Source organism: Mycolicibacter engbaekii (genome assembly GCF_002101585.1).
GTDB lineage: Bacteria > Actinomycetota > Actinomycetes > Mycobacteriales > Mycobacteriaceae > Mycobacterium > Mycobacterium engbaekii.
Map to the genome: position 1 here is coordinate 1 of NZ_LQOT01000016.1, position 56,063 is coordinate 56,063.

At 69.3% G+C, this 56,063-nt stretch carries 57 protein-coding genes and 4 tRNA genes (1 of these 61 running past the window's edge); 21 read left to right on the forward strand and 40 right to left on the reverse strand.

The window, feature by feature from the left end:
- Positions 1-9: 9 nt before the first annotated feature.
- The 3 genes from AWC02_RS03275 to AWC02_RS03285 form a co-directional block, all read right to left on the reverse strand.
- Positions 10-309, reverse strand: coding sequence for a WXG100 family type VII secretion target (locus AWC02_RS03275; protein WP_085127202.1), 300 nt, complete (start codon positions 307-309; stop codon positions 10-12).
- Between the two features lie 84 nt (positions 310-393).
- Entirely contained in the window at positions 394-1,587 is a 1,194-nt protein-coding gene (locus tag AWC02_RS03280) for a PPE family protein (RefSeq protein ID WP_085127204.1), read from the reverse strand.
- A gap of 14 nt (positions 1,588-1,601) precedes the next feature.
- Positions 1,602-1,901, reverse strand: a complete 300-nt coding sequence (locus AWC02_RS03285; RefSeq protein ID WP_085127206.1) for a PE family protein — start codon at positions 1,899-1,901, stop codon at positions 1,602-1,604.
- Positions 1,902-2,393: 492 nt separating this feature from the next.
- On the opposite strand from AWC02_RS03285, the gene ypfJ reads away from it, so the two are divergent.
- Positions 2,394-3,266, forward strand: coding sequence for a KPN_02809 family neutral zinc metallopeptidase (gene ypfJ, locus AWC02_RS03290; RefSeq protein ID WP_085127208.1), 873 nt, complete (start codon positions 2,394-2,396; stop codon positions 3,264-3,266).
- Positions 3,267-3,328: 62 nt separating this feature from the next.
- Complete coding sequence (locus AWC02_RS03295; RefSeq protein WP_085127210.1) at positions 3,329-3,682, forward strand: gamma-glutamylcyclotransferase family protein; 354 nt, start codon at positions 3,329-3,331, stop codon at positions 3,680-3,682.
- Between the two features lie 12 nt (positions 3,683-3,694).
- Here AWC02_RS03295 and AWC02_RS22955 read toward each other — a convergent pair whose 3' ends face one another.
- The 3 genes from AWC02_RS22955 to AWC02_RS03310 form a co-directional block, all read right to left on the reverse strand.
- Complete coding sequence (locus AWC02_RS22955; protein WP_085127423.1) at positions 3,695-4,024, reverse strand: hypothetical protein; 330 nt, start codon at positions 4,022-4,024, stop codon at positions 3,695-3,697.
- Positions 4,025-4,360: 336 nt separating this feature from the next.
- Positions 4,361-5,626 (reverse strand): histidine--tRNA ligase, encoded by a 1,266-nt coding sequence (gene hisS, locus AWC02_RS03305; RefSeq protein WP_085127212.1) that lies wholly within the window; start codon positions 5,624-5,626, stop codon positions 4,361-4,363.
- Complete coding sequence (locus AWC02_RS03310; protein WP_085127425.1) at positions 5,623-6,300, reverse strand: MBL fold metallo-hydrolase; 678 nt, start codon at positions 6,298-6,300, stop codon at positions 5,623-5,625. Before AWC02_RS03310 ends, hisS begins: the two co-directional genes overlap by 4 nt.
- Positions 6,301-6,409: 109 nt before the next feature.
- Between AWC02_RS03310 and AWC02_RS03315 the strand changes: the two genes are divergently transcribed.
- The gene (locus AWC02_RS03315) at positions 6,410-7,285 is read left to right on the forward strand and encodes a peptidylprolyl isomerase (protein WP_085127214.1); all 876 of its coding nucleotides are present in this window, start codon (positions 6,410-6,412) and stop codon (positions 7,283-7,285) included.
- Positions 7,286-7,371: 86 nt separating this feature from the next.
- Here the strand turns inward: AWC02_RS03315 and AWC02_RS03320 are convergent, their stop codons facing one another.
- From AWC02_RS03320 to yajC, 6 genes are all read right to left on the reverse strand, one after another.
- Positions 7,372-9,747, reverse strand: coding sequence for a RelA/SpoT family protein (locus tag AWC02_RS03320; RefSeq protein ID WP_109560850.1), 2,376 nt, complete (start codon positions 9,745-9,747; stop codon positions 7,372-7,374).
- Between the two features lie 60 nt (positions 9,748-9,807).
- Positions 9,808-10,350: an adenine phosphoribosyltransferase gene (locus AWC02_RS03325; protein ID WP_085127216.1), complete on the reverse strand. Its 543-nt coding sequence runs from the start codon at positions 10,348-10,350 to the stop codon at positions 9,808-9,810.
- Positions 10,347-12,005, reverse strand: a complete 1,659-nt coding sequence (locus AWC02_RS03330) for an ABC transporter substrate-binding protein (protein ID WP_085127218.1) — start codon at positions 12,003-12,005, stop codon at positions 10,347-10,349. The genes AWC02_RS03325 and AWC02_RS03330 overlap by 4 nt, the downstream gene beginning before the upstream one ends.
- 6 nt (positions 12,006-12,011) lie before the next feature.
- Positions 12,012-13,304 carry a protein translocase subunit SecF gene (gene secF / locus AWC02_RS03335; protein ID WP_085127220.1) on the reverse strand — a complete coding sequence of 431 codons (1,293 nt, stop codon included), beginning with the start codon at positions 13,302-13,304 and terminating at the stop codon, positions 12,012-12,014.
- Positions 13,305-13,308: 4 nt separating this feature from the next.
- The gene (secD, locus tag AWC02_RS03340) at positions 13,309-15,426 is read right to left on the reverse strand and encodes a protein translocase subunit SecD (protein ID WP_085127222.1); all 2,118 of its coding nucleotides are present in this window, start codon (positions 15,424-15,426) and stop codon (positions 13,309-13,311) included.
- A gap of 232 nt (positions 15,427-15,658) precedes the next feature.
- Complete coding sequence (yajC, locus tag AWC02_RS03345; RefSeq protein ID WP_085127428.1) at positions 15,659-15,967, reverse strand: preprotein translocase subunit YajC; 309 nt, start codon at positions 15,965-15,967, stop codon at positions 15,659-15,661.
- A gap of 174 nt (positions 15,968-16,141) precedes the next feature.
- Here yajC and AWC02_RS03350 point away from each other — a divergent pair, with 174 nt between their 5' ends.
- Complete coding sequence (locus AWC02_RS03350) at positions 16,142-16,462, forward strand: hypothetical protein (RefSeq protein WP_082109803.1); 321 nt, start codon at positions 16,142-16,144, stop codon at positions 16,460-16,462.
- 34 nt (positions 16,463-16,496) lie between these two features.
- Positions 16,497-17,840, forward strand: coding sequence for a 4-aminobutyrate--2-oxoglutarate transaminase (gene gabT, locus AWC02_RS03355; protein ID WP_085127223.1), 1,344 nt, complete (start codon positions 16,497-16,499; stop codon positions 17,838-17,840).
- 9 nt (positions 17,841-17,849) lie between these two features.
- Here the strand turns inward: gabT and ruvB are convergent, their stop codons facing one another.
- From ruvB to AWC02_RS03435, 16 genes are all read right to left on the reverse strand, one after another.
- Positions 17,850-18,899, reverse strand: coding sequence for a Holliday junction branch migration DNA helicase RuvB (gene ruvB / locus AWC02_RS03360; RefSeq protein WP_085127225.1), 1,050 nt, complete (start codon positions 18,897-18,899; stop codon positions 17,850-17,852).
- Positions 18,896-19,486, reverse strand: a complete 591-nt coding sequence (gene ruvA / locus AWC02_RS03365) for a Holliday junction branch migration protein RuvA (RefSeq protein ID WP_085127227.1) — start codon at positions 19,484-19,486, stop codon at positions 18,896-18,898. Before ruvA ends, ruvB begins: the two co-directional genes overlap by 4 nt.
- Complete coding sequence (gene ruvC, locus AWC02_RS03370; RefSeq protein ID WP_085127228.1) at positions 19,483-20,040, reverse strand: crossover junction endodeoxyribonuclease RuvC; 558 nt, start codon at positions 20,038-20,040, stop codon at positions 19,483-19,485. The genes ruvA and ruvC overlap by 4 nt, the downstream gene beginning before the upstream one ends.
- A 132-nt stretch (positions 20,041-20,172) precedes the next feature.
- Positions 20,173-20,928 carry a YebC/PmpR family DNA-binding transcriptional regulator gene (locus tag AWC02_RS03375; protein WP_085127230.1) on the reverse strand — a complete coding sequence of 252 codons (756 nt, stop codon included), beginning with the start codon at positions 20,926-20,928 and terminating at the stop codon, positions 20,173-20,175.
- A gap of 51 nt (positions 20,929-20,979) precedes the next feature.
- Positions 20,980-22,341, reverse strand: a complete 1,362-nt coding sequence (locus tag AWC02_RS03380) for an ABC1 kinase family protein (protein WP_085127232.1) — start codon at positions 22,339-22,341, stop codon at positions 20,980-20,982.
- Between the two features lie 78 nt (positions 22,342-22,419).
- Positions 22,420-23,016: a pyridoxal 5'-phosphate synthase glutaminase subunit PdxT gene (gene pdxT / locus AWC02_RS03385; RefSeq protein ID WP_085127234.1), complete on the reverse strand. Its 597-nt coding sequence runs from the start codon at positions 23,014-23,016 to the stop codon at positions 22,420-22,422.
- The gene (gene tesB / locus AWC02_RS03390; RefSeq protein WP_085127235.1) at positions 23,013-23,858 is read right to left on the reverse strand and encodes an acyl-CoA thioesterase II; all 846 of its coding nucleotides are present in this window, start codon (positions 23,856-23,858) and stop codon (positions 23,013-23,015) included. Before tesB ends, pdxT begins: the two co-directional genes overlap by 4 nt.
- Positions 23,859-23,865: 7 nt before the next feature.
- Positions 23,866-24,783, reverse strand: coding sequence for a pyridoxal 5'-phosphate synthase lyase subunit PdxS (gene pdxS, locus AWC02_RS03395; protein ID WP_085127430.1), 918 nt, complete (start codon positions 24,781-24,783; stop codon positions 23,866-23,868).
- A 105-nt stretch (positions 24,784-24,888) separates the two neighbouring features.
- Complete coding sequence (locus tag AWC02_RS03400; RefSeq protein ID WP_085127237.1) at positions 24,889-25,902, reverse strand: alcohol dehydrogenase catalytic domain-containing protein; 1,014 nt, start codon at positions 25,900-25,902, stop codon at positions 24,889-24,891.
- A 62-nt stretch (positions 25,903-25,964) separates the two neighbouring features.
- Positions 25,965-27,014 (reverse strand): NUDIX hydrolase, encoded by a 1,050-nt coding sequence (locus AWC02_RS03405; protein WP_085127239.1) that lies wholly within the window; start codon positions 27,012-27,014, stop codon positions 25,965-25,967.
- On the reverse strand, positions 27,014-28,138 hold the full coding sequence (locus AWC02_RS03410; RefSeq protein WP_085127241.1) for a glycosyltransferase family 4 protein: 1,125 nt from the start codon (positions 28,136-28,138) through the stop codon (positions 27,014-27,016). Before AWC02_RS03410 ends, AWC02_RS03405 begins: the two co-directional genes overlap by 1 nt.
- Complete coding sequence (locus AWC02_RS03415; protein WP_419179198.1) at positions 28,138-29,061, reverse strand: phosphatidylinositol mannoside acyltransferase; 924 nt, start codon at positions 29,059-29,061, stop codon at positions 28,138-28,140. The genes AWC02_RS03410 and AWC02_RS03415 overlap by 1 nt, the downstream gene beginning before the upstream one ends.
- A gap of 17 nt (positions 29,062-29,078) precedes the next feature.
- Complete coding sequence (gene pgsA, locus AWC02_RS03420; protein ID WP_085127245.1) at positions 29,079-29,744, reverse strand: phosphatidylinositol phosphate synthase; 666 nt, start codon at positions 29,742-29,744, stop codon at positions 29,079-29,081.
- Positions 29,741-30,322: an ATP adenylyltransferase gene (locus tag AWC02_RS03425; RefSeq protein WP_085127246.1), complete on the reverse strand. Its 582-nt coding sequence runs from the start codon at positions 30,320-30,322 to the stop codon at positions 29,741-29,743. Before AWC02_RS03425 ends, pgsA begins: the two co-directional genes overlap by 4 nt.
- Positions 30,319-32,385 carry a threonine--tRNA ligase gene (gene thrS, locus AWC02_RS03430; protein ID WP_085127248.1) on the reverse strand — a complete coding sequence of 689 codons (2,067 nt, stop codon included), beginning with the start codon at positions 32,383-32,385 and terminating at the stop codon, positions 30,319-30,321. The genes AWC02_RS03425 and thrS overlap by 4 nt, the downstream gene beginning before the upstream one ends.
- Positions 32,386-32,478: 93 nt before the next feature.
- Positions 32,479-33,093, reverse strand: coding sequence for a PaaI family thioesterase (locus tag AWC02_RS03435; protein WP_085127249.1), 615 nt, complete (start codon positions 33,091-33,093; stop codon positions 32,479-32,481).
- 64 nt (positions 33,094-33,157) lie between these two features.
- Between AWC02_RS03435 and AWC02_RS03440 the strand changes: the two genes are divergently transcribed.
- The gene (locus tag AWC02_RS03440; protein ID WP_085127251.1) at positions 33,158-33,661 is read left to right on the forward strand and encodes a DUF1990 family protein; all 504 of its coding nucleotides are present in this window, start codon (positions 33,158-33,160) and stop codon (positions 33,659-33,661) included.
- Between the two features lie 4 nt (positions 33,662-33,665).
- Here AWC02_RS03440 and AWC02_RS03445 read toward each other — a convergent pair whose 3' ends face one another.
- From AWC02_RS03445 to fdxA, 5 genes are read right to left on the reverse strand one after another with little or no spacing between them, the layout of a single operon-like run.
- Positions 33,666-34,619 (reverse strand): NAD(P)H-dependent flavin oxidoreductase, encoded by a 954-nt coding sequence (locus AWC02_RS03445; protein WP_085127253.1) that lies wholly within the window; start codon positions 34,617-34,619, stop codon positions 33,666-33,668.
- 2 nt (positions 34,620-34,621) lie between these two features.
- Entirely contained in the window at positions 34,622-34,960 is a 339-nt protein-coding gene (locus tag AWC02_RS03450; RefSeq protein ID WP_085127255.1) for a cupin domain-containing protein, read from the reverse strand.
- A 38-nt stretch (positions 34,961-34,998) separates the two neighbouring features.
- A complete protein-coding gene (locus tag AWC02_RS03455) occupies positions 34,999-35,424 on the reverse strand; it encodes a hypothetical protein (protein ID WP_085127257.1) in 426 nt (141 codons plus the stop codon).
- Positions 35,421-36,155, reverse strand: coding sequence for a helix-turn-helix transcriptional regulator (locus AWC02_RS03460; RefSeq protein ID WP_085127259.1), 735 nt, complete (start codon positions 36,153-36,155; stop codon positions 35,421-35,423). Before AWC02_RS03460 ends, AWC02_RS03455 begins: the two co-directional genes overlap by 4 nt.
- Positions 36,152-36,496: a ferredoxin gene (gene fdxA / locus AWC02_RS03465; RefSeq protein ID WP_085127261.1), complete on the reverse strand. Its 345-nt coding sequence runs from the start codon at positions 36,494-36,496 to the stop codon at positions 36,152-36,154. The genes AWC02_RS03460 and fdxA overlap by 4 nt, the downstream gene beginning before the upstream one ends.
- A gap of 232 nt (positions 36,497-36,728) precedes the next feature.
- Here fdxA and AWC02_RS03470 point away from each other — a divergent pair, with 232 nt between their 5' ends.
- Entirely contained in the window at positions 36,729-37,535 is an 807-nt protein-coding gene (locus tag AWC02_RS03470; RefSeq protein ID WP_085127432.1) for an enoyl-CoA hydratase/isomerase family protein, read from the forward strand.
- A gap of 1 nt (position 37,536) precedes the next feature.
- Here AWC02_RS03470 and AWC02_RS03475 read toward each other — a convergent pair whose 3' ends face one another.
- Complete coding sequence (locus tag AWC02_RS03475) at positions 37,537-39,222, reverse strand: acyl-CoA synthetase (protein WP_085127263.1); 1,686 nt, start codon at positions 39,220-39,222, stop codon at positions 37,537-37,539.
- 123 nt (positions 39,223-39,345) lie between these two features.
- Between AWC02_RS03475 and AWC02_RS03480 the strand changes: the two genes are divergently transcribed.
- Entirely contained in the window at positions 39,346-40,002 is a 657-nt protein-coding gene (locus tag AWC02_RS03480; protein ID WP_085127434.1) for a DedA family protein, read from the forward strand.
- A gap of 107 nt (positions 40,003-40,109) precedes the next feature.
- Complete coding sequence (locus AWC02_RS03485) at positions 40,110-40,730, forward strand: hypothetical protein (protein WP_085127265.1); 621 nt, start codon at positions 40,110-40,112, stop codon at positions 40,728-40,730.
- Positions 40,731-40,744: 14 nt separating this feature from the next.
- Here the strand turns inward: AWC02_RS03485 and AWC02_RS03490 are convergent, their stop codons facing one another.
- Positions 40,745-42,247, reverse strand: coding sequence for a carotenoid oxygenase family protein (locus AWC02_RS03490; RefSeq protein ID WP_237160305.1), 1,503 nt, complete (start codon positions 42,245-42,247; stop codon positions 40,745-40,747).
- Between the two features lie 473 nt (positions 42,248-42,720).
- Positions 42,721-42,792: transfer RNA gene (locus tag AWC02_RS03495), tRNA-Val, on the reverse strand.
- A 159-nt stretch (positions 42,793-42,951) separates the two neighbouring features.
- Here AWC02_RS03495 and AWC02_RS03500 point away from each other — a divergent pair.
- The 5 genes from AWC02_RS03500 (at position 42,952) to AWC02_RS03520 (ending at position 44,900) form a co-directional block, all read left to right on the forward strand.
- Positions 42,952-43,024: transfer RNA gene (locus tag AWC02_RS03500), tRNA-Gly, on the forward strand.
- A gap of 30 nt (positions 43,025-43,054) precedes the next feature.
- Positions 43,055-43,125: transfer RNA gene (locus AWC02_RS03505), tRNA-Cys, on the forward strand.
- A gap of 17 nt (positions 43,126-43,142) precedes the next feature.
- Positions 43,143-43,217: transfer RNA gene (locus AWC02_RS03510), tRNA-Val, on the forward strand.
- Positions 43,218-43,515: 298 nt separating this feature from the next.
- A complete protein-coding gene (locus AWC02_RS03515; protein ID WP_085127267.1) occupies positions 43,516-44,265 on the forward strand; it encodes a Clp protease N-terminal domain-containing protein in 750 nt (249 codons plus the stop codon).
- A 98-nt stretch (positions 44,266-44,363) separates the two neighbouring features.
- The gene (locus AWC02_RS03520; protein ID WP_085127438.1) at positions 44,364-44,900 is read left to right on the forward strand and encodes a hypothetical protein; all 537 of its coding nucleotides are present in this window, start codon (positions 44,364-44,366) and stop codon (positions 44,898-44,900) included.
- A gap of 115 nt (positions 44,901-45,015) precedes the next feature.
- Here AWC02_RS03520 and zapE read toward each other — a convergent pair whose 3' ends face one another.
- The gene (zapE, locus tag AWC02_RS03525) at positions 45,016-46,107 is read right to left on the reverse strand and encodes a cell division protein ZapE (RefSeq protein ID WP_085127268.1); all 1,092 of its coding nucleotides are present in this window, start codon (positions 46,105-46,107) and stop codon (positions 45,016-45,018) included.
- Here zapE and AWC02_RS03530 point away from each other — a divergent pair.
- The 4 genes from AWC02_RS03530 to msrB all read left to right on the forward strand — a co-directional run bounded on the left by AWC02_RS03530 (position 46,106) and on the right by msrB (position 50,272).
- Complete coding sequence (locus AWC02_RS03530; RefSeq protein WP_085127270.1) at positions 46,106-46,888, forward strand: pyrimidine reductase family protein; 783 nt, start codon at positions 46,106-46,108, stop codon at positions 46,886-46,888. The genes zapE and AWC02_RS03530 overlap by 2 nt on opposite strands.
- A 10-nt stretch (positions 46,889-46,898) precedes the next feature.
- The gene (locus AWC02_RS03535) at positions 46,899-48,482 is read left to right on the forward strand and encodes an alpha/beta fold hydrolase (protein ID WP_085127272.1); all 1,584 of its coding nucleotides are present in this window, start codon (positions 46,899-46,901) and stop codon (positions 48,480-48,482) included.
- A gap of 65 nt (positions 48,483-48,547) precedes the next feature.
- A complete protein-coding gene (gene aftC, locus AWC02_RS03540; protein ID WP_085127440.1) occupies positions 48,548-49,822 on the forward strand; it encodes an arabinofuranan 3-O-arabinosyltransferase in 1,275 nt (424 codons plus the stop codon).
- 42 nt (positions 49,823-49,864) lie between these two features.
- Positions 49,865-50,272 (forward strand): peptide-methionine (R)-S-oxide reductase MsrB, encoded by a 408-nt coding sequence (gene msrB, locus AWC02_RS03545; RefSeq protein WP_085127274.1) that lies wholly within the window; start codon positions 49,865-49,867, stop codon positions 50,270-50,272.
- 7 nt (positions 50,273-50,279) lie between these two features.
- On the opposite strand, the gene hemQ is transcribed toward msrB, so the two are convergent.
- From hemQ to hemE, 3 genes are read right to left on the reverse strand one after another with little or no spacing between them, the layout of a single operon-like run.
- Positions 50,280-50,981 (reverse strand): hydrogen peroxide-dependent heme synthase, encoded by a 702-nt coding sequence (gene hemQ / locus AWC02_RS03550; protein WP_085127275.1) that lies wholly within the window; start codon positions 50,979-50,981, stop codon positions 50,280-50,282.
- 35 nt (positions 50,982-51,016) lie between these two features.
- Positions 51,017-52,381, reverse strand: a complete 1,365-nt coding sequence (locus AWC02_RS03555) for a protoporphyrinogen oxidase (protein WP_085127442.1) — start codon at positions 52,379-52,381, stop codon at positions 51,017-51,019.
- A complete protein-coding gene (gene hemE / locus AWC02_RS03560; protein WP_085127277.1) occupies positions 52,375-53,436 on the reverse strand; it encodes a uroporphyrinogen decarboxylase in 1,062 nt (353 codons plus the stop codon). Before hemE ends, AWC02_RS03555 begins: the two co-directional genes overlap by 7 nt.
- A 278-nt stretch (positions 53,437-53,714) precedes the next feature.
- Between hemE and AWC02_RS03565 the strand changes: the two genes are divergently transcribed.
- The 3 genes from AWC02_RS03565 to AWC02_RS03575 all read left to right on the forward strand — a co-directional run.
- Positions 53,715-54,251 (forward strand): DUF3000 domain-containing protein, encoded by a 537-nt coding sequence (locus tag AWC02_RS03565; RefSeq protein WP_237160310.1) that lies wholly within the window; start codon positions 53,715-53,717, stop codon positions 54,249-54,251.
- A 1-nt stretch (position 54,252) separates the two neighbouring features.
- Positions 54,253-55,524 (forward strand): ribonuclease D, encoded by a 1,272-nt coding sequence (locus AWC02_RS03570; RefSeq protein ID WP_085127281.1) that lies wholly within the window; start codon positions 54,253-54,255, stop codon positions 55,522-55,524.
- Between the two features lie 157 nt (positions 55,525-55,681).
- On the forward strand, positions 55,682-56,063 hold the 5' portion of the coding sequence (locus tag AWC02_RS03575; protein ID WP_085127444.1) for a PACE efflux transporter. The gene runs 26 nt beyond the window's last position; 382 of the gene's 408 nt are visible here — the first part of the coding sequence; it begins with the start codon at positions 55,682-55,684; the stop codon falls past the right edge of the window.

A 56,063-nucleotide genomic window follows, 5' to 3' on the forward strand; every position in this document is an offset into this window, starting at 1 on the left:
TGAGTTGCTCTAGCTGCCCGACAGGATCTGCTGCGACGCAGCTTCCTGCTGCTCGTAGTGGTTGGCGTCGCGGATCAAGCCGTCGCGCACGCTGTGCAACATGGTCACGATGTTGCGGAACGCGGTCTGCATCTGACCCATGGTGTCCATCGACGTCCGCTCCGCCAGACCACCCCAGCCGGCACCGGAGATGTTGGTCGAAGACGCCCACATCCGGCGCGCCTCGTCCTCAACGGTCTGCGCGTGCACATCGAAGCGGCCGGCCATCGCACGCATCGCGTCCGGGTCGGTCATAAAACGTGTTGCCATGATTCCTTCTCCCTACTTGCTCGAAATTCGTTGTGGTAGCCGGGCGCCGACCCGGCGGACACGTGTGTGTTCTGGCCCCTTCCGCTACCCGCCAGCCGGCGAACGGGGCATAACCTTGGGGGCCTTGGCGGCTACAGCGCCCAGTCCGCGTCCGGCCATCGCGCCCATCAGCGCGTTGCCGAACGGACCGCCGGGCAACCCGGAACCCGCCGACATGGTCTGGATGGGTGCGCTGACCGTGGTGGCCGGCAGCACCGGGGCGGCACGGACCATGCCGTCGGCCGCCATCGACCAGGCTTGCGGCACCTTGAGCGCGCCCATCGAGGCGGCCTGTCCGAGCTTGGCCGAGATGGCGCTGGTGGCCGAGCTGAAGTGGCCGGCCAGCACGCCGACCGCGCCTTGCAGCTTGTCGTTGACGAAGTCGCCGATCTGGGTCATCAGGGTGCCGGCGCCCCCGGCACCGGTCTGTCCGGCCAGCGTGCCCGCGGTCCCGGCCGCACCGCCCATCCTGGCGAACTGCATCAGCATCGGCAGGAATCGCACCAGCATCATCGCGGGGGCGGACATCGTGTTGATCGGCGACATCATCGAGGCGATGGTGGTGGCCGCGACCTTGTCGCCGAACATCGCCGAGGGCAGGCCGACGGCGTCGATCAACCCACCGACAGTGGCAAAGTCATAGCCCGAGGGCGGGGTGACCGGGACGCCGGTCCCCGGAAGCGGACCACCCTCAGCCGATCCCGGCGTGGTTGCCAATGCGGACTGCGGCGGCGGCGAGACCTGCTGCAGGGCATTGTTGTTGGCCTCGGCCGCGGCACTGTAGGTGTCCATCGCCGCGCCGTCGGTCGCCCACATGGCCTCGTACTGAGCCTCGGTGGCCGCGATCGCCGGGGTGTTCTGGCCGAAGAAGTTGGTCGAGATCAGCGCCAGCAGCATCGCCCGGTTCGCCACGATCGCCGGGGGCGGCACCGACGCGGCACGGGCCGCCTCGAACAGCCCGGCGGCCTGAGTGGCCAGGCCGGCGTTGGCGGCGGCGGTGGCCGCGGCCTGCTCCAACCAGGCCACATAGGGAGCGGTCGCGGCGGTCGCCGAAGCAGAGCCGATACCGGTCCATGTCGAGTCCAGGTTGGCGATCACCGAGTGGGTCGCCGTGGCCGTCGTGACCAACTCGGCAGCCAGTTGGCTCCATGCCTCTGCGGCTTGCAGCAACGGAGCCGAACCCGGGCCGGTATAGATCAGCCCGGAGTTGATCTCCGGAGGAAAGATACTGAAACTCATCGATGCGCCCCGCTTCAGCCGGCGGACGCTGCGTTGACGGCCTCGGTGAGGGCGTAGGCGTTGGCGTTGCTGCTCAAGGTGGCCACGATCTGCTGGTGCACTGCGGTCGCCTGCGCGCTGACCTGCTGGAACAGCGCGCCGTGCGCCGCGAACTGGGCAGCGGTGATGGCCGACACCACGTCGGCGGCCGGCGCGACCACCCCGGTGGTGGGCGCGGCAGCGGCTGTGACCCCTGCGGCCATGGAGTCGCCGATTCCGGAAAGGCTTCCGGCGGCCGCCGTCAGAAACTCTGGCTGAGCGGTAACGAACGACATTGTTCCTCCTGGGGGTCGTGCAAGGCGTCTCTGGGGGGATGTTTGATATTCGAAGTTAGCGTCAATACTTGACGTACGTCACTCTAGCGGACAGTTGTAATAACGGTCTGATAAAGCTGGGGCTGCAGTGACGAACGGCAACTCGGCGCCGGGGCAAAGCACGGGCCCTAGGAGACGGGTTGAGACGTTCACCGCGCAGACGACCTCTCTAAAGAGCTGGGCAGATAGCTGGCCGGCCGTCGCGGGAGGGGCTCCACTGCGGCCGGATGCAGACCGTAACACCGGCGCGAACACGGGGTACAGCGCCGCGACAAACATTCAGTAAAGCTTTGGGATCTGGTCAGACAACGCTGGTTTCACTTAGCCGCAGCGTGGGATTGGCCGTATTCAACCCGCCGAAGCAGCCCTGGGGGCGGCCGACGGTGTGCAAAGCTAAGGTGCCCCATCGGTCGGCCGCCACCCGGCCCCACGGACAACCCCACGGAGCGTGCGATGACCTTCAACGAGGGTATGCGGATCGATACGAGCACCACCTCCTCGGGCGGCGGCCGCGGCATCGCCGTCGGCGGCGGCGTCGCCGGACTGGTGATCCTGGTGGTGGCGCTGTTGCTGGGAGCCGATCCCGGCGAAGTCCTGAGCCAGCAGCCGGTGGATTCCGCGCAATACAGCGCGCCGGGATTCGATCTCAACAAGTGCCGCACCGGACAGGACGCGAATAAATATGTGCAATGCCGGGTCGTCGCGACCGCCAATTCGGTGGACGCGGTCTGGTCGGACCTGATGCGGGGCTACACCCGGCCACGGGTGCAGCTGTTCAGTGGACAGACGTCCACCGGCTGCGGGGCTGCCACCAGCGCGGTAGGGCCGTTCTACTGCCCGGTGGACCAGACCGCCTACTTCGACACCGACTTCTTCACCGTGCTCGTGGACCGATTCGGTTCCAGCAGTGGACCGCTCGCGCAGGAGTACGTCGTCGCCCACGAATTCGGACACCACGTGCAGAACCTGCTCGGTGTGCTCGGCCGGGCCCAGCACGGCGCGCAGGGCCCCACCGGTGCCGGTGTCCGCACGGAACTGCAGGCCGACTGCTACGCCGGCGTGTGGGCCCACTATGCGTCGGTGACCAAGCAGGAAGGCACCGGCGTGCCGTTTTTGGAGCCGCTGACCGATGCCGACATCCGCGACGCCTTGTCGGCGGCGTCGTCGGTGGGCGACGACCGCATCCAGCAGGCCGCGACCGGCCGGGTCAACCCGGAGTCCTGGACGCATGGCGCATCGGCGCAGCGTCAGCACTGGTTCACCGTCGGCTACCAGACCGGCGACCCCGACAAGTGCGACACCTTCGCCGCACGTGACCTGGGTTAGCCCCGAGGCACGGGAAGCGTTCCCGCCGTGCCCCGGTGGCACCGCGCCGGCCCGGCGGCGGCATGACTGACCGGTCTGCGGTGAACACCGAACTGCTGTTCTCCTACGGCACGCTGCAGCTTGCGCAGGTGCAGCGCAGCACGTTCGGGCGCGAGCTCGACGGCCGGCCGGACGCGATCGCCGACTACGAGCTCGACTACGTCACGATCACCGATCCCCACGTGGTGGCGGTCAGCGGCAGCGACCGCCACCCGATACTGCGCCCCGCGCCAGGCGCATACGTGGCGGGCACCGTGTTCGCGATCAGCGCCGCGGAGCTGGCCGCCGCCGACGACTACGAAGTCGACGCCTACCGGCGAATCGCGGTGCCGCTGCGCTCCGGCGAGCGGGCCTGGGTTTATGTGTTCGCCGACTGAACCGGCGCTAGCTCACCACGGCCGGGTGGCGCAGGAGACGCCGCTGCCCCCCTGCTGCGACACCACCACCTCGCCGTCGACGGCGATCTCGCAGTGAAACTCCGGGTTGATCCGCAGACCCCCACTGGCGGTGACCAGCGCCCACTGGGCGGGATCGGCCAGCGTGGTGGTGTAGACCACCGGCTGGCCGCCGGCGATCGGCACGCGCACGGTCTCGAGGTACTCCGAGGAGTTGGCGTTGTAGACCGCCATGCTCGGGGGGTCGGTCTTGATGTAGGAGATGTTGCCGGTCAGGTCACTGGTGGCGGTGATGGTGTAGGTGACCTCGTGCCCGCCGGCCACGCCGGGCTTCGGGGCTTCGGCTGAGGGCTCGGACGCATTCTCGGCCGGCGTGGCGGCCTCGCTGGGGGTCGGCGTGGCGGCCTCGCTGGGGGTCGGCGTGGCGGCCTCGCTGGGGGCCGGGCTGGGAGTCGGGCTGGGTGCCGCCGAGGATTCTGTCGAGGGCTCCGGCTCCGCCAATGCCGTCGGCTGGCCGCAGAGCAGTCCGCCCGCCGTCACCAAAAGCACTGCGCCAAGCCCGGATGTCGCCTTTTGCATCATCGTCATACCCGGAAACGGTACCGGAGTGCCGACTGCGGCGAGGGTCGGCAAACCCAAGTCACCGATGGTGCGGCCGCGTCACTCGCCGCTCACGCGGGCCCGGACCTGGGTCACCACGTCATCGAGCGCGACGTCGACCTGCTCCCCGGTGGCCAGGAGTTTGACGCCGACGGTGCCGGCCTGCAGATCACGGTCGCCGGCGACGAGAGCCACCACGGCCCCGGAACGGTCGGCCGCCCGCATCGCGCCTTTGAGACCGCGGTCCCCGTAAGCCAGATCCACCCGCAGCCCGGCCTCCCGCAGGCGGGCGGCGATCACCGCCAACTGCAGCTTGGCGGACTCGGAAAGCCCCACGCCGAACACGTCGCAGCGCGTCGAGCGCCCCACGGTTTTACCCTCGGCGGCCAGCGCGAGCAGGGTGCGGTCCACCCCCAGGCCGAAGCCGATACCGGACAGGTCCTGTCCGCCCAGCTGCCGCATCAGGCCGTCGTAGCGGCCGCCACCGCCGATCCCCGACTGCGCGCCCAATCCGTCGTGCACGAACTCAAAGGTGGTCTTGGTGTAGTAATCCAGACCGCGCACCATCCGCGGATTGATGACGTAGGGCACCCGCAGCGCGTCCAGATGCGCCAGCACGGTGTCGAAGTGCGTCCGGGCGGCCTCCGACAGGTGCTCGAGCATCAGCGGGGCGTCGGCGGTCATCTCCCGCACGTGCGGGCGCTTGTCGTCGAGCACCCGCAGCGGATTGATCTCGGCGCGGCGGCGCGTCTCCTCGTCCAGGTCCAGGCCGAACAGGAACTGCTGCAGCAGTTCCCGGTAGGCGGGCCGGCAGGTGTCGTCACCGAGCGAGGTGATCTCCAGCCGGAAGCCCTCCAGGCCCAGGGAACGGAACCCCTCGTCGGCGACGGCGATCACCTCGGCGTCCAGCGCGGGATCGTCCACGCCGATGGCTTCGACCCCGACCTGTTGCAGCTGCCGGTAACGGCCGGCCTGGGGGCGTTCGTACCGGAAGAACGGCCCGGAATAGCAGAGTTTGACCGGCAACTGACCCCGGTCCAGTCCGTGCTCGATCACCGCGCGCATCACGCCCGCGGTGCCCTCGGGCCGCAGGGTCACCGAACGGTCGCCCCGGTCGGCAAAGGTGTACATCTCTTTGGAGACCACGTCGGTGGACTCCCCCACCCCGCGCGCGAACAGGGCGGTGTCCTCGAAGATCGGTAGCTCGATATCGCCGTAGCCGGCGCGGCGAGCGACCGCCAACAGGCCGTCGCGAACCGCGACGAAACCGGCGGAGGCCGGCGGAACATAATCGGGCACCCCTTTGGGTGCGGCAAACGTGCTCACGCACTCAGCCCTTCCAGGAACGGGTTGTTACGGCGCTCGGCGCCGATGGTGGTCTGGGGTCCGTGACCGGGTAACACCACGGTCGCGTCGTCGAGACACAGCAACTTCTCGACGATCGAGGTCAGCAGATCGCGCCCGCTGCCACCGGGCAGATCAGTGCGTCCCACCGAATTCTGAAACAGCGTGTCACCGCTGAACACCACCTCGGCGGCGTCGCCTTCGACCCGGAAGGTCACCGAACCGCGGGTGTGGCCGGGCGTATGGTCCACGGTCACGGCGGTGTCGCCCAGGCCCAGCACCGCGCCGTCGCGATCCAGTTCGATCAGCTGCCGGGGCTCGGTGAACATCACCTTGCTCAACACACCGAACAACGCCTGCCCGGGCACCGTCCCGAACGAGCGCACAGGGTCGGTGAGCATGTAGCGGTCCTCGGGGTGGATGTAGGTGGGGCAACCATAGGTGTCGGAGACCTTCTGCGCCGACCAGATGTGGTCGATGTGACCGTGGGTGAGCAATACCGCCGCCGGCGTCAGCCGATTCTCGTCGAGAACGCGCCGCAGCCTGGCCATCGCGCGTTGTCCGGGGTCGACGACGACGGCGTCCGCGCCCTGCCGCGGCGCCACCACGTAGCAGTTGCACGCCAGCATCCCCGCGGGGAATCCGGTCACCAACACGCCGACCAGTTTCCCATTGCGCGCCGGTCCGGCGGTGACGCGGGCAGCCCAGACGCGCTCTGGCACACTTGAGGGCCGACTCAACCAGCGAGCCAGGAGGTTACTGCCGGTGCCCACGAACTCAGAACGACGTGCCGCCGCCAAGCGCAATCTGGACCGACAACTTGAGCAGCGCGCCGAGGCAGCCCGCAAGCAGCGTCGGCTGCTGATAATCCTCGGCGCCGTGGCGGCCGTACTGCTGATCGCCGCGGTGGTGTTCGTCGTGCTGCGCGACGACGACCCGGGCAACGTCAACGCCGGCGGCTCGTCGGGATCGGAGACGTCGCAGGCCGACTCCCCGGCCGCCGCCGCCGGGAAGCTGCCGAAATTCACCGCGTCGCCCCAGCTGGGCGCCGACTGCCAGTACCCGAAGGGCCGGCCGGCCACCAAACCCGTCGATCCGCCCCGGTCCGGCAAGGTGCCGACCGACCCGGCCGAGGTGAGCGTGTCGATGATGACCGACCAGGGGCCCATCGGCCTGATGCTCAACAACGCCCAGTCCCCGTGCACGGTCAACAGCTTCATCAGCCTTGCCGCCAAGGACTTCTTCAAAGACACCCAGTGCCACCGGCTCACCACGTCGCCGACGCTGAGCGTGCTGCAGTGCGGGGATCCCGCCGGCGACGGCACCGGCGGCCCGGGGTATGAGTTCGACAACGAATACCCCACCGACCAGTACGCCCCCGGCGATCCCGCGGCCCAGCGCGCGGTCACCTACCCCCGCGGCACCGTGGCGATGGCCAATGCCGGCCCCGGCACCAACGGCAGCCAGTTCTTCCTGGTGTACAAGGATTCGATGCTGCCGCCGCAGTACACGGTGTTCGGCCGGATCCAGGACGACGGGCTGGCCACCCTGGACAAGATCGCCGCGGCCGGGGTGCAGGGCGGCGGCGAGGACGGTCCGCCCGCAACCAAGGTGACCGTCAAGTCGGTGCAGGCCGACTGACGGCGACCGCCGCTCGCGACCAGGGCCGCACATTCGGGGAATCTGCGGCCCTGGTTGCCCACGGGGGCGGTTGTCCGGGCCTCGGGCTATGCCGCTGAGGTCACCCGGTAGACGTCGTACACACCCTCGACGTTGCGGACCACGTTGAGCAGGTGGCCGAGGTGTTTGGGGTCGCCCATCTCGAAGGTGAACCGGCTGATCGCCACCCGGTCGCGGGAGGTGGTGACCGAGGCGGACAAGATGTTGACCTTCTCGTCGGCGAGCACCTTGGTGATGTCCGAGAGCAGCCGATGCCGGTCGAGAGCCTCGACCTGGATAGCGACCAGGAACACCGAGGAAGGCGACGGCGCCCACTTGACCTCGATGATCCGCTCGTCCTGCTGACGCAGCGCGCTGGCGTTGGTGCAGTCGGTGCGGTGTACCGACACCCCGCCGCCGCGGGTGACGAAACCCATGATCTCGTCACCGGGCACCGGGGTGCAGCACTTGGCCAGCTTGGTCAGGACGCCGGTTGCACCGGGAACCGCCACGCCGACGTCATCGGAGTGCCGCTCGCGGCGCGGGAGGGTCAGCGGGGTGGAACGCTCGGCCAGATCCTCTTCGGCCTGGTCCACCCCGCCCAGTTGGGCCACCAGCCGCTGCACCACGTGTTGCGCCGAGATGTGGTTCTCGCCCACTGCGGTGTACAGCGCCGACACGTCGCTGTAGTGCAGTTCGCGGGCCACCGCCGCCATCGACTCGCCGTTGACCAGGCGCTGCAGCGGCAAGCCCGCCCGGCGCACCTCGCGCGCCATCGCGTCCTTGCCGGACTCCAGCGCCTCCTCGCGGCGCTCCTTGGCGAACCACTGGCGGATCTTGGCCTTGGCACGCGGGGACACCACGAACTGCTGCCAGTCCCGCGACGGCCCGGCGTTCTGTGCCTTCGAGGTGAAGACCTCGACCACTTCCCCGTTCTCCAGCTTGCGTTCCAAGGCCACCAATCGGCCGTTGACCCGAGCACCGATACAGCGGTGACCGACCTCGGTGTGCACGGCGTAGGCGAAGTCCACGGGCGTGGAGCCGGTGGGCAGGGTGATCACGTCGCCCTTGGGGGTGAACACGAATATCTCTTTGACCGCAAGGTCGTAACGCAGCGACTCGAGGAACTCACCCGGGTCGGCCGCCTCCCGCTGCCAGTCGAGCAGCTGACGCATCCAGGCCATGTCGTCGATCTCGGCAGCAGTGTTGAGGTGCGGAACACCGTTGCGGCCCTTGGCTTCTTTGTAGCGCCAGTGCGCCGCGATGCCGTACTCGGCGGTGCGGTGCATCTCCCGGGTGCGGATCTGGATCTCCAGCGGCTTGCCCTCCGGGCCGATGACGGTGGTGTGCAGCGACTGGTAGACGCCGTAGCGCGGTTGGGCGATGTAGTCCTTGAACCGGCCGGCCATCGGCTGCCACAGCGAGTGCACGACACCGACCGCGGCGTAGCAGTCCCGGATCTCGTCGCACAGAATCCGCAGTCCGACAAGGTCGTAGATGTCATCGAAGTCGCGGCCCCGCACGATCATCTTCTGATAGATCGACCAGTAGTGCTTGGGCCGGCCCTCGACGGTGGCAGTGATCTTCGACTTCGCCAGAGTGTTGACGATCTCAGCGCGGACCTTGGCCAGGTAGGTGTCCCGCGACGGCGCCCGATCGGCGACCAGGCGCACGATCTCCTCGTAACGCTTCGGGTGCAGGATCGCGAAGGACAGGTCTTCAAGCTCCCACTTGACGGTGGCCATACCCAGCCGATGCGCCAGCGGCGCAATGACTTCCAGTGTCTCGCGCGCCTTGCGGGCCTGCTTCTCGGGCGCCAGGAACCGGATGGTGCGCATGTTGTGCAACCGGTCGGCGACCTTGATCACCAGCACGCGGGGATCCCGCGCCATCGCGATCACCATCTTGCGGATGGTCTCGGCCTCCGCGGCAGTGCCCAGCACCACCTTGTCCAGCTTGGTCACCCCGTCGACCAGGTGGGCGACCTCGTCACCGAACTCGCCCCCCAGCGCCGCCAGGGTGTAACCGGTGTCCTCGACGGTGTCATGCAGCAATGCGGCCACCAGGGTGATGGTGTCCATGCCCAGCTCGGCCAGAATGGTCGCCACAGCCACCGGGTGGGTGATGTAGGGATCCCCCGAATGCCGTAGCTGGGTGGCGTGGCGTTGCTCGGCGACCTCATAGGCACGCTGGAGCAGCGCCAGATTGGCTTTCGGGTAGTACTGCCGGTGCACCGCCACCAGCGGCTCCAGCACCGGGCTCAGCGCCCCCCGCTGCGCCGTGATGCGCCGGGCGATCCGGGCCCGCACCCGCCGGGAGGCGCTGGTGGGGACCTTGAGCAGGTCGGTGCGCTCGGTGGGCGAATCCTGGGCAACCGCCTCCGAGACCGCAATCGGCGGGCTTGTGTCAGCGCTGGACCGGTCGCGGTCGGAGCCCTGATCCAAGCCGTGCTCTAAGCCTTGTTCAGGGCCCACTGTGCTCACCTCCGACCACGAGAATATCGGCTAAATCAGGTGCAGTCGTTCGAGCCGCAGCGGGGCCACGGCGGCCCGCCCGCCCAGCCCGGCCAGCTCCAGCACCACCGCCGCCGCGACCACCTCGGCTCCTGCCCGGGTCAGCAACCGCCGCGTTGCGGCCAGGGTACCGCCGGTGGCCAGAACGTCGTCGAGGATCACCACACGCCGGCCGGCCAGGTCGACTCCGTCGGCCGGGATCTCCAACACCGCGGTGCCGTACTCGAGCTGGTAACGCTCCGAGAGCACCGGCGGCGGCAACTTGCCGCCCTTGCGCACGGCCAGGGCACCCACCCCGAGCCGGTCGGCGACCGCCCCGGCCAGCAGGAAACCGCGTGCGTCGATCCCGGCCACCAGGTCTGCTCCGGCGGCGGCTCGAGCCAGGGCATCGGTGACCACCGCCAGGCCCGCCGCGTCGGCGAACACCGGGGTGAGGTCTTTGAAGGCGACTCCCGGCGTGGGGAAATCGGGCACCTCGCGGATCAGCGCCGCGATGATCTCGCCGGCGCCCGCCGCGGACTCCGCGTGGCTCACTGTTTGAGTTCCCAACGGTCCATGTTCCAGCCCGCGCCCCACCGGGTCGGGTTGGCCGCCACACCGTAGGTCTTCTTCGACGACAACAGGGTGCGCTGCTGGCGGTAGAGGGGCAGCGTGGGCATATCCGCCCACAGCACCGGAGCGCTCTCGCCGAGGAGCCGGACCATCTCGGTGGGGTCGGCTGTGACGGCCAGGGCCGAGATGATGCCGTCGATCTGATCGTTGTGGTAGCCGGACAGGTTGTTGCCGTTGCCGCTGAACAGCTCGTAGGCGTCCACGGCCGAGGATCCGCTGGAGCCGCTGCCGGTGGAGCCCCCGGTGCTGGCGAGCAACACGTCGATGCGCCCCTCGCGCAGCGCCTGCGGGCCGATGCTGTCGGCGGCCACTTCGGTGACGCTGACGCCGGCCGGCGCGCATGAGGCGGTGATCGCTCCGACCACCGCGGCCAGACGGGTGTTGGGACCGCGGTAGCCGATGCGCACCGCCAGCGGCCTGCCGTCCAGCGCATCACGCGCCGCGTCGGGGTCCGCGCGGGCGAACTGCTGGGCCTCGGGCACGTTCTCGGCCTGATCGAAGGCGTCGTCGATGGCGGTGTTGAGCCGGGAGTTCACCACCGGAAGACCCGCGTCGCCGGCGATGACGTCGCGCGGGGTGCACAAGGCCACCGCCCGGCGTGCCGGTGTCTCCGAGAGCGGGCCCGTGGGCGCGAAGATGAGCTGCTGGATGCCGCCGGACGGGCTGTCGGTGCTGTCGTAGTCGTCCGGGGGGATCAACGACCCGGCGGAGCCGGTCGCCACATCGACGACCTCGATGACGCGCTTGTTGACCCGCTCGGCGATATCGGCGGTCTGCGGCCAGACCGTGACCCGCTTGGTGACCGGCTTGGCGCCCCACCACAGGTCATTGGCCACCAGCACCACCGCGCCGCCGTCCAGCACCGAGTCGATTTTGTAGGGCCCCGACGACGGAAAATTCCGCAGGTCGGCGTTGTGGTCGAGCTGCCAGGTGGTGTTCCAGGCCTCGGCGATCCGGGCGATCACGTCCTCGGCGGGGCCGAGCCTGCCCAGCACGGCATCGGTGGTGTTCACCCCGAGCTTGGCGCTGATGATGTGCGACGGCATCATCGAGGTCGCGGTGAACAGTTCCTCGTAGTCGACGATGTTGCGATCCGGGAAGAACGACACCCGTGCCTTCTTGGTGCCCGGCTGGCATTCGATGTTCTCGATGTCGAGGTAACCGGCGCGGCTGGCGGCGTCGAATCCGGCGAACCGGCCGGACTGGGCCGCCCACGCGAGCACCAGGTCGTCGCAGGTGATGGGCTCGCCATCGGAGTACACCGCCGCGTCGGAGATCTGGTAGTCCAGCACCAGCGGGGCGCGACCCACCACCGAGATGCTGCCGAAGTCATGGTCGGTGACGATCTGACCGTCCGGGCCGTGATAGCCGAAGCCGATCAACGTGCGGGAGAAGGCCTGCGGTCCCGCCGACGCGGCGCCGGCCACGGTGGTGCTGTTGTAGGTGCTCAGTCCGCCGTCGACGGCGTAGTCGATCTGGTCGACGGTGGCACTGGTGCACGCCGGCACCGACGCGACGCCGAGGCCGGTGGCGATCGCCACCACCCACGCCGCAGCGCGCCGACAGCGGACCGCCATCGCCGGTTACCGGCCGGCGCCCGGCTTGCCGGTCGGACGCTGGCCGCGCCGGCTGGTAGGCCGGGCGGGCTTTGCCCCGGGAGTCGGGGCACCCGGAGCCGCGGACACCGCGACCTGCTCACCATCGTCGCCGGCGGGCTCGGCGCCGTTGTCGGTGTCGGAATCCTCGGCACCGTCGGCAGCCGCGGGCGCCGCTTTGGACCCGGCCGCGGCGTTGCGCCGCCGCATCACCCGGCGGTTGTGGTTCTGCACCAGCTCGGTGCGCTCCCGCAGGGTCACCAGCAGCGGCGTGGCCAAATAGATCGACGAATAGGTGCCCACGACCACACCGACGAGCTGCACCAGGGCGAGGTCTTGCAGGGTTCCCACGCCCAGCAGCCATACCGCGACCACCATCAGCGACATGATCGGCAGTGCCGAGATCAGGCTGGTGTTGATCGACCGCATGAAGGTCTGGTTGACGGCCAGGTTGGCTTCCTCGGCGTAGGTGCGCCGGGTTTTGTGCTCGAACCCGCTGGTGTTCTCCTCGACTTTGTCGAACACGATGACGGTGTCGTAGATGGAGAACCCGAGGATGGTCAACAAGCCGATGACGGTGGCCGGCGTGACCTCGAACCCGACCAGGGAGTACACGCCGGCGGTCACCAGGATGTCGAAGACCATCGACACCATCGCCGACAGCGTCATGAACCACTCGTAGCGCACGGTGATGTACAGCGACGCCAGCAGCAGGAACACCACCAGCGCGATCACCGCCTTCTGGGTGATCTGCCCGCCCCAGGTCTCCGAGACCGCCGAGTCACTGATGGCCTGCTTGCTGGGCTGCCCGTCGGGGCCGTTCGGCTGGAAGGCCTCGAACAGGTCGTCGCGCAGCTTCTCGGTCTGCGCGTTGGTGAGCGTCTCAGCGCGGATCTGCACCGTCGCGGAGTTGCCGTTGCCCACCACGACCACCGATTCGGGGCTGGTGCCGACGCTCTTGCGGAACACCTCTTCGACCTGCGTGACCGAGGTGTCGCCGCGGGGGAACGAGACCTTCGTGCCGCCGGCGAAGTCGATACCGAAGGTGAAGCCGCGGACCAGGATGCTGACGATGGCGATGGCCACCATGGCACCGCTGATCGCGTACCACATCCGCCGCTTTCCGATGACCTCGAACGCGCCGGTACCGGTGTAGAGCCGGGACAGGAAGCTGTGCTTGGGCGCCTTGGGCGCTACCGCGGTGCGCTTCTTGGCGGGTTGGGCCGCGGCCGCGTCCTTCTTTGCGGGCTTCGCGGCGCTCTTGGTGCTCGGTTTGGCCATCTGGCTATCCCTGTCCCGTCGACTGGGCGGTTACCCGCGTGCGCGCTTTGGCTCCGGACTTGCCGCTCGTTCCGCCTCCCGATTTCGCCACTGCCCGCCGCTCACGTGCCACCTGCTGGACCGCGCCGAGGCCGTTGTAGGACGGCTTGGCCAGCGTCGGCGACTTGGACGCCAGGTAGACCAGTGGCCAGGTCACCAGGAACACCACCACCAGGTCGAGGATCGTGGTCAGCCCCAGCGTGAAGGCGAAGCCCTTCACCTGGCCGACCGCCAGGAAATAGAGCACCGCCGCAGCCAGGAAGGTGACCGCGTTGCCGGACACGATGGTCTTGCGGGCTCGCGTCCACCCGCGTGGTACGGCCGACCGGAACGAGCGACCCTCACGGATCTCGTCCTTGATGCGTTCGAAGAACACCACGAACGAGTCCGCGGTAGTACCGATACCGATGATCAGACCGGCGATACCGGCCAGGTCGAGCGTGTAGTTGATATAGCGGCCTAGTAGCACCAGGATCGCGTACACCATGGCTCCGGCCACGACCAGCGACAGCGCGGTCAGCACGCCGAGCACTCGGTAGTAGAGCAATGAGTAGACCAGCACGAGTACCAGGCCGATCGCGCCGGCGATCAGACCCGCCCGCAGCGAGGTCATGCCCAGTGTGGCCGAGACGGTTTCGGCTTCCGAGGACTCGAACGACAGCGGCAGCGATCCGTACTTCAACACGTTGGCCAGCTGACGCGCGCCGTCCGGTGTGAAGCCCGGCGAGCCGCCGGTGATCTGGGTCCGGCCGCCGGGGATGGCTTCCTGGATCTGCGGTGCGCTGACCACCTGGGAGTCCAGCGTGAACGCGGTCTGCGTGCCGATGTGGGTGGCGGTGTAGTCGGCCCACACGTCGGCAGCGCCGCTCTTGAACTGCAGCTGCACGATGTTGGAACCGCTGCGCTGGTCCATACCCGAACTGGCGTCGGCGATCTGGTCGCCGCTGATGATCGACGGCGCGAGCAGGTAGGCGGTCTGGTGGTCCTGCGAGCAGGTGACCAGCGGCAGGGTCGGGTCGTCGTTGCCCGCGAGGATGTCCTCTTTGTCGCAGCGTCCCGCCTGGATCTGCAGGGCCAGCGCCTGCACTACCTTGTTGTCGCTTTGCCGCAGCCGCTTCTCGGCGGCGATCCGAGCCGCCAGACCCTGCGCCTCGTCGCCCTGACCGGGCAGTCCGGGCAGCCCCGGCAGGCCGGGAAGACCCGGGAAGGCAGGACTGGGTGCGCCGGGGGCCGGAGCGTTGGGCAGCGATCCCGGTGCGCCCGGCTCCGGGGCGGTCACCGAGGTGCCGGGAGTGGGTTCGTCGGAGTCGGTACCACCGGGGGTGGGCGTCGGCTCCTGCGGGAAGGGTCGCGGCTGGGCGGCCGGGGCGGAAGGCTGCTGCGGAACGCTACCGCCGCCGCCACCGAAGAGGCCCTGTCCGCCGGCACCGCCGAACAGGCCCTGTCCGCCGGCACCGCCGAAGAGGCCTTGCCCGCCCGCGCCAGGGCCGCCGGGCAGGGTCTGGCCACCCGTGGCCGGCGAGCCGGGCTGGCCGGAAGGCAGCCCGGGCAGGCCGGGAAGCTGCCCGGCGCCGCCGCCGGCACCGGGAGGCAGGCCGGGAATTCCGGGGACACCGCCACCGGCACCGGGAGGCAGGCCGGGAATTCCGGGCACGCCGCCGCCGAGACCGGGCATCCGGCCTGCGGCCTGGGCCGCCTCCTGTACCGAAACTCCGTTGATCACCGGACGGATATAGAGCCGGGCCGTCTGACCCAGGGTGCGGGCCTCATTGCCGTCGCTGCCCGGCACCGTGATGACCAGGTTGTTGCCGTCGATGATGACCTCGGAACCCGAGACCCCCAGCCCGTTGACCCGGGCACTGATGATCTGTTGCGCCTGGTTGAGCGCTTCCCGGGTCGGCGCGGAGCCGTCCGGGGTACGTGCGGTCAGCGTCACCCGGGTGCCGCCCTGCAGGTCGATACCCAGCTTGGGCTCGGCGAGCTTGTTTCCGGTCAGGAAAACCAGCAGGTAGACGCCGATGAGCATTGCCAGGAACACCGCCAGGTTGCGGGCAGGGTGCACCGGAGCCGAAGGCGATGCCACGTTGTTTCAGTCTCCTTCGCTCTTTGCGCACTGCGCGCTGGTGATCCTCGGGGCCGGCCCATGCCCGGGCGGCCCGCAGCGATCAGTACCACTGCACCCGCAAAAGGGTACGTGCCCGGCTGGCCGACGCAATCGTTGGGCGGGCGTTCCGCGCGTCGGGTGCGTGTCCGGCAGTCCGGACGGGGCCGACCCGCTGGGAAGGCCTGGGCCCCGGTCGGCGGCCGGTGCCGCGTCAGGCGCCTTCGACGGCCTGCTCGACCGGCGCGTCTGCCGGGAGCTCCTCCGGCTCGATCTTGTCCCGCACGGCCAGCTTCATCCAGGTGGTCACCACACCCGGCGCGATCTCCAGGTCGACATAGTCCTCGGTGATGCCGGTGATGGTGGCCTGCAGACCGGAGGTGGTGTGCACCCGGTCGCCGACCCGCAGCGACTCGTGCAGGTCGATGGTGGCCTGCATAGCGCGCTTCTGCCGCCGCGAGGCAAAGAACATGAACGCGCCCATGACAAGGAGCAGCGGCAGGAAGGCAACCATGTTTTCCATGACGACAACCGATCTTTCGACTTGTTCGAATGAGTCTTCGGCGCCGGCCACCCGAGGTGTGGCGGGCCCTTGCGATGCCACCAGTGTGCCACTGTGTCCGGCGACCGCGCGTCGGCACCGTCGCCCACCGCTTAGGCTGTCGGTGAACGGGGGCAGTCGAGGGAAGGTTGGCCGATGAGGAACTTCGCGTGTGGCCTGGCGACCGCCGTCGCCCTGGCAGCGGCTCCCCTGGCGCTGGGCGCGCTTGCCATGCCCGCCGTGGGCTCTGCGGAGCCGCTGAACTGCCCGGCCGGCCAGTACTGGGAGCCGAGCACCAACACCTGCATGCCCCTGGGCCAGGGGCCGACACCGCTGGGCTGCCCGGGCGGCCAGTACTGGGAGCCGAGCACCAACACCTGCATGCCGGTGGGGCAGGGGCCGACACCGCTGGACTGCCCGCCCGGCCAATGGTGGAACCCCTTCGGCAACGCCTGCCGGCCACTCGGCCAGCTCTGAGTCGCGGTCAGGATCGCCGAGCGGGCCCTCCACCATGACCGTGCTGCCGCTGCAGAGCCGCCACCTGGCCACCGAGATCCCCGGTCCCGGCTCGGTGCAGCTGGCGCGTCGCCGCGCGGCGGCCGTGGCCCGCGGGGTGAGCAGCACCCTGCCGGTCTACGTGGCCCGGGCCGGTGGCGGGGTCGTGGAGGATGTCGACGGCAACCGCCTGATCGATCTGGGCTCGGGTATCGCGGTGACCACAGTGGGCAACGCCGCCCCCCGCGTGGTGGACGCGGTGCGGCATCAGGTCGCCGAGTTCACCCACACCTGCTTCATGGTGGCGCCCTATGAGGGCTATGTGGCCGTCGCCGAGGCCCTGAACCGGTTGACCCCCGGTCAGTTCGAGAAGCGGTCGGTGCTGCTCAACTCCGGTGCCGAAGCTGTGGAGAACGCGGTCAAGATCGCCCGGTCCTACACCCGCCGACCGGCGGTGGCGGCGTTCGAGCACGGTTATCACGGCCGCACCAACCTGACGATGGCGCTCACCGCCAAGGCGATGCCGTACAAGAGCGGGTTCGGCCCGTTCGCGCCCGACGTCTATCGCGCACCGGGGTCCTATCCCTACCGGGACAGCCTGATCGACACAGAGCTGGGCAGCAACGGCCGACGGGCCGCCGAACGCACCATCGGCGTCTTGGAGAACCAGATCGGCGCCGACAATCTGGCCGCGGTCGTGATCGAACCCATCCAGGGCGAGGGCGGGTTCATCGTCCCCGCACCCGGTTTTCTGCCCGCGCTGCTGGCGTGGTGCCGCGACAACGGTGTGGTGTTCATCGCCGACGAGGTGCAGACCGGCTTCGCCCGCACCGGGGCGATGTTCGCCTGTGAGCACGCGGGGATGGCACCCGATCTGATCTGCACCGCCAAGGGCATCGGCGGGGGGATGCCGTTGGGCGCGGTCACCGGGCGAGCCGACATCATGGATGCTCCGCACGTCAGCGGGCTGGGCGGCACATTCGGCGGCAATCCGGTGGCCTGCGCGGCAGCGCTGGGGGCGCTGGCCGCCGTCGAGGACGACGACCTGGTCGGACGCGCCGGGCAGCTGGAACGGCTGATGGTGCAGCGGCTGAAGCGCTTGCAGGCCGACGACGATCGGATCGGCGACGTCCGTGGGCGCGGCGCCATGATCGCGATCGAGCTGGTGCGGCCCGACACGAGCGAACCGGATGCCGAGCTGACCAAGGCACTGGCCGCGGCGTGCCATCGGGCCGGGGTGATCGTGCTGACGTGCGGCACGTTCGGCAACGTGGTGCGGCTGCTGCCGCCGCTGACCATCAGCGACGAACTGCTCTCCGAGGGCCTGGAGGTCCTGGCCGGCGAGCTCGGCCGGCTCTGACCGGCCGCCCTACTCGAACAACCCCTGCTGCCCCAGCCCGCCGGCACCGGCCGGCGGCACCATGCCCAGATGTGTCCAGGCCGCCGGGGTCGCGATGCGGCCCCGGGGGGTGCGCGCCACCATCCCGGCGCGTACCAGGAAGGGCTCACAGACCTCTTCGACGGTGGTGGCTTCCTCCCCCACCGCAACGGCCAGTGTGGAGACCCCGACGGGGCCACCGCCGAAGCTTTTGGTCAGCGCCGACAGCACGGCGCGGTCCAGCCGGTCCAGGCCCAGCTCGTCGACGTCGTAGACCGCCAGGGCAGCTTTGGCCACGTCGCGGGTGATCACGCCGTCGGCCCGCACCTCGGCATAGTCGCGCACCCGTCGCAGTAATCGGTTGGCGATGCGCGGCGTCCCCCGCGACCGGCGCGCCACCTCCGCGGCCGCCTCAGGGCCCAGCTCGATCCCGAGGATCTTCGCCGAGCGCGCCAGCACCCGCTGCAGCTCGGCCGGTTCGTAGAAATCCATGTGCGCGGTGAAGCCGAACCGGTCGCGCAACGGGCCGGTCAGCGCACCGGAGCGGGTGGTGGCACCGACCAGGGTGAACGGCGCCACTTCCAGGGGAATCGAGGTGGCGCCAGGGCCTTTGCCGACCACGACGTCGACGCGGAAATCCTCCATCGCCAGGTAGAGCATCTCCTCGGCGGGCCGCGCGATGCGGTGGATCTCATCAATGAACAGCACGTCGTGCTCGACCAGGTTCGACAGCATCGCGGCCAGGTCTCCCGCACGTTCCAGGGCCGGCCCGGAGGTCAGCCGCAACGAACTTCCCAGCTCGCTGGCGATGATCATGGCCAGCGACGTCTTGCCCAGGCCGGGCGGTCCGGACAGCAGGATGTGGTCCGGGGTGCCGCCACGGTTTTTGGCGCCCTCGATCACCAGCTGCAACTGCTCGCGGACGCGGGGCTGGCCGATGAACTCGGCCAGGCTGCGTGGGCGCAGACCGGCGTCGATGTCGCCCTCGCCGACGGTCAGCGCCGGGGACACCTCGCGTTCTTCATCGCCGGACTGGCTCATTTGGTCTTCCCCAGCCGGCTCAGCGCGGTCCGCAACACCTCAGAGGTGCTCGCGTCGGGATTGTCGGCCAGGACCTTGTCGGTGGTCTCCTCGGCCTGCTTTGCGGCAAAGCCGAGGCCGATGAGGGCTTCGATCACCGGTGCGCGCACCGCGTGACCGCTGACGACGGCGCTGCCGGATGCGGCCACCGGACCGATCTTGTCGCGCAGTTCCAGCACCAGGCGCTCCGCTCCGCGCTTACCGATGCCGGGCACCCGGGTCAGCGCCGCGACATCCCCGTCCGCGAGCGCCCGGCGCAGGGCGGCCGCGTCGTAGACCGCCAGGGTCGCCAAGGCGATCTTGGGCCCGATCCCGGAGACCCCGATCAGCGTGAGAAACAGATCGCGTGCCTCGGCGTCGGGGAAACCGTAGAGCGTCATGGAATCTTCCCGAACGATCATCGCGGTGATCAGCCGCGATTCACCGCCGCGGCGCAGCGTCGACAAGGTCGCCGGGGTTGCCATCAGCTTGTAACCCACCCCGGCGGCCTCGACCACCGCATGATCGAGCGCGATGTCGATGACCTCGCCGCGCACCGACGCGATCATGCGCGGGCCGCCTTGAGCTTGGCGGTGTACTTACGCCGCTGTTCGGCGGCCAGTGCCTCGGCCGCGGCCATCCGGGCGATCATCGGGGCCCGCCAGCAGTGGCAGATCGCCAGCGCCAGCGCGTCGGCGGCATCGGCGGGGGTCGGTTTCTGCTGCAGGCCGAGGATCCGGGTGATCATCGCCGTGACCTGAGCTTTGTCGGCCGAGCCGTTGCCGGTCACCGCCGCCTTGACCTCGCTGGGGGTGTGGAAGTGCACGGGGATGCCGCGGCGTGCGGCCTGTAGCGCGATCACCCCGCCGGCCTGCGCGGTGCCCATGACGGTGGAGACGTTCTGCTGGGAGAACACCCGCTCGACCGCGAGGACGTCCGGGCGGTGGGTGTCGAGCCAGTGTTCGGCGGTGTCACTGATGGTCAGCAGCCGCTGCGGCAGCGGCTCATCGGCCGGGGTGCGCACCACGTCGACATCCAAGGCGATGACCTGACGGCCCGTCCCGCCCTCGACCACCGACAGCCCACACCGTGTGAGCCCGGGGTCGACGCCCATCACCCGCATCCGAGTCCTCTCCCGCTCCGAACAATTGTTCGACAGCTTAGTGGGGATCGGCGCACAGGACGGATGCGACACGCGGCGGCCCGGCACCCCCGGCCCGAGGTCACTCGTGGGCGGCGGGGCCTGCTGCGGGTTTTATTCGGCTTCGAGGGCGGCGAGCACCTCATCGGACACATCGACGTTGGTCCACACGTTCTGCACGTCGTCACTGTCCTCAAGCGCCTCGACCAGCTTGAACACCTTACGAGCACCCTCGACATCGACGGCCACACTCACCGACGGCACAAAACTGGCCTCCGCCGACTCATAATCGATCCCCGCCTCCACCAACGCCGAACGCACCGCCACCAGATCCCCCGGCTCCGACACCACCTCGAAGCTCTCCCCCAGATCATTGACATCCTCAGCACCGGCATCCAACACCGCCGCCAACACGTCATCCTCGGACAACCCGTTCTTATCCAAGGTCACCGTGCCCTTACGACTGAACAGATACGCCACCGACCCCGGATCGGCCATCGTCCCACCATTGCGCGTCATCGCCACCCGCACCTCACTGGCAGCACGATTGCGGTTATCGGTCAAACACTCGATCAACACCGCCACCCCATTCGGCCCATACCCCTCATAGGTGATCGTCTGATAATCCGCCCCACCAGCTTCCTCACCAGCACCACGCTTACGCGCCCGCTCAATGTTGTCATTGGGCACCGAGTTCTTCTTCGCCTTCTGAATGGCATCGAACAACGTCGGATTACCCGACGGATCACCACCACCAACCCGCGCCGCAACCTCAATATTCTTGATCAACCGCGCAAAATTCTTCCCACGACGCGCGTCGATGACCGCCTTCTTGTGCTTCGTGGTAGCCCACTTGGAATGGCCGCTCATCGATCACCTACCTCACTGTCGCAAAAAAAATCGGCGCGACGAGTCTACGTGTCAGTCCTGCCCACGTGCCGGGGGCTGCTCCGGCGGGAAAAACCCGGGCACCCACCGCTCGATCAGCGCCGCATAGTCGACGCGCGCGTCGAGCTGCACCGCGACTCCCAGCAGGCCACCCAGCGTACGCAGCAACATCACGTAACCCGCCGGCAGCGTCATCTGCCGCGCCATCTTGAAGCGGTCGGCGAAGCCTTCGGCCATGGGATCGGTGGTGACCAGCGCCGACTTCTGGAACCACTTGCGGGTGAAGTGAAACTCCCCCGAGCGCAGCGGGTCGATGTAAGGCCACAGCGGCTGCATGTACTCCACCAGCTGTTCGGCACTCAGCTCGTAGTCGGCGGGCATGAATCCGAGCTTCTTGAGCAGCCGGATCGCCTCGTCCCACTGCTCGTCTCGCGCCCAGCACAGCAGTTCGGCGAACTCCGGCGGAATACCGCCGGGGTGTTCGGCCACCGCGCCGAAGTCGATAACACCGAGGCGTCCGTCGGGAAGCAGGATGAAGTTGCCCGGATGCGGGTCGGCATGCACCAACCCGACCCGCGCCGGTGAGCTCAAGGTGAACTCCAGCAGCAGCGCACAGGCCGAGTCGCGTTCCTCCTGGGTGCCGCCGCTGATGACCGCCGACAGCCGCCGGCCCTCGACCCACTCCGAAACGATGACCTTCGGCGCACTGGCGATAACCGCCGGGACGAAGAATTTCGGGTCACCGGCGTAGGCCTTGGCGAAGGCACGCTGGTTGTCGGCCTCCTGCCGGTATTCCAGCTCCGATTCCAGGGTGTCGTTGATCTCCGAGACCACGCGGTCCACGTCGGCCCCGGGCACCACCTGCTTGGCGACCCAGTTGAATCGCTGAATCAGTTTCAGGTCGGCGCGCAGCGCTTCGTCCGCACCGGGATATTGGATCTTGACGGCGACGTCGCGCCCGTCCTTCCAGACCGCCCGATGCACCTGCCCGATGCTCGCCGAGGCGGCGGGGGTGTCGTCGAAGGACGCGAAGCGCTCCCGCCACTTGGTGCCGAGCTGGGCGTCAAGCACCCGGTGCACCTTGGCCGCCGGCAGCGGTGGGGCTTCGCTCTGCAACTTGACCAGCGCCTCGCGGAAGGGTTCGGCGAACTGCGGAGGAATCGCGGCCTCCATCACCGACAGCGCCTGGCCGACTTTCATCGCGCCGCCCTTGAGCTCGCCGAGCACCTTGAACATCTCGTCGGCGGCCTTCTCCAGAAGCTCGGCGTTGACCTCGTCCTTGGACTTGCCGGTCATCCGCTTGCCCACGCCCAAGGCGGCCCGACCCGCTACCCCGGCCGGGAGACTCGCCAGTTTCACTGCGCGGCGAAATCCGCCCCGCGCCAGATCTGCCATGACCCCATCATGCCTGGCCGGTGCCGGAGACGGTATGCCCGGGCACCCCTGGGGTGCCCGCGGCGGCCCGCATGCCCCTCAGGCCGCTCCGTTGACGATGTCGACGAAAAGGCCGTGAACGCGGCGGTCACCGGTCACCTCCGGGTGAAACGACGTGGCCAGCACGCTGCCCTGCCGCACCGCAACCGGATGCCCGGCGGCCTGGGCGAGCACCTGCACGCCGTCACCGACGCGCTCCACCCAGGGCGCCCGGATGAACACCGCGTGCACCGGCTGCGCCAGGCCGGCGAAATCCAGGTCACCTTCGAAAGAGTTCACCTGTCTACCGAAAGCGTTGCGCCGCACCGCCATATCGATACCCGCGAGCGGAATGGCGGCGCGGCCCGGCACACCGGCGTCAATGATCTCGCTGGCCAGCATGATCATGCCCGCGCAGGACCCATAAGCCGGCATCCCCTCGGCCAACCGAGCCCGCAGGGGCTCCACCAGCTCCAGCTCCCGCAACAGGTGGCTGATGGTGGTCGACTCGCCGCCGGGAATCAGCAGCGCGTCCACCGCGTCCAGCTCCGGGCGGCGGCGTACCGGCACCGGGTCGGCGCCGACAGCGCGCAGCGCCGCGAGGTGTTCCCGGACGTCGCCCTGCAGTGCGAGCACGCCGATCTGCGGGCCGCTCACCGTTCGGTAGGGGCAAATCCGGACGGGAACCGGGTCAGCCCCTCCTGCATGACCGCTGCCACCAGGTCTCCGGACCGGTTGTAGATCTTGCCCTGGGTCAGCGCCCGGCCGGCGCACGCCGACGGCGACGACTGGTCGTAGAGCAGCCATTCGTCGGCCCGGAAGGGCCGCATGAACCACATCGCGTGGTCCAGGGACGCCACCTGCAGCTGATCGCGCACGTCGGGGTGAATCGACCAGGAGGCGCCCAGCAGCGTCAGATCACTCATATAAGCCAGCGCACAGATATGCAGCACCGGGTCGTCGGGCAGCGGGTCGCGGTGCCGGAACCAGACCTGCTGCTCGGCGGCCCTGCCGGCAATGCCCGGCAGCTGTTCCGGCGGCACCCGGCGCAGATCCCATTCGGCGAACGCTTTGAAGCCTTCGTCGTCGAAGGCCTTCATCGCGCCGATGTCGGGCAGATCCTTCGGATCGGGAGCGTGCGGCATCAGATCCTGATGTTCGATGCCCCGCTGCCCGCGCTGAAACGACGCCGACATGTTGAAGATGGTGTTGCCGTGCTGGATGGCGTCGACCCGCCGCGTGCAGAACGATCCGCCGTCGCGCACCCGCTGGACCAGAAAAACCGTGGGCGCCTTGGCGTCTCCCGGCCGCAGGAAGTAGCCGTGCAGCGAGTGGACGCCGAAGCTCGGATCCACGGTGCGCACCGCCGAGACCAGGGCCTGCCCGGCGACGTGCCCGCCGAACGTGCGCTGATTGTCGTCCGAATGCGGACTGAACACACTTCCGCGGTAGATGTCGACCTCGAGCTGCTCGAGATCGAGAATCTCTTCGATTGCCACGAGGTGGTTACCAGCCGCGTTCGGCGAGCCGGTGCGGCGCAGCGACGTCCTCCACGTTGATACCGACCATCGCCTCGCCCAGGCCGCGCGACACCCTGGCCAGCACGTCCGGGTCGTCGTAGAAGGTGGTCGCCTTGACGATGGCCGCCGCGCGCGCCGCCGGGTCCCCGGACTTGAAGATTCCGGAGCCGACGAACACGCCTTCGGCGCCGAGCTGCATCATCATGGCCGCATCGGCGGGAGTGGCGATCCCCCCGGCGGTGAACAGCGTCACCGGCAGCTTTCCGGCCCGTGCCACCTCGGCGACCAGCTCATAGGGAGCCTGCAGTTCCTTTGCGGCAACGAATAATTCGTCTTCGGACAGCGACGAGAGCCGACGGATCTCGCCGCCGATGGCTCGCATGTGGGTGGTGGCGTTGGAGACGTCACCGGTGCCGGCCTCACCCTTGGAGCGGATCATGGCAGCGCCCTCGGTGATCCGGCGCAGCGCCTCGCCCAGGTTGGTCGCACCGCACACGAAGGGCACGGTGAAGCGCCACTTGTCGATGTGGTGGGTGTAGTCCGCGGGGGTCAGCACCTCGGACTCGTCGATGTAGTCCACCCCGAGGCTCTGCAGGATCTGCGCCTCGACGAAGTGCCCGATCCGTACTTTGGCCATCACCGGGATGGTGACCGCGGCGATGATGCCCTCGATCATGTCCGGGTCGCTCATCCGCGAAACGCCGCCCTGGGCCCGGATGTCGGCCGGTACCCGCTCCAGGGCCATCACCGCGACCGCGCCGGCGGCCTCCGCGATGCGTGCCTGGTCAGGCGTGACGACATCCATGATGACGCCGCCCTTGAGCATCTCGGCCATGCCGCGCTTTACCCGCGCAGTACCCGTTTGTCCGTCGGGTGCCGAACCGTTCTGCGCCGCGCTGTCCACTGAATACTTCTCCTTGCTGGCCACTGATACCCGATCAGTGTAGTGGGCTGACGCCAGCCGTTTTCCCGCTGATAACCGCGGCGGTGCCGATACCGGCCCCGCCGGTCACATCGTCAAAACCATCCGGTAGCGCGCCTGCCCCTGCTCCATGGCGGCATAGGCCTGCGCAGCCTGGGCCAACGGCCGCTCTTCGATGCGGGCGCGCACCCCGGAAAGCACCGCGAAACGCATGGTCTCCTCGACGTCTCGGGCAGTTCCCGACGGGTGACCGGTGACACTGATCCCCGGGGTGATCAGCTGGACGGGGGCGATGGGCAGTGGCTCGGTGGTGACGCCGATGATGACCAGTTCACCCCTCGGCGTCAGCCCCCCGAGGGTTTCAGCCATCGCGCGCGAATTGGCCGCGGTGGCCAGCACCACCGCGACTCCGCCCAGCGCCGCCATCGCCTCGGCGACGTCGCCTGCCGTCGAGTCGATGTAGTGGTGTGCGCCGAGGGCATGGGCGTCGGCGGCCTTGCCGGCACCGCGAGCGATCGCGATCGTCTCGAAACCCATGGCCCGGGCGAACTGCACGCCCAGATGCCCCAAACCGCCCAGGCCGAGCACCGCGACACGGTCCCCGGGCAGCGCCGCCGTCGAGCGCAGCGCATGGTAGGTGGTGACACCGGCGCAGCCCATGGGGGCGGCCTCGACGAAGGACAACTCGTCGGGGATCCGGGCCAGTGCGCTCACCGGAACGGTGACCGATTCGGCGTAGCCGCCCGGGTAATGCCAGCTGGGCACCTGGCCGTTGACGCAGTGGATGAAATCGCCCTTGCGGCAGGGAATGCAATGGCCGCAGTTGCCGCCGAACCAACCGACCGCGACCCGGTCACCGACCTTCCAGTCCGTCACGCCCGCACCCAGTTCGGCGATGGTGCCGGCGATCTCGTGCCCGAGCGTCACCGGCCAGGTCATCCCGGGGAAGCCACCGTTGACAAACGCATGATCGGTGCCGCAGACGCCACAGGCGGTAACAGCGATGCGCACGTGGCCGGCGCCTGGCGGTTCGGTCTCGACATCGACGAGCGTCAGCGGGGCATCGACTGCCGCCACGTGAACAGCGCGATGGGTCGGCATACAGGCCTCCTGAGGTTGCGGAGAAGAGTCGCCCGAGGCCTGCTCAGCTTAAGCTGCGCCGGTCAGGAAATCCGGCGAAGACCGGCATCGGCACCCACGTCGCCGTCGGCCAGGCGCGCCACTTCGGCCAGGCGGTCGCCCAGTTCCAGCGGGTAGACGGTCTCGCCCCCGGCGGCCAGCGCCTTGATCTGCGCGGCATCGCACCACCGGTGACCGCGCAGGTAACGGTGTTCCAGCCCGGTGCGGCCCGCTCCGGATGGTTCGAATCGCGCCGTGCGGTAGGCGAAGAAGAACTCCTGGCTGTCCAGCCGCTCGCCGTTGAACTCGAAGACGGCGTCACGGCGCCAGATCGGCCCCACCAGCTGTCCCGGGTCGACCCGCAGACCGGTTTCCTCGCCCAGTTCGCGCGCTGCCGCATCGGCAAGAGGTTCGTCGGGCCGTACCTGGCCGCCGATGGTGAACCACCAGCGGGGCGCGGGGTGCGCCGGGTCCTCGGCCAGGGCGGGATCCTGGCCGCACAGCAGCAGCACCGATCCGGCCTCGTCGAGCAGCACCACCCGCGCCGAGACGCGGGGCCGCAGCACTCCCCGACCGCCGTGGGCAACCATGCCTGCCCGCTCGACGATCTCGAAATAGGTTGGCATCGGTGCGGTTCCACCGAGGTGCAGGGCCCGGACCAAGGGACGCTCACGCAACGCCACGGTGTCGCGGACCGCGTCGTTGTGGAACCGGCGGGCCAACAGCACCCGGGCTTCGGCGTCGGCCAGCTCGGCCACCATCACATGGGGCAGCGACTCCGCATCGACCATCGCCAGCTCGGCCGACAGTGCGTTCTCGGCGGCCTCCCGCGCAGCGCGCGGTGCTCGCTCGGCGACGTCGGCCAACGCGGCCAGCCGCCGGCCGGCCACATCGTCGCCGTAGGCGTCGATCGCGATCGCCCGGGCCACCACCGCCCGGCGTGCCAGCGCACCGTCCAGCGCCTGCCAGGACAGATCGCACCGCACGTGCAGCCGGTTGAGCCGGTTGGCGGTCTGGTAGGCCCAGGCCACCGCGGCGGCCAGGACCGCCACTCCGATCAGCACCAGGACGGTAGCGACGATGGTCAGCGTCATCAGTCGCCCACCGTGACCTTGCTGCCCACCCCGGCGACCGTCTCGTAGACCCGGATGATCTGGTCGGCCACCACCGGCCAGTCGAATCGGCGCACGGCCTCAGCACCGGCCGCCACATAGGAGGCCCGCAGCGCGTCGTCGTCGAGAAGCTCGATCAGGGCGGTGGCCAGCGCCTCGGGGTCGTCCACCGGCACCAGCCGGCCCGCCTGCCCGTCGTTGAGCACCCTGCGGAAGGCGTCCAGCTCGCTGGCGACCACCGCGGTACCGGCGGACATCGCCTCGGCCAGCACGATGCCGAAGCTCTCGCCGCCGGTGTTGGGTGCGCAGTACACGTCGGCGCTGCGCAGCGCCGACGCCTTCTCGGCGTCGTCGACCTGCCCCAAGAAGCGCAGATGTTTGGCCATCGTGCCTGCGGCACGGCACAGTTCGTCTTCATCGCCCCGCCCGACTATCAGCAGTTCGATGTCCCGGTGCGTCTCCACCAGGGCAGGCAGCGCTCCCAGCAGCACCGCCATACCCTTGCGGGGTTCGTCGTAGCGGCCCAAGAACAGCACCGTTCGCCCCGCGCGCGGGTAGCCCGGCAGTGGCTGTGCCGCCGCGAAGGACGCCACATCCACCCCGTTGGGGATTTCCACCGCGTCCGAACCCAGGGCCTCCATCTGCCAGCGCCGGGCCAGGTCCGACACCGCGATCCGGCCGATGATCTTCTCGTGCATCGGACGCAGCAGTCCCTGCACCACACTGAGCGTCAGCGACTTGGTCGTCGAGGTGTGAAACGTCGCCACGATCGGCCCCTCGGCCACGTTCAGCGCCAGCATCGACAGGCTGGGGGCGTTCGGCTCATGCAGGTGCAGGACATCGAAATCACCGTTGGCCAACCACTTTTTGACCTTTCGGTGCGCGGCCGGGCTGAACTGCAGCCGGGCCACCGAGCCGTTGTAGGGAATCGCGACCGACTTACCGCCCGAGACCACGTAGTCGGGCAGGGTGACATCCGGGGAGGCGGGCGCCAGCACGCTGACGTCATGTCCGCGGGCCCGCAGCACCTCCGAAAGCTGCAGCACATGAGCCTGCACCCCGCCCGGCACATCGAACGAGTAGGGGCAGACCATGCCGATACGCATCAGGTCTCCCCCAAGCGGGCCCGTCGCGATTCGGGCAGGTCGGCGATCCATTGCGGCTGCATCATGTGCCAGTCCTGCGGGTAAGCCGCGATGCCCTCGGCGAACTTGTCGGCCAGCGCCTGGGTGATCACGCCCACGTCCGCGCTGCCGCAGTCCAGCGGGGCGCCGATGTCGATGCCCCATCCCTCGCCGTCGAACCAGCAGTGCGCCGGTAACAGCGCCGCGCCGGTCGCCAGAGCGAGTTTGGCCGAGCCGGCCGGCATCCGGGTGGTTTCGCCGAAGAACTCGACCGGTACCCCGCTGCGCGTCAGATCGCGATCTGCCATCAGACACACCAGGCCATTGCTCGACAGGCGTTCGGCGAGGATCTCGAACGGCGGCCGGGCTCCCCCGGACAGTGGCAGCACCTCGAACCCCAGGCTCTCCCGGAAGGCCAGGAACCGGCGGTAGAGCGATTCGGGTTTGAGGCGTTCGGCGACGGTGGTGAAACCGCCGTGTGTCTGGGCCAGCCATACCCCGGCCATGTCCCAGTTGCCGCTGTGCGGCAGCGCCATCACCGCCCCGCGGCCGGCCGCCAGCGCCGCGGTGATGTGCTCGCGCCCCCGCACCGATGCGTCCAGCTGCGCCGCCACCGCCGCGTGGTCCATGGTGGGCAGGCGGAACGCCTCTCGCCAGTACCGGGCATAGGACGCCAGCGAGGCCCGCATCAGTTCCGCCGGCACCTCCGACGGATCCACCCCGGTGATGCGAGCCAGGTTCTTGCGCAGCTGTTCCGGCCCCCCGCCGCGGGCCGCGTACAACGCGCCGGCATCGAAAGCGTTGCGTGCGACGACTTCCGGCATCGCGCGTACCAGCATCCAGCCCGCGGCGAACCCGGCGTCGGTGGCCCAGGCGTCCAACTGACTGAGCCCGGGAACTCGCAGGCCGCTCGGGATGAGGGTCACGATCCGGAGGTCTCCTCACCGTCGGACACCCGCGGCAGCGGCTCCACCGCACCCGGGGAGGTGCGCACGGTGTGCAACCGCTGAGCGCAGGTGATCAGGCTGGCCACGGCCAGCAGCCACATCGCCACGGGCAACGCCCACGGCAGCGGGAATACCGGCAGACCGGACAGGCCGGCTCCGACCAGCACGATGATCAGTCGTTCGGGGCGTTCGATGTAGCCGCCGTCGCCCCGCAGCCCGCTGGCCTCCGCCCGGGCCTTGATGTAGGAGATGACCTGCGATGTGACCAGGCAGATCAGGGTCGCCACCACCAGCGGAGGATCGCCCAGTCCGAACGCCGCCCACCAGGCCAGCCCGCAGAACACCGCGCCGTCGCTGATGCGGTCGCAGGTGGCATCCAATACCGCGCCGAACGCGCTGCCGCCGCCGCTTTCCCGGGCCATCGCCCCGTCGACCATGTCGAAGTGCACGAAGAACCAGACCACCAGGGTCCCGGCGAACAGCTGGCCGGTGGGAAACAGCGTCAGCGCCGCGATCACCGCTCCGGCGGTGCCCACCATGGTGACGATGTCGGCGGTGAGCCCGGCCCGCAGCAGGAATCGTGCCACCGGCGTGGTGATGCCGGCGAACGTCGCCCGCGACAGGAACGGCAGTCTGCTCATTGCTGTTTGACCCACTCGTCGGCGAGCAGCCGGCGGGTGTCGCGCAACAACTGCGGAATCACCTTGGAACCGCCCACGATCGTGATGAAGTTCGCGTCACCGCCCCAGCGCGGCACCACGTGCACGTGCAGGTGCTCGGCCAGCGAACCGCCGGCCGACTCGCCGAGGTTGAGCCCGACGTTGAACCCGTGCGGGTGGGACACGGCCTTGATGACCCGGATCGACTTCTGGATGAACGCCATCAACTCGGCGCCCTCCTCGTCGGTGAGGTCTTCGAACTCCGAGAACCGCCGATAGGGCACCACCATCAGATGCCCGGGGTTGTACGGGTAGAGGTTGAGCACCGCGTAGACGTGCTCGCCGCGCGCCACCACCAGACCGTCCTCGTCGGACATCGCCGGGATATCGGTGAACGGTTGGGTGGACCGCGCCGACGCCCCGGACTCCGCGCGCTTGAGCGGCGCCTCGGCCAGATAGGTCATCCGGTAGGGCGTCCACAGCCGTTGCAGCCGGTCGGGTTCGCCGACGCCGGTGTCGATCAGCTCCGCCGCCGCGTCCTTGTCCCGGTCTTCGCTCATGGTGTCTCGCTCGCGGTCAGGCGCGCCCGAAGCGTCTCCGCGGTCGGAGCGGTGTTCTCGCGTGCCGCGATCCAGCCGGCAATGGCCGCCACCGCCTCATCGCGCGGGACCCCGTTGATCTGGGTGCGATCCGCGAAGCGGAAGCTCACCGCGCCGGCCTCGACGTCCCGGTCACCGGCCAGCAGCATGAACGGGACCTTCTGGTTGGTGTGGTTGACGATCTTCTTGGGCATCCGATCGTCGCTGGCGTCCACCTCGACCCGCACGCCGTGCCGGCGCAGCTGGGCAGCCAGGTCGTCCAGGTAGGGCACGTGTTGGTCGGCGACCGGGATGCCGACCGCCTGGATCGGCGCCAGCCAGGCCGGGAAGGCACCGGCGTAGTGCTCGGTCAGCACCCCGAAGAACCGTTCGATGGAACCGAACAACGCCCGGTGGATCAGCACCGGCCGCTGGCGGGTTCCGTCGGAGGCGGTGTATTCCAGTTCGAAACGGTCCGGCATGTTGAAGTCGAGCTGGATGGTCGACATCTGCCAGCTGCGGCCGAGGGCGTCCTTGACCTGCACCGAGATCTTCGGCCCGTAGAACGCCGCGCCGCCCGGGTCGGGTACCAGGGTCAGCCCGGAGGCCTCGGCGACCTCGCGCAGCGTGTCGGTGGCCTCCTCCCACACCTCGTCGGATCCCACGTACTTCTCCGGGTCCTTCGTGGACAGCTCCAGGAAGTAGTCGTCCAGGCCGTAGTCGGCGAGCAGGTCGAGCACGAAGCGCAGCAACGAGGCCAGCTCGTCGCGCATGCTCTCCCGGGTGCAGTAGATGTGTGCGTCGTCCTGGGTCATCCCGCGCACCCGGGTGAGCCCGTGCACCACACCGGAGCGTTCGTAGCGGTAGACGCTGCCGAATTCGAAGAGCCGCAACGGAAGTTCGCGGTACGAGCGTCCGCGCGACCGGAAGATCAGGTGGTGCATCGGACAGTTCATCGGCTTGAGGTAGTAGTCCTGGCCGGGTTTGCGCAGGGTGCCGTCTTCGGCGAACTCCGCGTCGATGTGCATGGCCGGATACATGCCCTCGCGGTACCACTCCAGGTGCCCGGACGTCTCGTAGAGTTCGGACTTGGTGATGTGCGGGGTGTTGACGAACTGATAGCCCGCCTCGATGTGCTTGCGCCGCGAGTACTCCTCCAGCTCGCGCCGGATGATTCCGCCCTTGGGGTGGAAAACCGGTAGGCCCGAGCCGATCTCGTCGGGGAAGCTGAACAGGTCCAGTTCGACGCCGAGCTTGCGGTGATCGCGCCGCAGTGCCTCTTCGATCAACTCCAGGTGGCTGTCCAGCGCCTCTTGCGACTCCCATGCGGTGCCGTAAACCCGTTGCAGGCTGGCGTTTTTCTGATCGCCGCGCCAGTAGGCCGCCGATGAGCGGGTGAGTTTGAAGGCGGGGATGAACCGAGTGGTCGGGATGTGCGGCCCTCGGCACAGATCACCCCAAACCCGTTCCCGGGTACGGGGGTTCAGGTTGTCATAGGCGGTGAGCTCGTCGCCGCCGACCTCCATGATGTCCGGATCGTCGGCCTTGCCGAAGTCGGCAGAGACCAGCTCCAGCTTGTAGGGCTCGCCGGCCAACTCGGCGCAGGCGGCGTCCTTGGACTCATACACCCGCCGGGAGAAGAGCTGGCCTTCCTTGATGATGGCCCGCATCCGCTTCTCCAGCTTGGCCAGGTCCTCGGGCGTGAACGGCTCCGGCACGTCGAAGTCGTAGTAGAAGCCGTCGGTGATCGGCGGCCCGATACCCAGTTTGGCCGCCGGGAACAGGTCCTGGACCGCCTGGGCCAGCACGTGCGCGCAGGAATGCCGGATCACGCTGCGGCCGTCGTCGGTGTCGGCGGCGACCGGGGTGACCTCGGCGTCGGCGCCGGGCGTCCAGCTCAGGTCGCGCAGCCGCCCGTCGGCGTCGCGCACCACCACGATGGCGTCCGGTGCGCCCCGCTCGGGCAGGCCCGCCGCGCGCACCGCTGCGGCCGCGGTGGTCCCGGCGGGAACCCGGATCGGGACGGGCTGTGCGGGCGCGCTCATGACGTGGTCTCCAAGGGGGTGCTAGGGGCTAGAAACGTCCGCGACCATGCTATCGGGGGGGCTGTGGGCCAACCGTTCGGGAGTGCACCGCCGTCATGGTTGACCGGGTTTGAGCACCACGAACAACGCCTCGCCGTCGGCCAGCACGGTGTCACCGTCGCAGAGTGTGGTCTCGACGAAGATCTTGCGGCCCTCGGCCCTGCTCACCCACGCCTGGACCTGCAACTCCTTCTCGATCGGGACGATCTGGCGGTAGTTGACGTGTAGGTAGGCGGTGCGCTGATAGTCCCCGCCGGTCAGCATCCAGGACGCGGTACCCAACACCGAGTCGAACAACAGCCCGATAGCCCCGCCGTGCGCCGCGCCGTTGCGGCCCAGATGGAAACGCCGGAAGCGGGCCCAGCCGCTCAGCCGCCCCTCGCCGTCCCGCTTCAGCTTCATCGGCACCGCCAGCACGTTGCCGCGCATAGGCAGGTCCAGCCGGCGGCCCGACGGCGACGACCACTCGTCGGTGTCGAAGGGGGCCAGCAGCTCACACACGTTCTGCAGGGCGTCGGCAGCCCGGCTGATCACCTCGGCGGGGGCGTCGGCGGCCCGGGCATGGTCCTGCAGGGCGCGCACATTCTCCAGGAAGCGGCCGTAGTCCGGCCCGCCCTTCTGGGTCGGTTCGGGCGGATTGAAGCCGCCGCCGGCGTGTGTGGCTGTCATCCCCCTATTTAACGTTCCGGCCAATGCCGGGCGAACGGCGCGCCCGCGGTGGCAAGGTGGGGCCGTGGAATTGAGCACGCTGCGTGAGCTGCCGCTCACCTACCCCGAGGTGGGCGCCACCGCCGGAACGCTGCCCGCCGGCTATCACCATCTGGATCTGAGCGCCCCGATCGGGACCGGCAGGCAACGCTTCGAGGAGGCCGGCGACGCGGTGCTGCGCTGGGGGATGCTCCGCGGCGCCGGCGTCGGAGTACGGGTGCGGGCTGACCGCGAGATCGCCGAGGTGGACGCCGTGGTGCTGGTTCGCCTGGGACTGATGACCGCACCGTGCCGGGTCGTCTATGTGGTGTCCGAACCCGACCGGCGCGGCTTCGCCTACGGCACCTTGCCGGGGCATCCCGAATCCGGGGAGGAGCTGTTCGCGGTGCGCTACGACGCCGCCGATGACACCGTGTACGCCCAGATTCGGGCGTTCTCCCGGCCGGCCACCTGGTGGACCAAGGCAGCCGGACCGATCGGGCCCTTTCTGCAGCGCACCATCGCCACCCGTTATCTGCGAGCGGTGTGACGGGTCAGCCCCAGCGCGCCAGCAGCCGTTGCGCCCCGCTGCACAGCTCGTCGATCACCACCGCCACCGGGCGGCTGTCGGTGAGCATGCCGACGCTCTGACCGGCGTCCACCGGGGCGAGTCGCTGATCGTCGGCGGCGATCGCGGCGGCCAGTTCCGCGCTCGCATCCCGATCGGCGGCCAGCGCATCCTCATGACCGGCCCAGCGGCCGGTGAAGTCGTTGCGCAACACCCGCGACGGGAACCACGCCGGCCAGTCCAGACGCTGCCCGACGTCGAAGACCCGGGTGGTGATCGTGTCGGTGCCGGTGGCTGCGATCAGCGCGCGGCGGGCGCCCTCGCCGGTCAGCGCCTCGGGGCATGCCGACAACACCGTTCCCAGCCAGGCTCCCGCGGCGCCGGCGGCCAGCACGGCGGCCAGGCTGCGCGGCCCGGCGATTCCACCGGCAGCCAGCACCGGAACCTCGACGACATCCAGAACGGCGTCCAGCAGGGGCAGCGTGCCAAGCCGGATCGCGCCGTGGCCGCCGCCCTCGGCGCCGCGCGCCACCAGCACATCCACCCCGGCGTCCCGGGCCCGGCGGGCGGTCTCGGCGTCGTAGACCTGAGTGACAGCCGCGATCCCAGCGCCGTGGGCCCGCTGCACCCAGGACAAGTCGGCACCGAAGCTGACCGACAGCAACGTCGGGCCGGCAGCCAGTGCCGCCTCCAGCAAGTCGGGTTGGTCGCGGATCACCCAATCCACCAGGCCTATTCCGAACCGGGGCGCGGTGCCCAGCGCGGCCAGTTCGGTTGCCAGCGACGCCGCGGTGGCGGTGCTGCCCATGCCGATCATCCCCAGCCCGCCTGCGGCGGTGACGGCCGCGGCCAGCCGTCCGCCGGCCACCCCACCCATGGGTGCATTGAGGATCGGCACCCGCAGTCCGATCCCCTGCGACCAGGAGGTGCGCAGCGGCACGCTCAGTGGGATGCGCTTTTCGCGACGGTCAGCAGCACCACCGAGTCCTCCAGCGACTCCAGCGCATGCCGGGTGCGGGGCAAGGTGACCAGTTCACCGGCCGCACCCTCCCAGGTGTCCTCGCCGGCGCTCAGCCGCACCCGGCCGCGCAGCACCTGCAAGGTCGATTCCCCCGGGCTGTCGTGTTCGGCCAGCGACTGGCCGGCCTGCAAGGCGACCAGAGTCTGGCGAAGGTGGTGCACCGAACCGCCGTAGACGGTGTGGGCGGCTCGGCCGCTGTGGTGCTGGGCCGCCTCGGCGAGCTTCTCGTCGGCCAACGCGTTCAGCGATGTCGATTCCATCGGTACTCCTTCGGCTCGGGGTGGGAGCGTGGGACGGTTCAGCCGGACAACAGCAGGATGCCCATGCAGATCAGCGCGGCAACCTTGATCAGTTCCAGTGCGACATAGGCGTAGTGCGCCCGGGAGCGGGGTGCCTGCAACCCGGCCAGGACCTGGTCGGCCCGGCGGCGCAGGGCCGGGCGCACCGCAAGCACCTGGGCCGACAGCGTCGCCACGGCGACGGCATAGGCCGCGGCGGTACCGACCGTGGGCCGCTGCGCGGCGAAGGCGGCCGCGATCACCGCAGCCAGCAGGAATTCGGCCGCGTTGAGGCCGCGGAAGACCAACCGGCCGATGCCGAGACCGATCGGGAGGGTGACGCCGGGCGCCTGGAACCTCAGCGGCGCCTCCAGGAACGAAATCGCGGTCACCATCCCCAGCCAGAGGAAGGTGGCGGCGGTCGCAACGGAGGCGCCGGCGCTCACCCGGTGGACCCTGCGGTGCGCGTCACGCCCGGGGCGGAGCGGGCGACCGGCGTTCCGTTGTCGGCCGCGGGCTTCAGATGCGCCACGCACAGGTCGGGCTCGTAGAAGGGGTCGAGACGATCGACGGTCAGCGGCGATCCCCAAGCTTCCAGTACGCCCTGCATCAACCCCTGGTGAATCGGGCAGACCACTTCGGCCGAGGTTTCGGCGAGTTCCAGAAAGGGGCAATGCCGCAGCCCGAACTGCTCTTCGCCGGTGGTGTCGGGATCGAGGGTCTCGGGTTCGAATCCCAGTTCATCGAGCATTTCCAGCAGCTGACCGGTGGAGTCGTCGGCGTCGACGGGTCCGTCCGGGGGTTGCAGGGGGCGCAGGCGCTGTCCCCAGGCCCGGCCCGCGGCCAGCGCCTTGGTGCTGGGATCGGCGTCGGCGGCCAAGCCCATGGTGAGGATTTCGGCGAGCAGCCGGAACCGGCGGGTGCCGCCACGGTCCATCTGCCGGATTGCACGGAACATCAGCGCCGGCCGGCCCCGGCCCTTGTGATCGGTTGCAGTGTGCTCGACCCGGCCTTCCTCGACCAGGGTGTCCAAGTGGAACCGCACCGTATTGGGGTGCACGCCCAGTTCGTCGGCGATCTGCGCGATGCTCAGCGGTTCGTCAGCGGCCTGTACCAGCCGAAGAACGTCGAGGCGACGTCCTCCCGATGGCGCAGGCGACTTGGCGATGTCGCTCACTCCCCCTGGGGAGGGTAGCTGGCCACCAGCGGAGTGTCGATGCCGAGCGGGCCGATCTTGGCGGCGCCGCCGGGGGATCCGAGGGCCTCGTCGCGCCCCGGCAGGGCCTCGGCGAAGAAGGCCGCGTTGTCAGCCTGGTGCGGCTGGAGCTCGTCGGGGAGGTCATCTTCGTAGTAGATGGCCTCGACCGGGCACACCGGCTCGCAGGCTCCGCAGTCCACACACTCGTCCGGGTGGATGTAAAGGGCTCGCCCGCCTTCGTAGATGCAGTCAACCGGGCACTCCTCCACGCAGGCCCGATCCATCACGTCAACGCACGGCTTCCCGATCACATATGCCATGGGCACAGAGTTTACACAAGGGATTTTGTAGAAACGAGAAAGGCGAACCTAAACGCCCACGGCCGGTTTGGGCGCCCCGTGCGCCCCCGCGCTGGACGGCATTCCCGGCCTGACCGGACCCGGGAACAGTTGGGCTCGTTGCGGATTCACCGACGCACCGCGCAGGTGGCCGCCGACGGCGTCAAGCCAGCCCTGACGGCGGCGGCCCCGGGCCGTCGAGTAGAAACAAATGATGACTGACGCGCCCCGCTACCGTGCCTCTTCCGACTTCCCCAGCCTTCGGTTCGAGCCGGGTGACAACGGCGTGCTGGAGCTGGTGCTCGATGCCCCCGGGCTCAACTCGGTGGGCCCGCAGATGCACCGCGACCTCGCCGACGTGTGGCCGGTGCTCGACCGCGACGACGAGGTGCGGGCGGTACTGGTCCGCGGCGAGGGCAAGGCGTTCTCCGCCGGCGGCAGCTTCGATCTGATTGAGAAGATCGTCGGCGATCATGCCGGGCGGATGCAGGTGCTGCGGGAGGCCCGCGATCTGGTGCTCAACATGGTCAACTTCTCCAAGCCGGTGATCTCGGCCATCAACGGCCCGGCCGTGGGGGCGGGCCTGGTGGTGGCGCTGCTGTCAGACATCTCGGTGGCCGGGCGCACCGCGCGGTTGATCGACGGCCACACCAAGCTCGGGGTGGCCGCGGGCGACCACGCGGCGATCTGCTGGCCGCTGCTGGTGGGGATGGCCAAGGCCAAGTACTACCTGTTGACCTGCGAGACACTGCACGGCGAGGAGGCCGAACGCATCGGGCTGGTCTCCACCTGCGTCGACGACGACCAGGTCCTGGCCACCGCCACCCGCATCGCCGACGACCTGGCGCACGGCGCCCAGGACGCGATCCGGTTCACCAAGCACAGCCTGAACTACTGGTACCGGCAGTTCGCGCCGGCCTTCGAGACCGCCCTGGGCCTGGAGTTCCTCGGCTTCTCCGGTCCCGACGTGCACGAGGGCCTGGCCGCCATCCGGGAAAAGCGCAAGCCGCAGTTCGGCTGACCTACCCGGGCACAGCCGCTTGGACGAGTTGCGCGGCGATGGCCTGCTCCCTGGCCCAGCGGTAGTCGGCCTTGCCCGACGGCGAACGCCGAATCTGGGCGCAGAACACCACGGCTTTGGGCAGTTTGTACCGCGCGATGTGGTCGGCTGCCGTGGCGATGATGTCGTCGGCCCCGGCGTCGGCACCTTCGGCCAGCTGCACCACGGCGACGACTTCGTTGCCCCACTGCTGGCTGGGCCGGCCCACCACCACGACGTCGTAGACGGCGGGATGGTGCGCGATCGCGGCTTCGACCTCCTCGGCGAAGATCTTCTCGCCGCCGGAGTTGATCGTCACCGAGTCGCGGCCCAGCAGGTCGATGCCGCCGTCGGCGTCCCAGCGGGCCCGGTCACCGGGGACCGAATGCCGGATTCCCTCGATGAGGGGGAACGTGCGCGCCGACTTCTGCGGGTCGCCGAGGTATCCCAGCGGCACATAACCCTGCTGCGCCAGCCAGCCGATCTCGTCGTCACCGGGCTGCAGGATGCGGGTCATGTCCTCGCTGACCACCACGGCGCCGGGGTTCGGGGTGAAGCGTCCGGTGGAGCTCTGGGCGCGACTGGTGGTCTGCCCCATCGCGGCGCCGGTCTCCGAAGAACCCCCGGCATCGAGGATCGACACGTGCGGCAGCAGGCCCAGGATCCGCTGCTTGAGCGGCGCGGTGAACGCCGCCCCGCCGCTGGCCAGCACCATCAGCCCCGACAGGGCGTCGGCCAGCTCGGGGCCACCGGCCTCGAGCGCGTCGGCGAGCGGGCGGGCGAAGGCATCTCCGACGATCGACAGCGAAACGACCCGTTCCCTGGCCGCCAGTTCCCATGTCACCACCGGGTCGAACCGAGCGGTGGACGTCGACATCACGAACGGGCGCCCGCCCAGCAGCGTGATGAACGCGGCCCACTGGGCGGCACCGTGCATCAGCGGCGCCACCGTCATCGAGCCGGCCGTACCGGCGAGCTGGGCGCGGGCGACGACCTCCTCCAGCGTGGCGGGTACGGAGCCGGTACCGAAGGCGCGGCCGCCCATCGCGTTGATGAAGATGTCGTGCTGGCGCCACAGCACGCCCTTGGGCATGCCCGTGGTGCCCCCGGTGTAGAGCAGGTACAGGTCGTCCGGGGACAGCGTCAGGTCCAGTGGCTCCGCGGAGGTGGCGGCCAGCAGTTCCTCGTAACGCACCGCACCGGGCAGTGGCTCGTTGCCGGAGTCGTCGTCGACGTGGATCAGCGGTATCGCGGGCAATCGGTCGCCGGCCCGCTGCAGTGCCTCGGCCAGCGTGGGGGCGTAGCGGGCGTGGTACATGATCGCGTCGGTGGCCGCGTTGGTCAGCAGATAGACCAGTTCATCGGCGACGTAGCGGTAGTTGACGTTGAACGGCGCGACGCGGGCGTGGTAGGCGCCGAGCATGCCCTCCAGATACTCGTTGCCATTGGCCAGATACAGCGCCAGGTGGCTCTGGCCGGATTCGTGGGGGGCCAGGTCGCAACGCTCCCGGCGCGCGCCCAGACCCCGCTCGTGCAGGGCCCGCGCCAGCCGGCGGACCCGGTCCTCGACCTGGCGGTAGCTCAACCGCCGGTCGCCGAAGACGATGCAGTCCCGGTCCGGGTTGGCCTCGGCGACCGCCGAGAACACCTGGGCGAGGTTGAATTCCACTGCCGCTCCTCGATCCGATCACCAGTGCCTGGGCAGGCGCCCGGCTTACGCTACAAGGTGAAGCGGTGCAGCGCCGACCGCGCCGACGGGCTTTCCTGAGCGCCGTGAGGCATGCTTGGCCGCATGTCGGTGGATATCCTGCTCTACTCGATCCCGCCGGTGCTGGTCTATCTGCTCGTCGGCGGGGTGATCGGCATCGAGAGCCTGGGTGTGCCGCTTCCGGGGGAACTCATGCTGGTGGGCGCCGCGCTGTTGTCGTCGCGGCACGAGCTGGGAGTCGACCCGGTGGGGGTCGCCGCTGCGGCCATCGTCGGGGCTGTCATCGGCGACTCGATCGGCTATTCGATCGGCCGTCGCTTCGGTATGCCGCTGTTCGACCGGCTGGGCCGGCGATTCCCGAACCACTTCGGCCCGGGCCACATCGCATTCGCGGAGCGGTCGTTCGGCCGGTGGGGCAGCCTGGCGGTGTTCTTCGGCCGCTTCATGGCACTGCTGCGCATCCTGGCCGGCCCGCTGGCCGGGGCGCTGCGCATGCCCTACCGGCATTTCCTGATCGCCAACGTTGCCGGGGCCATCTGCTGGGCCGGGGGTACCACGGCCCTGGTGTACTACGCCGGCGTGGCGGCCGAACATTGGCTTTCCCGCTTCTCCTGGGTAGCGCTGCTGGTCGCGGTGCTCGCCGGCCTGATCGGCACCCTCGCGCTGCGGGGACGCATCGGCGCCCACATCGCCGAGCTGGAGGCAAACCATCGGTCCGAGGCGGACGCGGTCCTGGAGTAGTCAGCCAATTGGGGGCGAATAGGGGTTGTCCCCACACCGTGGCCGGAGCATGGTGGAAGGGAGCGGCGGCGCCGCGGGGGCGTCGCCCCGATCGCTCGGAGGCCCCCATGTTCGCGCGCGCAACCACCATTCACGCCCATCCGTCATTCCTCGATGAGGGGATCACCCATGTCCGCACCGTGGTGATGCCGGCCCTGGCCGGAATGGACGGCTGCGCGGGGATGTCGATGCTCGTCGACCGCGACGCCGGCCGGTGCATCGTCACGTCGTCATGGCTGGATGAGGACACCCTGCGGGCAAGCGAGGCCGACGCCGCGCAGATGCGTGACCGCGCCACCGAGATCTTCCATGCCACCGCTGAGATCAGCCGCTGGGAGATCGCTGCGGTGCGCCGTGATCACCGGTCTCAGCGCTATGCCGGGGTGCGGGTCACCTGGCTGCGGACCGACCCCACCGGATGCGATCGGATGATCGACACCTACAAGCTGGCGCTCACACCCGACCTGGAAAATCTCGAGGGCTTCTGCAGCACCACTCTGATGGTCGACCGGCATTCGGGCCGCGCGGTCTCGACCGTGAGCTTCGACGACCGCGCCGCGTTGATCGCCAGTCGCAGCAGTGAGCAGGCCATCTGGGCCCGAGCCGTCAACGAGGCCGCGGCCGAAGTGCTCGAAGTCGCCGAATTCGATTTGGCGATCGCCCACCTGAACGTGCCGGAACTGGCGTAGTCGCCCCAGGGTGCTCAGCTGGCCGGGCGGGCACTGAAGTTGCCGTGAAAACCCTGCGGAATGTGGTGGGTGAGTTCAGCGCGGGCCACCGGGCCGCCGGCGAGATCGCGTGCGTCGAAGACCACCAGGCGTGAGGTGTGCTGCGCGGCCTGGTATTCGACGGTCAGCAGCCACCCGTCGTCCTCGGCGGTGGCGTGCGGCCTGGGCGTGAAGACCGGCTCGCAGAAGCTGTTCCCCTCCCCCTCGGCGGTGTATGTGGTCTCGCTCTGGTCGACCAGGTCCAGCTTGGTGATCGAGTCGTAGAACGAGCTCAGCCGACGCCGGCTGCTGATGTAGGCGTACCGGTGCGGCTTGCCCTCATAGCCCGGGTGGTGGCGCGGAAACTCGCAGGCGGCGTCGCTCAGCCGGTCGCGGGTAAGGCGCCCGGACGCGGTGATCCGGAACCGGGAAAACTCCGAGGGCGCGTCGGTGAGGCTGCTGGTCTGGAACCGCGCGATGCGTTCCAGCAGGCGACCGTCGGCGTAGGTGATCGCATCGACGACCACGTCGGAACCGTCGTCATAGGCGTTACTGAGATGGAACTGGAGCACGGCTTCGCACTCCACCCGCCGGACGGCGCCGCCATCGCGAGGGATCAGCACAAACACGCTGCCGCGTTCGGGCCGATAGTGCAGGGCGTCGCCGAGGGTCCGGCGGCCCAGGGCGATCGGCACCGCGTCGGGGATGATCGGCGACACCAGGAACACCAGGTAGCGCTCGGTGAGCGCGAAATCGTGCACCATGGCCACATACGGCAGCCGCACCGAGCGGAAGTGGCTCAGGCGGCCGCGCACATCGGTGCGATAGATGCGCAGGTGCGGTCGCGGGATGAACTCGACGCCGAAGTTGAACATCTCCCCGCTGCGCGGGCACAGACTCGGGTGCGCCGAGTAGGAACCCATCCAGCGCAGTCGGCCCCCGAATCGGCGCACCCCGCGGGTCTGCAGGGTCACGGGGTCGATTTCGTGTGGCGGGCCGCCCTCCCACAGCGCGTAGAGGTGCCCGGCGTGTTCCACGATGTTGGTGTTGGCCAGATTCGGCGGAATTCTGCCGGCGTTGGACCACCAGCCGCCGGCCGCCGGGGTGCCCAAGTGCCGCGTGCCGGTCTTGCCGCGGTAGTGGCGGGTACGGACGTAGCGGTTGCGGTAGTGCACGCGACCGCCGCCGATGGTGAACGCCGAGACCATGCCGTCGCCGTCGAAGAGGTGGTGCAGTGGCCGCCCGGTGTGGTCCTCCCACCGTCCGGGGCCGTTGCGATACAGCGTCCCGGCCAAATCCGCCGGCAGCGATCCGTCGATCTGGGTCACCGGATAGTCGTATTCGGCCTGTTGCGGCTCGCTCACGCCGAAGCTGCGCCAGTCGGCTTCGGTGAGGCCGGCAAGCCGCTCCGTCGCGCGGCGATGTTCGCCGGGCGGCAACGACGCCAGGTACTTCTGCATGCCCGGCCACGCGGTGTTGGGCGTGGGGGTCAACGTCACGGGTACTCCTCACGCGGATCGGCGGCCCTCGTCACCCAGCCGAGGATCATCGACACCCTAGCCCGAAACGGTCCCGCCCCGACCCTGCCGCGCCGGACCGCCGAAACATCGACGCGGCAGGGCGATTCCCCGCACTCGGGCGATCCCGCCTCCCGGTGCCTGATGCCGCCGGTACAGAAGCGATCGACTCACCGGCACGCATCCGAGCGACCGGCTCCCCCGTCTTCGGTCACTCGTGCCCGCTGCACACTGCTGAAAACACCAGCAGCACTGCGACTTCCGTCAGCGAACCTTGATTGGTTGCAGAGGCGCAGCGCGCGACGGTCCCCAAGTGACTCCGGCAATCCTGCCGGCGCTCGCGCCCGGCAGCCCTGCGGGCCACCTGTGATCGCCGAACCAGACCGGGCCGGACCCCGGTGGCCCGAAGCTTCTCCGAAACGAGAAAAGCCACCTGTCACCAGGTGGCTTTCTTGTGGTCCCGGCTGGGATCGAACCAGCGACCTTCCGCGTGTGAGGCGGACGCTCTCCCCCTGAGCTACGAGACCGGATGAACGAGGACGAACACTAGCACGGCCACCCCCCCGAGTATCAATGCGCAGGGGACTTTTCGCGCGGTTCACCCCTCTGACATGCGGAGTTGTGCTGGCTCACATGTGTCCGCTAATGTTCTGCATCGCGACGGGCGACGATCTCGCCCGTGGCACGCGGATGTAGCGCAGTTGGTAGCGCATCACCTTGCCAAGGTGAGGGTCGCGGGTTCGAATCCCGTCATCCGCTCGAGGGTGTCAAGTGGCATCAACCCCTTGCGGTGGAGTGGCCGAGTGGTGAGGCAACGGCCTGCAAAGCCGTGCACACGGGTTCGATTCCCGTCTCCACCTCCGTCCCAAGGCTCTAAGCGCGGTTAGCTCAGCGGGAGAGCGCTTCCCTGACACGGAAGAGGTCGCTGGTTCAATCCCAGTACCGCGCACCACGATCGACGCAGCGCACGACTTGATGACGCAGTCCGTCATCGGCGAAGGGCGCTTCTGCCGCGCACGACTCTGCGGTCGGCGCATTTTCGGCGCAAATATTTTCCGCGTTAATTCTTTCTCCGCCGTTCCGCTGAATCCTTGAAGCGACCCAATGAACGCCACCTTGGCCGAGCCTGAGCATTACTCAAGTCTCGCTTGCGCCGAACCGCGGAGACCGAGCAGCGACGAGCGTCCCGAACCACGGCTCACGTCAACCCTCGGTTGACGCAGCCATGTTGTCAACCTAACGTTGACGGCATGGCCGACCCCGTTCCGCTCACGCAATTCGTCCGCCTCGACGACCTCATCAACGTCATCACCGGCGTGCACGACAACCCGCTCGAGCAGTTGAGCGATGCGGTGCTGGCAGCCGAACACCTCGGCGAGGTCGCCGACCACCTGATCGGCCACTTCGTCGACCAGGCGCGACGCTCCGGTGCGTCATGGAGCGATATCGGCAAGTCCATGGGCGTCACCAAACAGGCCGCCCAGAAGAGGTTCGTCCCACGCCCGGAAGCCACCGCCCTCGATCCCGAGCAGGGCTTCGCCCGGTTCACTCCCCGGGCACGCAATGCGGTGGTGGCCGCCCAGAACGCGGCCAGCCGGGCGCGCAGCAGCGAGATCACCCCCGAGCATCTGGTCCTGGGCACCCTTGACGATCCCGACGCGCTGGCCAGCGTCCTGCTGACCGCTCAGCACGTCGATCCCGCCGCGGTCGCCGCCGCCGTGGTCCTTGAACCCGGCGACACCGAACCGCCCCCGTTGATTCCGTTCAGCGGTCCAGCCCGCAAGGCTCTCGAGTTGACCTTCCGCACCGCACTTCGCCTCGGCCACAACTACATTGGCACCGAGCATCTGCTGCTGGCACTGCTGGAATCCGAGGACGGCTGCGGCCCCCTGCATCGCACCGGTGTCGACCGGGGCCGGGCAGAAGCCGATCTCGCCCGACTCCTGGCGGGGCTCAGCGCCAACCAGGCCGCCACCCCCGGCGAGGAGACCACCGCCTGACCGGCGGCGGCGACCGCTGCCGCCAGCCGCCGGGCCCAAGGCCCCGCGCCCGCCACCCCGATGTGCCATCATGCCCAGAAGCAAACGAAGAGGACATGATGCATCGCTGGATTCTGGCCCTGGTCACCACCGCCGTCACCGCGGTGGCCGCCCTAACCCTGCCGGCGTCTGGATACGCCACGCCGACCACCACCCCCGAGGCTCCGATTGGGCGTCTCGGAGACACGCTGCGCATCCAGTACCAGGACGAGGCGTTCGGACCGATCGTCGCCGATGTCACGGTGCATGACGTGGTGCCCAGCGAGATCCCGCCGGGTTGGGGTGCGAACGGGTCGCCGCGGTGGCGTAACCAGGGCGGCCCCTGGCGGGCGAATGTGACCGTCCACCCGATCTCGGTGCCCAACCCCTACATCATGGCCGCCTCGGTCACCTTCGACGGCGTCACGCCCGGCGGCGACGCCTACGTGTCCAAGCACACCGACGACCCGACCACCCTGGACGCGTTGCTGACCAACGCTCCGGCGGGTTCCACCGTCAACGGTGGGGTGTACTGGGATGTCTATCGCGGCTTGGTCACCCACGTGGTGATGCTGTCGCGCAACACCGGCCTGCGGCTGGCGCAGTGGAATCTGTGAGCTAACCCCCGCTGTCTGATGCGGCGGTCCAGCTTCGGCTCTCCTTCGCCGAGCCTCGCTAACCCCCGCTGTCTGATGCGGTGGTCCAGCTTCGGCTCTCCTTCGTCGAGCCTCGCTAACCCCCGCTGCTCAGGGCGAGCAGCCGTGAGGTGGCCCGCAGGTATTTCTTTCGGTAGCCGCCCGCCAGCATCTCGGCACTGAAGATTTCGTCGAGTTTGGCGCCCGAAGCCACCACCGGGATACCGGCGTCATAGAGCCGGTCGGTGAGCGCCACCAACCGCAGCGCCACATTCTGATCCTCGATGGGGTGCGCGCCGGTGAGAAACACCGCCGAAACCCCCTCGATCAGCGTCAGGTAGCGCGACGGATGCATGGTGGCCAGGTGCGCACACAGCGCGTCGAAATCGTCCAGTGTCGACCCGGGCCGCGCCGCCGCGCGCTGGGTGACCTCCGGGGTCGAGGGCGGTTCGGGTGCCGGCGGCAGGTCCCGGTGCCGGTAGTCCGGGCCGTCCACCCGAACCGAGGTGAAAATGCTTGCCAAAGCGTGGATCTCGCGCAGAAAGTCCTGGACCGCAAAGCGGCCTTCGCCGAGCTGTTCGGGCAACGTGTTCGAGGTGGCGGCAATCGAGACCCCGCGCGCCACCAGTTCGGACAGAAGCCGCGACACCAGCGTGGTGTTGCCCGGGTCGTCCAGTTCGAACTCGTCGATACAGACCACGGTGTAGCCGCCGAGCAGGTCGATGCACTCGGTGAACCCGAACACCCCGGCCAGCTGGGTCAGCTCCATGAACGTGGCAAACGCCGTCCCGGGCGTCCCGCCGGCGCCGGGGACGCCGCCGGTATCGGTGATGGCGTGGTAGACCGACGCCAGCAGGTGGGTCTTGCCGACACCGAAACCGCCGTCGAGGTAGATCCCCACGCCCGGCAACACTTCGCGGCGGCCCAGCAGCTTGCGCCGTCCGGCGCGCCGGGCCACCGCCTGCTCGCAGAACGCGGTGCACGCGGCCACCGCCGCCGCCTGACTGGGCTGCGCCGGGTCCGGCCGGTAGCTGGCGAAGCTGGCGTGAGCAAACGTCGGAGGCGGTTTGAGCTGGGCGATCAACCGCTCCGGGGAAACCTCCGGACGCCTGTCCACCAGGTGGTCGATCGACTCGGCGGCAGGATTGGGCACGCACGAACTGTAGTCACATGGTGCAATCGAGGCCATGTCCGACCTCAGCGCAGATCCGGGCTTCACCCTGCTGGGCGCCACCGCGCCCGTCGACGACACGGAACTGGGGCGGCTGTATGCCTACCCCGAGGCCGACGGGCCGCGGCCATGGGTGCGGGCCAATTTCATCGGCAGCATCGACGGCGGCGCCACGGTCGCCGGCACCTCCGGCGGCCTGGCCGGGCCCGGCGATCGGTCGGTGTTCATGCTGCTGCGCGCCCTGGCCGACATCATCGTGGTCGGGGCGGGCACCGTCCGGGTCGAGAACTACGGCGGAGCACGGCTCAGCGCCGCGCAACGGCAGGGCCGCCGCGACCGAGGACAGTCCGAGATCCCCCCGCTGGCGATCGTGACCCAGTCCGGGGCACTGGACCGCGACCTGCGGGTGTTCAACGACACCGAGGTGGCGCCGCTGGTGTTGACCTGCACCGCGGCAGCCGCCGATGCCCGGCAGCGGCTGGCCGGGAACGCCGAGGTCCTGGACTGCTCCGGCGATGATCCCGACCGCGTCGATGAGGCTGTGCTGCTGGACGCATTGGCGCAGCGCGGGCACCTGCGGGTGCTCACCGAGGGCGGACCGCGCCTGCTGGGGTCGTTGATCGAGCGCGAGCTGCTCGACGAGCTGTGCCTGACCTTGGCGCCGTATCTGGTCGGCGGCCTGGCTCGCCGCATCGCCACCGGACCGGGCGAGCTGACAACGCCGATGCGCTGCGCTCATCTGCTCACCGACGACTCCGGCTACCTCTACGCCCGGTACGTCAAAAGCGCGCGCCTATAAGGTGACAGGCATGACCAGCTCCTCGAGGTTCGCCCGGACCGTGGTGGTCGCGGTTGCCGCCGTACTGACCGGGTCCGCGCCGCTGCTGGCCGGTTGTGCGCCCGGGCTGGCCGCCAACCCGCGTTTTGCGACCAATTCCGGCGCCGGGCCGCAGGGGCAACCCGCCTCCACCCCCGACCAAGCCGGTCCACCACCGGTAGAGGTGCCCAAGAACGACCTGCCCTGGCATGACTGCACCGCCCGGATGTTCAGCGACGCCGCCGTGCCCGCCACGCCCGGGGTGCGGCTGGACTGCTCCAGCTACGACGCCGACGTCGACCCGCTCGGCGGCGGTTCCTCTTCGATCAGCATCGGGGTGGTCCGGGCCCGGTCGGTGCAGACCCCCGGCGACGCCGGCCCGGTGGTGTTCACCACGGGCTGGGATCTGCCGTCGTCGCTGCAGCTGCCGATCTGGCTGTCCCGCGCCGGCGCAGACGTGCTCAAGAGCCACCCCATCGTCGCCGTGGACCGGCGCGGCATCGGGATGTCCAGCCCCGTGGACTGCCGCAGTCGCAGCCAGCGCGACGAGATGTGGAACCAGGCCCAGTTCGCCCCCGGCGACGATCCGGTGGCCAATCTGGGCACCATCACGATGGAGGCCACCACCGACTGCACCGACTCCATCTCGCCGGGCGAGTCCTCCTACGACAACACCCATGCCGCCACCGACCTCGAGCGGCTGCGCAGCATCTGGGACGTTCCCGCACTGGCGCTGCTGGGTATCGGAAACGGTGCCCAGGTCGCCCTGGCCTACGCCGGGTCGCACCCGGGGAAAGTGGCCCGGCTGGCCCTGGACTCCCCCATTCCCCTCGGCGTGGCCGCCGAAGCCGCCGCCGAGCAGCGGGTCAAGGGCCAACAGGCGGCCCTGGACGCCTTTGCCGCGCAGTGCGCCGCGGTCGGCTGTGCGCTGGGCCCGGACCCCAAGGGCGCCGTCGACGCGGTCCTGGACTCCGCGCGCTCCGGAGGGGGCCCCGGCGGTGCCTCGGTGGCCGCGGTGACCCACGCGATCGTCACCGCTCTGGGTTATCCCATCGGCGATCGGGTCAACAGCACCAACGAACTGGCCAGAGCACTGGCGTCGGCCAACTCCGGCGACGCCAACCTGCTGAACAATCTGATCAACCGGGCCCAGGGCACCACCGGCAGCGACGGCCACTTCATCAACGCGTGCGCCGACGCCCTCAACCGGCCCACCCCCGACCGGATCCGGGAACTGGTGGTCGCCTGGGGCAAGCTCTACCCCCAGTTCGGCACCGTCGGCGCACTGGATATGGCGCAGTGCCTGAGCTGGCCCACCAGCAGCACTCCCGAGCAGCCCAAAGAACTCAAGATCGACGTGCTGCTGCTCGGGGCCCAAAACGATCCGATCGTCGGCGAGGAGGGGGTGGCGGCCACCGCCGCGGCCGTCATCAACGCCGGATCGGCCAGTAAGCGGGTGATGTGGCAGGGCATCGGCCACGGCGCCGCGGTGTATTCGGCATGCACGCTGCCGCCGCTGATCGGCTACCTCGACACCGGCAAGTTGCCCGACACCGACGTCTACTGCCCGGCCTGACCCTGATCCGGACCCGCGGGCCCCGCCCGCGGTACGGTTCGCTGGTGACGGCAGCCGACTCCTTGATGCACCGGGCGGGCACCGCCCTACTGAACGCGTTCCGGCCCCCCACCTCTCCGCCGAGCACCGCCACCGTGCTGCGTTCGGTGCTGTGGCCGGTGGCCATCATGTCCGTGCTGCACCGCTCGATTGTGTTGCCGCTGAACGGCAACATCACCGATGACTTCAAACCGGTGTACCGGGCGGTCCTGAACTTCCGGCACGGCCTGGACATCTACAACGAGCATTTCGACTACGTCGATCCGCACTATCTGTACTCCCCCGGCGGCACGCTGCTGATGTCGCCATTCGGCTATCTGCCCGAGACGCTGTCGCGCTACACCTTCATCGCCACCAACACGATCGCGATCCTGCTCGCCGCCTACCTGCTGCTGCGGATGTTCGGTTTCGGGCTGAGCTCGGTGGCGGCACCGGCCCTGCTGGCCGCGATGTTCCTCACCGAGAGTGTGAGCAGCACGCTGGTGTTCACCAACATCAACGGGGTGATTTTGCTGGCCGAAGTGCTCTACTTCCGCTGGCTTCTCGACGGCCGGGCGAGCCGCCAGTGGTGGGCGGGGGTCGCGATCGGCCTGACCCTGGTGGTCAAGCCGGTCCTGATGCCGCTGCTGCTCCTGCCGCTGCTGAGCCGGCAGTGGCGGCCCTTCGTCGGGGCGATCGCGACACCGGTGCTGTTCAACCTGGTGGCTTTCCCGCTGTCCAGCGACCCGACCAGCTACTTCACCCAGACGGTTCCCTACATCATGGGCACCCGCGACTACTTCAACTCCTCGATTCTGGGCAACGGCGTGTTCTTCGGCCTGCCCTCGGGGTTGATCTTGTTCATGCGGGTGCTGTTCACCGTGCTGGCCGCGGTCAGCCTGTGGCTGCTCTACCGCTACTACCGCACCCGCGACCCCCGATTCTGGATGCTGACCTCCTCGGGTGTGCTGCTGACGACCTCGTTCCTGGTGTTGTCCCTGGGACAGGGCTACTACTCGATCGTGCTGTTCCCGTTCCTGATGACGGTGGTGCTGCCCAATTCGGTGCTGCGCAACTGGCCGGCCTGGCTGGCCGTCTACGGCTTCATGACGCTGGACAAGTGGCTGATCTTCCGGTGGATGAACATCGGTCGCCCGCTGGACTATCTGAAGATCACCTACGGCTGGTCACTGCTGGTGATCGTCGTGTGCGCCGTGCTGTGTTACCGCTACCTCGACGCCCGCGAACAGGGGCGCCTAGACGACGGGATCGACCCGGCCTGGCTGGCGACTCCACCGGCGAAAGCCGCCGCGACGACCTAGCCGCGCGCAGCGGGACAACCGCGGGCGGATTACCGTGGGTACATGACGTCTCCCAAGGTCTCCCTCACCGACGATGAGTGGCGCGCAAAGCTGAGTCCCGAAGAGTTCGCGGTGCTGCGCCGCGCCGGTACCGAGCCGCCCAACACCGGCGAATACACCGACACGACCGCCGAGGGCATCTATGAATGCCGGGCCTGCGGTGCCGAGTTGTTCCGCAGCACCGAGAAGTTCCAGTCGCACTGCGGCTGGCCGTCGTTCTTCGACCCGGCCGACTCCGACGCGGTGATCCTGCGCCCGGACAACTCGCTGGGCCGGCAACGCACCGAGGTGTTGTGCGCGTCGTGCCACAGCCATCTGGGCCACGTGTTCACCGGAGAGGGCTACCCCACCCCCACCGACCAGCGCTACTGCATCAACTCGATCTGCCTGCGGCTGGTACCGCCGGCCTAGCGGGCTGCTACGGCAGCGAGGCCACCAACTGCTCGACCTCGACCCGGGGCCCGGTGAAGAACGGGGTCTCCTCCCGGGCGTGCAACCGCGCCTCGGTGTTGCGCAGGTCGCGCATCAGGTCGACGATCCGGTCGAGTTCGGGCGCCTCGAAGGCCAAGATCCACTCGTAGTCGCCGAGCGCGAACGCGGGCACGGTGTTGGCCCGCACATCCTTGTAGTCGCGGGCCGCCATGCCGTGCTCGGCCAGCATCCGGCGGCGGTCCTCTTCGGGCAGGACATACCACTCGAGCGAACGCACGAAGGGGTACACGCAGACGTAGGCGCCTGCCGGTTCGCCGGCGATGAACGCCGGGAGATGGCTCCGGTTGAACTCCGCCGGCCGATGCAACGCCACGCTGCTCCACACCGGCTTGCAGGCCCCGCCCAGCGCGGTGCGGCGGAACCCTGCGTAGGTGGCCTGCAGGTCTTCGATGCGCTCGGCGTGAGTCCAGATCATGAAGTCGGCGTCGGCACGCAGGCCGGCGACGTCGTACACCCCGCGGACCACCACGCCGCGCTCTTCCTGCTGCTTCAAGTAGGTGGCGACCTGGTCGGCGATCGCCTCGCGCGTCTCACCGACCGCCTCGAGTCCACCCGGATTCACCGAGAACACCGAGAACATCAGGTAGCGGAGGGTGGAATTCAGCTTGTCGTAGTCGAGGTGCGCCATGATCCCTATGCTGCCACGATGCCCTGTGAAGACTGCTAGGGCGCCGGGGTTGCGCTGATCACGGCCGCCACGGCCCGGTCGGCCGCCGCGATGCACGCCGGCACCCCGATGCCGTCGAGATAGTTACCGGCGACCGCCACGGTCGGCGGCAGCGCCGCACGCAACCCGGCGATCAGGTCGGCGTGGCCGGAGCGATATTGCGGCATCACCGCAGCCCAGCGCTGCACCCGCACGTCGATCGGGTCCACCGTGACCCCGAAGACCGCCTCCAGGTCCTGCACCGACCACCCCACCAGTTCGGCGTCGGAGACGCCGATCCGCGAGTCTCCGAACCGGCCGAAGGACAACCGCAGGACCTCCACCCGGCCGCCGTAACCCCGGTCTCCCCACTTGCGCGAGGTCAGGGTGATCGCCTTGGCATGCAGCCGCTCCCCGGTGGCCACCAGCACCCCGGAGTTGTCCGGGAACGCCGCGCCGGCAGGCACCGCCATGGCGACCACCACCGACGAGGCGTTGTCGATCCGGCTGGCCGCCGCCGCGGCGCGGGGCGCGAATCCGGTGGCCAGCCGCGCCAGCTGCGGCGCGGGAACCGCGACCACCACGCGGTCGGCACGGTGGTGACCTCCACCGGCGTCCCGCAACAGCCAACCCTGGCCGACCGGGTCGATCTGGGTGACCGCGGACTGCACCCAGCGGGGCCGGGCGCTGCGCACCAGTGCATTCACCAACACCTGGTATCCGCCGGTGATCGCGCCGAACACCGGAACGCCGGTCGTGGCGGGCAGCGTTCGACGCACCGCCTCGGTCATGCTGGGGACCCCCGCGTCGAGCAGGGCGGCCAGCCCGGGAACCGCCGAGCGCAGCCCGACAGTCGCGGCCGACCCCGCGTAGACCCCGCCGATCAGCGGATCGACCGATGATGCGACCACCTGTTCGCCGAACCGGTCGGCGACCAGGGCGCCCAGCGCCGGGTCACTGCCCGGCTCGAACGCCAGCGGGCGGGTGGGTTCACCGGCGATTCGGGCGAGCGTCTCGGCGTCGACCAGTCCGGCCATGGACGCCGGCGAGGACGGAATGCCGCTCACGGTGTCCGCCGGCAGCCGATGCAGCAGCCGGTTGCGGTACAGCAGCGGCCGCGCCCCCGTCGTACCGCGCTGCCGGTCGGCCAGCCCGAGCTCGGCCAGCAGGGCGGGCACCTCGGGCCGGCGGGCGATAAACGCCTCGGCCCCGACGTCGACGCTCAGTCCGCCCAGGCTCTCGGTCCGCAGCAGTCCCCCGAGCCGGTCGGCGGGATCGAAGATGGTGATGTCGGCTGCGTCGCCGAGTGTCGCTCGCAGCCGGTGGGCGGCGGCCAGACCGGAGATTCCGCCCCCGACGACGCAGTACGACGTGGTCACAATGAATGAACCAGCGACACCAGGTCGGTCAACACCCCGGGATCCGTCTCCGGCAGCACGCCGTGCCCCAGGTTGAACACGTGCCCCGCCGCTCCGGCTTGCACCGCGGCACGGCCGTCGGCGATCACGGCCCTGGCCGCCCGCTCCACCACCGGCCAGCCCGCCAGCAGCACCGCCGGGTCCAGGTTGCCCTGCAGTGCGGTGCCGGCGCCGACGCGGGCCGCGGCATCGGCCAGCGAGGTGCGCCAGTCCACCCCGACCATCCTGGCCGGCGCCGGCTGCATGACCTCGGCCATCACGCCCAGCAGCTCGCCGGTCTGCACCCCGAAGTGCGTCATGGGGACCCCACGGTCGGCGAGGGTGGCGAAAACCCGGGCGCTGTGCGGGGCTACGTAGCGCCGGTAGTCGGCCCGGCACAGGGCCCCGGCCCAGGAGTCGAACAACTGGATGGCGTCCACGCCGTGGTCGAGCTGCACCGACAGGAACCCGATGGTCAGGTCGGTGAGCCGGGTCATCAATTCGTGCCAGCTGTCCGGATCGGCCAGCATCATCGCCTTGGTCCGGGCGTGGGTCCGGCTGGGACCGCCCTCGACCAGGTAGGAGGCCAGCGTGAACGGCGCGCCGGCGAAGCCGATCAGCGGCACCTGCCCCAGCGCGTCCACCAGCAGCGATACCGCCGTCGCGACCGCCGCCACCTGCTGCGGGTCCAGCGGCTTGAGTGCCGCGACGTCGGCGGCGGTCCGCACCGGGCTGGCGATCACCGGCCCGACGTCGGGCACGATGTCCAGATCCACCCCGGCCCCGCGCAGCGGCACCACGATGTCGGAGAACAGGATCGCCGCATCCACGTTGTGGCGGCGCACCGGCTGCAGGGTGATCTCGCAGACCAGCTCCGGGTCGAAGCAGGCCTCCATCATGGTGTGCTGGGCGCGCAGCTCCCGGTATTCGGGCAGGGAACGACCGGCCTGGCGCATGAACCAGACCGGCACCCTGCTGGGAGTCCGGCCGGCGACGGCGGTCAGGTACGGGGAATCGGGCAGTTCACGACGGGGGCTCATCGCGCTCAATGCTGCCACGCCCGCCCGCCACAGGCCGAACCGTGCCGATTCTGCGCGCCGGTGCTGGCCTCCCCTCTCGCCGAACCGGGGTGATTCGGCGCGCCTGTCTGCGCCGACCGGCGCCGGGGGTTAGCGTGAGATCCGGTGACCCGCGTCGCGGCGGTGCGCAATCCAACTCTGGGCGCCGGCCGCTGGCGATGCGGCGCACAGCGATCAGTTAAGGAGCGGCACCCGTGACATCAGCCGAGCCTGCCCCGTTCCGGGAAGCGGTGGCGACGATGCACGCCGCGACGGTGCGGTCGGAGATCGAATTGGGCCCGATCCGGCCCCCGCAGCGCCTGGCGCCCTACAGCTACGCCCTGGGCGCCGAGGTCAAGCATCCCGAGACCGACTTCGTCCCGGAAGACTCCGACGGTGATGCCTTCGGCCGGCTGATCCTGCTCTACGACCCCGACGGCACCGACGCCTGGGACGGCACCATGCGGCTGGTGGCCTTCATCCAGGCCGACCTGGATCCGCAGGAGGCGATCGACCCGCTGCTGCCCGAGGTCGCCTGGAGTTGGCTGGTGGAGGCCCTGGGGGCCCGCACGGAACACGTCACCGCACTGGGCGGCACCGTCACCGCCACCACCTCGGTCCGCTACGGCGACATCGCCGGGCCACCGCGGGGACACCAGCTGGAACTGCGCGCGTCCTGGACGGCGACCACACCCGAGCTGGGCAGCCATGTCCAGGCGTTCTGTGAGGTCCTGGAGCACGCCGCGGGCCTGCCCCCGGTCGGGATCACCGATCTGAGTTCGCGAACCCGCGTCTGAGATGTCCGAGCAGATTCAAGAACCGGCCACCGACGAGCCCGAGCCGACACCGCTGTCGCATCCCGCCGAGGGGGTGCCCGAGGTGTCGACCACGCGCCGGCAGGTGCATGCGGCCGCCGATCTGCTGGCGGGCGGCCACGGCCCGTTCGCGGTGGACGCCGAGCGGGCCTCGGGCTTCCGTTACTCCAATCGGGCCTACCTGATTCAGATTCGCCGGGCCGGCGCGGGGACGGTGTTGATCGATCCGGTCGGCGCGGGCGAGGACCCGGCCGCCCTGCTGCGCCCGGTCGCCGAGGTGCTCGACGACGACGAATGGATTCTGCACGCCGCCGATCAGGATCTGGCCTGCCTGGCCGAGGTGGGGATGTGGCCCAAGGCGCTCTACGACACCGAGTTGGCCGGCCGGCTCGCCGGCTTCGAGCGGGTGAATCTGGCCGCGATGGTGCAGCGCCTGTTGGGGCTGGGTCTGGCCAAGGGGCACGGTGCCGCCGACTGGTCCAAACGGCCGCTGCCGGCCGAATGGCTCAACTACGCCGCCCTGGACGTCGAGGTGCTCATCGAACTGCGCCACGCGGTCGCCGAGGTGCTGTCCGAGCAGGGCAAAACCGACTGGGCAGCACAGGAGTTCAACCACCTCCGGGTGACGGACTTCACCACGACCACACGCCGGGACCGGTGGCGGCGCACGTCGGGGATTCACAAGGTGCGGGATCGGCGCGGCCTGGCCGCGGTTCGGGAGTTGTGGACCGTACGCGACCAGATCGCGGCGCGCCGCGATGTCGCGCCCGGTCGCATCCTGCCCGACGCCGCGATCATCGCCGCGGCAATAGCCAACCCCACGACCGTCGAGGAACTGCTCGCTCTGCCGGTGTTCGGCGGCCCCAGGCAACGCCGCAGCGCGTCAACCTGGCTGGCCGCACTCGCTGCGGCTCGTGACAACCCGGAGCCGCTGGAAACCGGCGAAGCCGCCAACGGCCCACCACCGCCGTCCCGCTGGGCTCGGCGCAAACCCGAGGCCGCCGCCCGCCTCGATGCGGCGCGCGCCGCGCTGACCGCGGTGTCCGAACAGGTGAACGTGCCGACGGAGAATCTGATCACCCCCGAGCTGGTGCGCCGGTTGTGCTGGGACTGGAAACCGACGCGGTCAGACGCCGCGACGGTGATCGAGGAGTTTCTGGCCGCCGGCGGCGCGCGGCCGTGGCAACGCGCCCTGACGGTGCCGGTACTGGCCGAGGCGCTCAGCGGCACGGCAGGCGCCAACCGCCCGCAGTGAGCGCCGGGCGGGTTCGGATCACCGGCGCTCGCGTGAACTGTTGCTACACTTCCCACAGAGCAGCCGAATCGGCATTTCGGCCAGTGCTTTCACCCACTCGCACCGTGGACGTGAACCGTCAAGGACTTCCCATGGCTGAATTTCCTTGGAGGGCTTGGTGTCTCGAACTTTTCGCCGGATCGTCTACGTCATCAGCTACGAGCTGGTCGCCGTTGCGCTGACCACCCTCGGGCTGACCTTCCTGGGGTTCGGCGGCGGGAGCTCAGGAGTGGTGGCGGTGGCCGCGTCGACCGTCGCGGTTATCTGGAATTACCTGTGGACCACCGCGTTTGAGAGCTGGGAGCGGCGCCAGCCCTGCCGCACCCGCACCCTTCGGCGCCGGATCGCCCACGCCGTCGGTTTCGAAGGCGGCCTGGTGGTGCTGTTGTTGCCGATTGTGGCCCACACCTTGAAAGTGTCGCTGCTGGAGGCCTTCGGTCTCGAAATCGGCCTGCTGGCTTTCTTTCTCGTCTACACCTTCGTGTTCGCGTGGGTGTTCG

Coding starts and splice junctions, on each gene's coding strand:
- AWC02_RS03275 (WP_085127202.1), bottom strand. CDS start 309: ATGGCAACACGTTTTATGACCGACCCGGACGCGATGCGTGCGATGGCC.
- AWC02_RS03280 (WP_085127204.1), bottom strand. CDS start 1,587: ATGAGTTTCAGTATCTTTCCTCCGGAGATCAACTCCGGGCTGATCTAT.
- AWC02_RS03285 (WP_085127206.1), bottom strand. CDS start 1,901: ATGTCGTTCGTTACCGCTCAGCCAGAGTTTCTGACGGCGGCCGCCGGA.
- ypfJ (WP_085127208.1), top strand. CDS start 2,394: ATGACCTTCAACGAGGGTATGCGGATCGATACGAGCACCACCTCCTCG.
- AWC02_RS03295 (WP_085127210.1), top strand. CDS start 3,329: ATGACTGACCGGTCTGCGGTGAACACCGAACTGCTGTTCTCCTACGGC.
- AWC02_RS03330 (WP_085127218.1), bottom strand. CDS start 12,005: ATGGCGGTCCGCTGTCGGCGCGCTGCGGCGTGGGTGGTGGCGATCGCC.
- secF (WP_085127220.1), bottom strand. CDS start 13,304: ATGGCCAAACCGAGCACCAAGAGCGCCGCGAAGCCCGCAAAGAAGGAC.
- yajC (WP_085127428.1), bottom strand. CDS start 15,967: ATGGAAAACATGGTTGCCTTCCTGCCGCTGCTCCTTGTCATGGGCGCG.
- AWC02_RS03350 (WP_082109803.1), top strand. CDS start 16,142: ATGAGGAACTTCGCGTGTGGCCTGGCGACCGCCGTCGCCCTGGCAGCG.
- gabT (WP_085127223.1), top strand. CDS start 16,497: ATGACCGTGCTGCCGCTGCAGAGCCGCCACCTGGCCACCGAGATCCCC.
- ruvB (WP_085127225.1), bottom strand. CDS start 18,899: ATGAGCCAGTCCGGCGATGAAGAACGCGAGGTGTCCCCGGCGCTGACC.
- ruvA (WP_085127227.1), bottom strand. CDS start 19,486: ATGATCGCGTCGGTGCGCGGCGAGGTCATCGACATCGCGCTCGATCAT.
- ruvC (WP_085127228.1), bottom strand. CDS start 20,040: ATGCGGGTGATGGGCGTCGACCCCGGGCTCACACGGTGTGGGCTGTCG.
- AWC02_RS03375 (WP_085127230.1), bottom strand. CDS start 20,928: ATGAGCGGCCATTCCAAGTGGGCTACCACGAAGCACAAGAAGGCGGTC.
- AWC02_RS03380 (WP_085127232.1), bottom strand. CDS start 22,341: ATGGCAGATCTGGCGCGGGGCGGATTTCGCCGCGCAGTGAAACTGGCG.
- AWC02_RS03400 (WP_085127237.1), bottom strand. CDS start 25,902: ATGCCGACCCATCGCGCTGTTCACGTGGCGGCAGTCGATGCCCCGCTG.
- AWC02_RS03405 (WP_085127239.1), bottom strand. CDS start 27,014: ATGACGCTGACCATCGTCGCTACCGTCCTGGTGCTGATCGGAGTGGCG.
- AWC02_RS03410 (WP_085127241.1), bottom strand. CDS start 28,138: ATGCGTATCGGCATGGTCTGCCCCTACTCGTTCGATGTGCCGGGCGGG.
- pgsA (WP_085127245.1), bottom strand. CDS start 29,744: ATGAGCAGACTGCCGTTCCTGTCGCGGGCGACGTTCGCCGGCATCACC.
- AWC02_RS03425 (WP_085127246.1), bottom strand. CDS start 30,322: ATGAGCGAAGACCGGGACAAGGACGCGGCGGCGGAGCTGATCGACACC.
- thrS (WP_085127248.1), bottom strand. CDS start 32,385: ATGAGCGCGCCCGCACAGCCCGTCCCGATCCGGGTTCCCGCCGGGACC.
- AWC02_RS03435 (WP_085127249.1), bottom strand. CDS start 33,093: ATGACAGCCACACACGCCGGCGGCGGCTTCAATCCGCCCGAACCGACC.
- AWC02_RS03450 (WP_085127255.1), bottom strand. CDS start 34,960: ATGGAATCGACATCGCTGAACGCGTTGGCCGACGAGAAGCTCGCCGAG.
- fdxA (WP_085127261.1), bottom strand. CDS start 36,496: ATGGCATATGTGATCGGGAAGCCGTGCGTTGACGTGATGGATCGGGCC.
- AWC02_RS03470 (WP_085127432.1), top strand. CDS start 36,729: ATGACTGACGCGCCCCGCTACCGTGCCTCTTCCGACTTCCCCAGCCTT.
- AWC02_RS03480 (WP_085127434.1), top strand. CDS start 39,346: ATGTCGGTGGATATCCTGCTCTACTCGATCCCGCCGGTGCTGGTCTAT.
- AWC02_RS03485 (WP_085127265.1), top strand. CDS start 40,110: ATGTTCGCGCGCGCAACCACCATTCACGCCCATCCGTCATTCCTCGAT.
- AWC02_RS03515 (WP_085127267.1), top strand. CDS start 43,516: ATGGCCGACCCCGTTCCGCTCACGCAATTCGTCCGCCTCGACGACCTC.
- AWC02_RS03520 (WP_085127438.1), top strand. CDS start 44,364: ATGCATCGCTGGATTCTGGCCCTGGTCACCACCGCCGTCACCGCGGTG.
- AWC02_RS03530 (WP_085127270.1), top strand. CDS start 46,106: ATGTCCGACCTCAGCGCAGATCCGGGCTTCACCCTGCTGGGCGCCACC.
- zapE (WP_085127268.1), bottom strand. CDS start 46,107: ATGGCCTCGATTGCACCATGTGACTACAGTTCGTGCGTGCCCAATCCT.
- AWC02_RS03535 (WP_085127272.1), top strand. CDS start 46,899: ATGACCAGCTCCTCGAGGTTCGCCCGGACCGTGGTGGTCGCGGTTGCC.
- aftC (WP_085127440.1), top strand. CDS start 48,548: ATGCACCGGGCGGGCACCGCCCTACTGAACGCGTTCCGGCCCCCCACC.
- msrB (WP_085127274.1), top strand. CDS start 49,865: ATGACGTCTCCCAAGGTCTCCCTCACCGACGATGAGTGGCGCGCAAAG.
- hemQ (WP_085127275.1), bottom strand. CDS start 50,981: ATGGCGCACCTCGACTACGACAAGCTGAATTCCACCCTCCGCTACCTG.
- hemE (WP_085127277.1), bottom strand. CDS start 53,436: ATGAGCCCCCGTCGTGAACTGCCCGATTCCCCGTACCTGACCGCCGTC.
- AWC02_RS03565 (WP_237160310.1), top strand. CDS start 53,715: ATGCACGCCGCGACGGTGCGGTCGGAGATCGAATTGGGCCCGATCCGG.
- AWC02_RS03570 (WP_085127281.1), top strand. CDS start 54,253: ATGTCCGAGCAGATTCAAGAACCGGCCACCGACGAGCCCGAGCCGACA.